We start from the raw sequence: 56609 nt of genomic DNA on the forward strand, positions 1-56609 counted from the left end.
ATATCGTCGTCAGCGAACGCTGGCTGCCCGACGGCTGCCGTCCACGCTGGTTACGGCTTGACCGCGACATGCTGGCGAAGACCGGCGGGGTCGCCGTCACGCTCCGCACCGGCCAGGTCACCACCGTGCTTCAGCCGGGCGACCGCCATCCCTGGCGGGAGGCGGCACCCGTACCGATCAGACGTAGCGGCGGAGAAGGCCGGCGAGCTTACCCTGAACGCGGACCTGGTCGGGGGAATAACGCTGAGGATCATAAGCGCGGTTCGCAGGATCGAGGCGGATCATCGCGCCCTCCCGCCGGAAATATTTGAGGGTCGCCTCGCTGTCCTCGATCAGCGCCACGACGATCTCGCCGTCGCGCGCGGTGTCGGCGCGACGGATCAGGGCGTAGTCGCCGTCGAGGATGCCGGCATCGACCATCGAGTCACCGGACACCTCAAGCGCATAATGATCGCCGCCGCCGAGCAATGCCGCGGGCACCGCGAGCATCGACTGGCCCTCGAACGCCTCGATCGGCACGCCTGCCGCGATCCGGCCGTGCAGCGGGATCTCGATCACGTCGTTCGCGGGTTCGGGGATCTTCTTCAAGTTGCTGGCCGGCGCAGCGGCGGCGGTCGCGGTCTTGCGGATCGTTTCCGGACGTTCCGGCATGCGCAGCACTTCGAGCGCGCGGGCGCGATTGGGCAGGCGGCGAATGAACTTTCGTTCCTCAAGCGCACTGATCAAACGGTGGACGCCCGATTTGGACTTGAGGTCGAGCGCCTCCTTCATTTCTTCGAACGAGGGCGAAACGCCGCTCGCCTCAAGGCGATCGTTGATGAAGCAGATCAGCTCATGCTGCTTGCGGGTAAGCATCCCAATTCCTCCGTCGGAACAGACTGGGAACGTTTATGCAATGTTCCGGTGCCATGTCAAGCGAATGGAAGGATTTCCACCGCCTCCCCCGCGCCAAGCGCCGGAGCATGGGGGGCGCGGACGATCAGGCAGTCGGCGCGGGCGAGCGTCAGGAGCATCGAACTGTCCTGAATGCCCGAGGCAAAGGCCCGGCCGTCGTGGATGGCGGCGCGCAGATAGTCCTGGCGGCGATCGTTCGCGGGCAGGTCCTCGCCGAGGATCGCCGTCGCCGTGCGGGGGAATGGATCTAGCGCGCCCGACATGGTCGCGATCAGCGGGCGCAGGAAGAGGAAGGCGGTGACGAAGGCCGAGACCGGGTTGCCCGGCAGGCCAAGCACGACCGCGCCGTTCAGCCGCCCCGCCATCATCGGCTTGCCGGGGCGGAGCGCGATCCGCCAGAAGTCGACGCTCCCGCCCGCGGCTTCCAGCGCCGGCCTGACAAGATCGTGATCGCCGACCGAGGCGCCGCCGGTGGTGACGAGGATGTCGGCGTCCACCGCGGCGAAGGCGGCGATGGTCGTGTCGAGTCGGTCGGGCAGGATGCCGAGATCGATCACGTCCACGGGCAGGTCGGCGAGCATCGCGGCGAGCATCGCGCCGTTCGATTCCGGCAATGCGCCGACCCCAAGCGGCGCGCCGGGGGCGACCAGCTCATCGCCGGTCGCGACGATCGCGACGCGCAGTCGGCGCATGACGGGCAGGGCGCCGTGGCCGCCGGTCGCCGCCACCGCGATGCGCGCGGGCGTAAGGCGCTCACCCTCGCCGATCAGGCGATCGCCCGTGGCGAAGTCGAGGCCCTTGCGGCGGACATTGCCACCCTGGCCCCTAGGGCCTTCGCCCGAGAGCAGCACCCGCTCGCCTTCCCGCGCCGCTTCTTCCTGGATCAGCACGGTGTCAGCGCCGCCGGGCATTGCCGCGCCGGTGAAGATGCGGACTGTCTCCCTCGTGCCGATGGCGCCGGCGAAGGGGCGGCCGGCCGCGCTCTCGCCGGTCAGGGTGAAGGGGCCGGGCAGGTCGGCGAAGCGGATCGCATAGCCGTCCATCGCCGAAAGGTCGCTCGCTGGCTGGGTGCGCAACGCGAGAATGTCCCCGGCGACCCAGCGGCCCGCCGCGTCACGCAAGGGCACCGTTTCCGCCGCCACGGGGAGGGCGAGTGCGAACAGGCGGGTCTGGGCTTCGGCTACCGGGATCAGCGCGGTGTTCATGATGCCTTCCCTATCCACCCCGCCGGTGCGGGTCGAGACATGGCCGGTCGGGCCAGAATATCAGTTACCGCTATCATCTTCCCACGGGCCGATCAGTGTCGTAGCAAACATGCGGTAGCAGATCCGCCGCGATCAAGCCGGCGGAGTGCTTCGCGCAACCATGGTTGCGGTCACGGGGGATGATGCATGACGGACTCACCGGCGCCTGACGCCTATAATCGTACAGCCTTGTTCTGGATCTGCGTGCTGGCGCTGTTCACCGCCGCGGTCGCCTTTTCGATGCGGACGGCCGCGTCGGATGCGATCCGCCAGGCGGTGTTCGATCCGATCGACCCGGCCAATTCGGGCAAGATGATCGGCGGCGCGCTCGGCGCGGCGTTCAGCGGCTTCGCCTTCTCGCTGCTCGTGCTGAGCCCGTTCCTCGACGTGATCGGGGCGAAGCGGGTGCTGCTGCTGGCGGCGTGCAGCTTCGTCGGCGGATCGGTGCTGATGGTGCTGGCGCCGACGCTGGGCAGCGGCGCAGGCGTCGGCACCTTCGTCATCCTGGGCATGGCGCTGACCGGCGTGGGCTGGGGCTGCACCGAGGCATCGATCAACCCGATGACCGCGGCGCTCTATCCCGCCGACAAGACTCACAGGCTCAACGTGCTTCATGCCTGGTGGCCGGCGGGGATCGTCGTCGGGGGCCTGGCGAGCATCGGCGTCGGGCAGCTTGGGCTCGACTGGCGCTGGGACATCGCCCTGATCGCGGTGCCTGGCATCGCCTTCGGGTTGTGGACGCTCACCCAGAAATTTCCGAAGACCGAGAGCGCGGCGCTGGGCGTGGGCTTTAGCGAGATGATCGCGGTGCCGTTCAGGCGCCCGACCTTCTGGATTTTCTGCGCGATCATGTTCCTGACCGCCTCGGCCGAACTGGCGCCGGGGTCCTGGGTGGACGTGGCGCTGACCCACACGGTGGGCATGAAGGGCATCCTGCTGCTCGTCTATGTCTCGGCGATCATGTTCGTGATGCGCCACTTCGCTGGAATGCTGTCGCATCGCTTCTCCGACATGGGGCTGTTGTGGCTCTGCACGGTGCCGGCGGCGCTCGGCCTGTACCTGCTCAGTGTCGCCTCATCGCCGGTGACGGCGCTGGTCGCGGCGACGGTGTGGGCGGTGGGCGTCGCGTTCATGTGGCCGACGATGATCGCGGCGGTGGCCTATCGTTATCCGCGCGGCGGGGCCTGGACGATCGGGCTGGTCGGCTTTGCCGGCGCGATGGCGATCCAGCTGGTGCTGCCGAAGCTCGGCGCGATCTACGATAAGGCCAAGCTGGAGCGGGCAGGGGGCGAAGCCGCCTTCGCCGCATTGCAGCCCGGGCCGGTGCTGAACGACGTGCTTGCCTATGCCGCGACACGCTCGTTCCAGGTCGTGGCGCTCATTCCGGTCGTGCTGTTCGTGATCTTCGGCGCGGTGCGGATCATCGAGCGGAAACGACGCCTCGGCGGGGAGGGCTGATCCGGCGTTACCCAAGCGCCATGCGAATGCTATGCTCCCGCCGGGCTTTGGCAATAAGAGGGGGCAATAAGCGGGTGAGAGCATGCGATTCCTGAGCGGTCTTGGCCTTTGGGCACTGTCGTTGCTGGCGATCGCGCCGGTTCATGCCGAGACGACCGCCTTCACCGGTGCGCGGGTGATCGACGGCACCGGGCGGGCGCCGATCGCGAACGGCGTGGTGGTGGTGACCGACGGCAAGATCACCGCGGTGGGCACCCGTGCGCGCACCGCGATTCCGGCAGGAGCCACCCGGATCGACGTGACGGGCAAGACGATCATGCCCGGGATCGTCAACGCGCATGGCCATCTGTTCTTCGACGCGAAGTCGGCGATCCCGCCGCGCACCCAGCTTGCCGACCAGCTCGCGCTTTACGCCCGCTACGGCATCACCACGGTCTACAGCCTCGGCGATGACGGGGTGGAGACGGTGAAGCTCCGCGACGAACTGCGCACCGCGCCGTTCGGCCCGGGCATGGCGCGGCTCTACGTGTCTGGCCCTGTGCTCACCGCCACGAGCCCGGACGAGGGCCGTGCCGCCGTGAGGGCCAATGCCGCGCTGGGCGTCGACATCATCAAGATCCGGCTTGAGGGACCGCCCGACGCCCCGATCCGTACCCCGGCCGTCTATGGCGCGATGATCGAGCAGGCGCATGTCGATAAGCTGCGGATCGCCGCGCATATGTTCACCGCCGATGAGACAAGGGGGCTGGTCGATGCCGGCGTCGATATCCTCGCCCACAGCATCCGCGACCGCGACGTGGACCCCGCGCTGATCGCCGAGATCAAGGCGAAGGGCGTCGGCTATATCCCGACATTGACGCGCGACCTGTCGGTGTTCGTCTATGAATCGACCCCCGATTTCGTGACCGATCCGTTCTTCACCCGGGAAGAGGCCTATCGCCTGCCGCTCGCCGCGTTGCTTGAACCGGAGGCGCAGGCCAGGGTGAAGGCGAGCGCCGCCGCCCAGGCGATCAAACCGGCGCTCGACCAGGCCAGACGCAACCTGAAACTGCTGTCGGATGCCGGTGTCGCGATCGCGATGGGCACCGATACCGGCGCGCCCACCGGCCGCTGGCAGGGCTATTTCGAGCATCTCGAAATGCAGATGATGGTCGAGGCCGGGCTGACCCCGATGAAAGTGCTGGTCGCCGCGACCGGCGGCGCTGCGAAGGTGATGCGGATCGACGACATGGTCGGCACCTTGCGGCCCGGGCGGCAGGCTGACCTGCTGGTGCTCGGCGCCAATCCGCTGGCCGATATCCGCAATACCCATAGCCTCGAACAGGTCTGGATCGCAGGCCGCAAGCTGGATTGAAACCGGGCTCCACGATCGGCCGGATTTCCCCTGTTATCGCGACAACGGCACGGTTGTTTTTTCTACCGCTGTTATGTTGGAATTTTAGTCTGATTTTATGAATTGTTCTCAAAGGGTTATGGTGCGTTACCGCTGTTATTGATAACAGCGGAAAAAATGCCGGAAATGGCGCGAAAATACGACACTTCATCCCCGAAGAAGGCGATGCGGAAACGCTTTATCATCTGTCGGTCATGAGAAAGAGCGGGCCAGGTCCAGTCGGTTCCCGACCGCTCGACGCTGGCACGGGCCGCGCCGGAAATGAATCGATCCGCGCCGGGCTCGATGAAGCGCTGCCCGGTTCCGACATCCCGGAAACGCGATGCCTACGTCGTGCCCCGAGCACGATTGATCCTACACGCGAAGATGGGACATCTGGCAGCAATGTTCGCGGTGTAGATGCCCGTGCGTGGGGCGACGAAAGGCGAGAAATGACCGATCACGAAACCCGCTATCTGCTAACCCGGGCGAAGCAGGAAGCGACGATGGCGGCTCGGGCCGAGCATCCCTCGGCCGCCGCGGCGCATCGCACGCTTTCCCTGCGCTATTCGACCAAGGCGGTGATCGGCCTGAGCGAAGAGACGGATCGCGCGCCGGTTGACCTCACGGTACGATAGACGCGGCCTTGCCCCTGGCGCAGGGGGCTAGCGGATTCACCCATCTGGCAGAGCGTCCTACTTCCCCTCTCCTTTTAGGAGAGGGGCAAGCTGCGTAGCAGCGCGGGGTGAGGTTGAGGATGCTACGATATTCGTCACCCTCAACCTTCCCGCGCCTGCGGCGCGGGCCCCTTCCTTCTCCCGCCGGGAGAAGGAGAAGACTCCTCGGAACGAGATGTGCGCGCGCCGCAGGCGAAAGGAGAGGCGATGGCCGGATCGGGGCTGCTCATGGCAGGGACTCGGGGCTCTTGCGTGCGGCTCCCCCCCGGACCGATATCTGGTGCCATCCTTTTTCCGGCGACTCGACGGCCTACGGGCAGATGGAGAGCGAGATGGCAGGCACTGATCCCCAAGGCGTGAAGCCCTATGCCGGTCCGGCCGGCGGCTGGGGAGCGTTGAAGGCCGTTGCCCGGGCCGTTCGCGACCAGATGGGTGCCAGCGCCGATACGCGCGCGCTGCTGCAGATGAACCAGCCTGACGGCTTCGATTGTCCGGGCTGCGCGTGGCCCGATCCCAAGCACACGTCATCCTTCGAGTTCTGCGAGAACGGTGCCAAGGCGGTGACCTGGGAGGCGACGGTCAAGCGCGTCGACCCGGACTTTTTCGCGAATCACAGCGTGACCGAATTGCTCGGCTGGAGCGACCATGCCCTGGAGGACGCCGGCCGGCTGACTCATCCCTTGCGCTACGATCCGGTTACCGATCATTTCGTGGCCATCGCGTGGGAAGACGCGTTCGCGCGCATCGGCCAGGCGATGCGCGCGTTCGACACGCCCGACCAGATGGAATTCTACACCTCGGGCCGCGCGTCGAACGAAGCCGCCTTCCTCTATCAGTTGCTGGCGCGCGAGTTCGGGACCAACAATTTCCCCGATTGTTCCAACATGTGCCACGAGGCGACGAGCGTCGGGCTGCCCAAGTCGATCGGGGTCGGCAAGGGGACCGTGACGCTGGAGGATTTCGACCTGGCCGATGCGCTGTTCTGCATCGGCCACAATCCCGGCACCAACCATCCGCGCATGCTCACGACGCTGCGCGATTGTGCCCGCCGCGGAGTCCCGATCGTCGTCGCCAATCCATTGAAGGAGCGCGGGCTCGAGCGTTTCGAGGCGCCGCAGGATCCCGTGGAAATGCTGACGCTCGGCGCAACCCCGCTCGCATCGACCTATCATCAGGTGAAGGTCGGCGGCGATGTGGCGATGCTCAAGGGGATGATGAAAGCATTGTTCGAGGCCGACGCGATGAACCTCGCCACAGGCGCCGACGGCCTTCTCGACCGGGCGTTCATCGCCGGGCAAACGGTCGGCTTCGACGCGCTTCACGCCGATATCGAGGCCACCGACTGGGAGATGGTCGAGCGCCGCTCGGGCCTGAGCCGTGCCGCGATCGAGGAGATGGCCCGAGTCTATTACGAGTCAGACCGCGTCATCATCTGTTACGGCATGGGGCTGACCCAGCATCGCCACGGCACTGAAAATGTCCAGCAGCTCGCCAATTTGTTGCTGTTGCGCGGGAATATCGGCAAGCCCGGCGCCGGGATCTGCCCCCTGCGCGGCCACAGCAATGTGCAGGGCGACCGCACCGTCGGCATCACCGAGATCCCGACCGAAGCGTTTCTGGCGCGGCTGGACACGGCGTTCGGGATTTCCGCGCCGCGCAAGCACGGCCATAGCGCCGTCGAGGCCGTGGCCGCGATGCGCGACGGAGCGGCAAGGGGCTTTATCGGCCTGGGCGGCAATCTGGCGGTGGCGATGAGCGATCCGGAGGCTGCTTTCCGGGCGTTCCAGGGCCTCGACCTGTCGGTTCAGATCTGCACCAAACTCAACCGCACCTGCCTGCTCGCCGCGAGGGAGAGCTTCATCCTGCCTTGCCTCGGCCGCACCGAGCAGGACGTGCAGGCAACGGGTCCGCAGGCGGTGACGGTGGAGGATTCGATGTCGATGGTCCATGCCTCCCGCGGCAGGCTGAAGCCGGCGTCGGCGGCGCTCCGGTCGGAACCGGCGATCATCGCCGGGATCGCCAGGTCGGCGATCCCGCATTCAAAAGTCGATTGGGATGGCCTCGTCGCCGACTATGACCGTATCCGCGACAAGATCGAGGAGGTCTTTCCCGACTTCTTCGATTTCAATGCGCGGATCCGCACGCCGGGCGGCTTCCGCCTGCGCGTCGGCGCCTCCAGCCGCGAATGGGACACGCCGGACGGCAAGGCCCATTTCGCGGTCTTTACCGGTACCGACGAAGACGAGGGCCGGGACGATGGCCGCCTGACCCTCACCACGATCCGCAGCCACGATCAGTATAATACCACCATCTATGGCCTGAACGACCGCTATCGCGGCATTACGGGTCGCCGTGACGTCGTCTTTGTCCATGCCGACGATCTTGCCGCGCAGGGCCTCGCCCATGGCGACAGGATCGATATCGTGGCGGGCGACCGCGTGCTCGGAGGCCAGACGGCGGTTGCTTATGGCATCGCGCGGGGATCGGTCGCAGCCTATTATCCGGAAGCGAACCGGCTGATCGCGCTCGACGACTATGACCGGAAGAGCGGTACGCCCTCCTATAAATCCATCGCCGTCACCCTGCGCGCCGCAACCTGAGTGCCGAGAAGGCGCTCCGAGAGGTTGTTCCGTTGACGAAACGATCCTGTCATTCCACGGACTTATTCGGCGCCTAACGGGCGCCCTGTGGGGCTCGCTCAGCGAAATCGATAAACGATTCGTGGGGACCGCGACGCTTGTCCGGTCCCAGGCAAGTTGCGCATATCTGGTTGTTTCAGTTATATTTTAGGGGTTCCCGTGTCCAAATCGACCGTTGCTAAATCGTCCCTTCTGTTCGGCGCCGCCATCGGCGCGCTGTTCTGCTCAGCCGGCGCCTTCGCGCAGGACGCGGCCGCGTCGTCGGCGCAGCAGGGCGAAGAAGCGCCGCTGGGCGACATCGTCGTGACGGCGGAACGGCGCCCCGAATCGCTGCAGAAGGTGCCGCTCTCGGTTGCCGTGGTCAGCGGTGACGCGCTGCGGTCGTACCAGACCGGCGGCGACGACATCCTGTCGCTGGCGGGCCGGGTGCCCGGCCTCTACGCCGAAACGACGACCGGCCGAATCTTCCCGCGTTTCTACATTCGCGGCCTGGGCAATATCGATTTCTATCTCGGTGCGTCGCAGCCGGTGTCGATCATCCAGGACGATGTCGTGCTGGAGCATGTCGTGCTGAAGTCGAACCCGGTGTTCGACGTGGCGCAGACCGAAGTGCTGCGCGGGCCGCAGGGGTCGCTGTTCGGCCGCAACACCACGGCGGGCATCATCAAGTTCGACACGATCAAGCCGACCCAGGAATTCGAGGGGCGCGGCCAGTTCTCCTATGGCAGCTACAATACGGTCACGGCTGACGCCGGCGTCGGCGGTCCGATCGTCAAGGACCTGCTCGCGTTCCGCGTGTCGGCGCTCTACCAGCACCGCGACAACTGGGTCGACAACACCTTCACCGGCACCAGCGCCGACGGGACCGTCTCGCCGAAGAAGGACGCGATGGGCGGCTTCGACGAGCGCGACATTCGCCTCCAGCTGCTGTTCACCCCGGGCGACCGCTTCTCCGTCAACGTTTCGGCGCACGCGCGCGATTATCGCGGGACCTCGACCCTGTTCCATCGCGCCGCGTTGAAGAAAGGCTCGAATGACGTCAGCGCCGAGCCGCGCGACAAGGTCGCGTTCGACGAGGCGATGAACAACCCGCAGGCCTACAAGACCTATGGCGAGTCGGTGCGGGCCGCCTATGATTTCGGCGGTGTCGTGCTGACCTCGATCAGCGCTTATGAAACAACGTCGGGCTTCAGCCGCGGTGATACGGATGGTGGCGCCGCAGTCAATTTCCGCGACACCAATTCGGGTCAGTCGCAAGGCAACGTCCGTAAACTCGACCAATTTACCCAGGAAGTCCGCCTGGCGAGCGATGGCGACAGCCGCTTCAAGTGGCAGATCGGCGGCATGTATTTCGATTCGCGCGACATCACCGAATTTTATCAGCGCACCTATTTCCTCAACACGGCGGACTATAATCCGAACAACTGGGTGCGCCTGCACGACGTGAACACGTCCTGGGCGGCGTTCGGTCAGGTCAGCTACGAGATCCTGCCGAGCCTGACGATCACTGCAGGCGGGCGCGTGACCGAGGACAAGAAGACGACGCAGTTGCTGAAGACGGCAGACAAACCGAATGGTGCGGTCACTTATGGCGGCCGTCGTTTCGTCGAGTTGAAGGATACCCAGCCAAGCTGGGATGTGAGCGCATTGTATCAGATCAACCCTGACGTCAGTGTCTATGCCCGTATCGCGCGCGGTTTCCGTGGCCCCACCATTCAAGGCCGTTCGGCGGTGTTCAATTCGGACTTCACTACGGCGAATTCGGAGACGATCCTGTCCTGGGAGGCCGGGTTCAAGAGCAACCTGTTCAACAATCGCCTTCGCCTGAACGCGACGGCGTTTACCTATACGGTCAACGACATCCAGCTGAACGGCAACGACGCCAACGGCAGCAGCGTGCTGTTCAATGCCGACAAGGCCAAGGCATATGGCCTGGAAGCTGAAGCCGACTGGCATCCGACCTCGAACCTGAGCCTCGGCCTTGGGCTCAGCCTGCTGCACAGCGAGATCAAGGACAAGCGAGTCTATGCGCAGGTCTGCGCGCTGAACAAGGTCGTCGTCTGCACCGTGCAGAACCCGACGGTCACCGCGCCGGTGTTCGGAACGCCAACGGTGTTCGCCAAGATCGACGGTCAGCCGCTGCCGAACGCGCCGGAATATACGGTGAACTTCAACGGCCGGTACGACGTGCCGCTGGGCAATGGCGGCAAGGCGTTCATTTCGACCGACTGGAATCTGCAGGGTTATACGAACTTCGTGCTCTACAAGACCAAGGAGTTCTATTCGAACGGCACCTTCGAAGGCGGCCTGAAGATCGGCTACAGCGCGCCGGGCGGCGCTTACGAGGTTGCCCTGTTCGGCCGGAACATCACCAACGAGAAGAACCTGAAAGGCGTGATCGAGAATTATATGGCGGCGGTGTTCAACGAACCGCGCGTCATCGGTATCTCGGTCAGCGGCAAGTTCCGCTAAAGGCCAACCGACATTCAGCCCATGCCGGCCTGAACTGAATGTCGACCGGCCTTTGGCCACTTGATTGCTGCCCGTCACCCTGTCGAGGGTGACGGGCAGTGGATCGGGATTTCGTCAGGCGGCCGTCATACGGGCCAGTTCGACGCCAAGCTTGTCGAGCGTCTGGCTCCAGCCGATGGGAGCGCCCTGCACCATCATCGGTGCCAGGGTCAGATCGACAAAGACATAGCTCTGCACGATATCGATCCGCGTTCCGCCGGCATCGTCCATGAAATCCACTTCGGTTCTGGCGGTAAACAGCACATTGCCGCTTCCGCCCTCTGCGCGGAGATTGAGAACCAGCCGCTCGTTCGGCCGGACCTCGGTTACGGTTCCACGATTCCAGTAATCGGTGCCGTCCGGGCCGCGCATGCAGAAATCGAAGGTGCCACCAACCCGCATCTCCACGGTCGCCTCGGGGACCGTGAAGGTCTCCGGCGAAAACCACTGTTTCACGTGTTCGGCACTGCTCCACGCCTCGAACACGAGCGCGCGGGGCGCCGGATAGATGCGCGACAGGCGCAGGGGTTCGATCGTTTCAGCCTTTTGTGTCATTCTCTTCTCCTTTGACCATGAGTGTTGCGAGATAGGTGCCGAGCCGGTCGAGGCGGTGATCCCATTCAACGCGGCGCTGCTGGATCCATTGCTCGGCGTGGCCGAGCGCTTCGGTATCGAGGCTGCAGGTGCGTACGCGGCCGATTTTCTCCGACCTGACGAGCCCGGAGCTTTCGAGCAGCGCGATGTGCTGCATCACGGCGGGCAGCGACATGGCGAGCGGACGGGCGAGCTCGCTGACCGAGGCCTCGCCGCGTGACAGCCGCTCGACGATCGACCGGCGAGTGCGGTCGGCGAGGGCAGTGAAGGCGAGATCGAGCGAATCGGGTTGGTTAAGCATATGCCTAACTATCGCGGGTTCGATAGTTAGGCAATAGCTTTAGTGTTTATTCATATGAGGGAGATCAGGCTTTCCAGTCGCCCGATTTGCCGCCCGTTTTTGCCAGCAGGCAAACACCGCCGATCGTCATGGTTTTGTCGATCGCCTTGGCCATGTCGTAGATGGTGAGCAATGTGACCGAGACGGCGGTGAGGGCTTCCATCTCGACGCCGGTCTTGCCTTCCGTCGCGGCGGTCGCGGTGGCGGTGACGCCGGTATCGTCCACGGTGAGGTCGACGGCGACCCGGGTGAGGGGCAAAGGGTGGCAGAGCGGGATCAATTCGCTGGTGCGCTTGGCAGCCATGATGCCGGCGACGCGGGCGACGGCGAGGACGTCGCCCTTCAGCGCGGTGCCGCCACGGATCGCACGGGCGGCTTCGGGGGACATGTCGATGCGTCCGGTGGCGACTGCCTCGCGGGCGGTGACCGGCTTGCCGGAGACATCGACCATGTGCGCGGCGCCGGTGTCGTCGAGGTGCGTGAGGTTGGTCATCATCCACCGTTCGTTTCGAGCACGGTCGAGAAACCGCCGACTGCGCTTTGGGCCTGTTTCTCGACTACGCTCGAAACGAACGGAAGGAAATTATCCCACCAGCGCCCGCGTTGCAGCTTCCACGTCGTGCTGGCGCATCAGCGCTTCCCCAATCAGGAAGCAGTGCACGCCGTGTTCGGCCATCTGGTCCAGGTCGGCGCGGATGGTGAGGCCGCTTTCGGCGACGAAGGTGCAGTCGGCCGGCGCCTTGCCGACCAGGCGATAGCTGTTCTCGAAGTCGATCGTGAAATCGCGCAGGTTGCGGTTATTGACGCCGATCAGCCGGGACTTGAGCTTCAGCGCGCGCTCCAGTTCCTTCGCGTCATGCACTTCGACCAGCACGTCCATGCCACAGTCGATCGCGCTCGCCTCGATCTCGGCGAGCAGGCCGTCGTCGAGCGCGGCCATGATCAGCAGGATCGCGTCGGCCCCGATCGCCCGCGATTCGGGGACCTGCCAGGGATCGACCATGAAATCCTTGCGCAGGACCGGCAGGCTGCAGGCATTGCGGGCTTCGGTAAGATAGGAATCGGCGCCCTGGAACCACGGCTCGTCCGTCAGCACCGAGAGGCACGCCGCGCCGCCGGCCTGATAGGCGCGGGCATGGGCAGGGGGATCGAAATCGGCGCGGATCAGGCCCTTTGACGGGCTTGCCTTCTTGATCTCGGCGATCAGCGCGTGGCCGGTCTTCGCCTTTGCGTCGAGCGCCGCGCGGAAACCGCGTGGCCTGGTCTGGCGCTCGATGGAGGCATCGAGTTCCGACAGCGGCATGGTGGCCTTGCGAGCGGCCACCTCAGCGCGCTTGGTTTCGAGGATTCGTTCGAGAATGTCAGTCATGAATAGGCGATCCAGCGATCGAGCAGGGCCCGGGCCGCGCCGGAATCGATCGCTTCGGCGGCGATGTCGACCCCCTCGGGAAGGCCGGCGGCCTTGCCAGCGACCATCAGCGCGGCGGCAGAATTGAGAAGGACGGCATCGCGATACCCGCCATGCTCGCCGGCGAGCAGGCGGCGCAGCGCCGCGGCGTTATAATCGGGGTCGCCGCCGCGGATGGCGGCGATGCCGTGGCGGGGCAGGTTGGCGTCTTCCGGCGCGATACGGGTCGGCATCGACAGGCTGCCGACGCTGACCGTGATCGTCGGACCCGCGCCCGATACTTCGTCGAGCCCCTCCTCGCCCGAGACGACCAGCGCTGCTTCGGTACCAAGCTGCTCGAGCGCCTGGGCATAGGGAGCGGCATAGTCCGGGCGGGCGATGCCGATGAGCTGGCGAGTCACGCGGGCCGGATTGGCGAGGGGCCCCATCAGGTTGAAGATGGTACGACGACCGATGTGACGGCGGATCGGGGTGATTCGCTTCATCACCGGGTGGTGGTTGGCGGCGAACAGGAAGGCGATGCCGATATCGCGCAAGCTCGCCTCGGCATTGCGGCCGGCGCGTTCCATGTCGAGGCCCAGCGCCTCGAGCGTGTCGGCTGCGCCTGCCTTGCTCGAGGCGGCGCGGTTGCCGTGCTTGGCGACCGGCACGCCACAGGCCGCGACGATGATCGAGACGGCGGTGGAGACGTTGAGCGTGTGATGGCCGTCGCCGCCGGTGCCGCAGACATCGATCGCGCCCTCGGGGGCTTCGATCGGGATCAGGCGGGCACGGAGCGCTTTGGCGGCCTCGGCGATCTCTATGCTGGTCTCGCCCCGGTCGCTGAGCGCGATGAGGAATTCGGCGACCGCCTCTTCGGAGGTCGTCGCGTCGAGAATGTCGGCGAAGGCTTGCGCCGCGCTTTCGCTTGAAAGCGGGGTGGAGGGATCGGGGAGGGAGGCGAAGCTTGTCATTTTATAGCCCCTTGCCGCTTGCGGGAGGGGCAAGAAAAAGTGCGGTCTTCACGCCAGGGCCTTCACATCGATGCCGGCGAGCCGAACGAAATTGGCCAGCAGGGCGTGGCCATGTTCGGTCGCGATGCTTTCCGGGTGGAACTGAACGCCGTGGATCGGCAGGGTCGCGTGGCGGAAGCCCATCACCGAGCCATCGTCGGCGGTCGCGTTGACGATCAGGCCGGCGGGAATATCCTCGACGATGAGCGAGTGATAGCGCGTTGCAGTGAAGGGCGAGGGCAGGCCTTCGAACAGGCCGGTGCCGTCATGCGAGACGGGGGAGGTCTTGCCGTGCATCAGCCCGCCGCGCACGACATGGCCGCCGAAATGCTGGCCGATCGCCTGATGGCCCAGGCACACGCCGAGCAGCGGTTTCTCCGCATCGGCACAGGCAGCGACGAGATCGAGGCTGATACCCGCCTCGTTCGGGGTGCAGGGTCCCGGCGAGATCAGGAAACCCTGTGCGTTGGAGTCGATCGCCTCGCGCGCGGTGAGGGAATCGTTGCGGACGACCTTCACCTCCGCGCCCAGCTCCATCAGATAATGGACCAGGTTCCAGGTGAAGCTGTCATAATTGTCGATGACGAGGATCATGCGCGCCGCCATAACCGATGCGCACGCTTGCGCAACCACGCCACGATCACGACATGGTTTGGGCAGGCTCCCGCTTCATTCAGGGTGGAGCAATCGTTAGACGCGGACGTTGATGCCGCCCAGGAGGTCGCTCTTATGTTTCGTACCATCGCAGCCATCGCCCTGTTGTCGCTTTCCGGCGTGGCGGCCGCGCAGGACCAGCAGGCGGAAAGTGGCAAGCCGCCGGAGCGAATCCGCAATGTGACGCTGACCGGCACCCAGAAATGTCCACCCGCGGTGAACGGCGAGGTGGTGGTGTGCAGCAAGCTCGAGGATCCCTACCGGATTCCGAAGGCGCTGCGCGAGACCAAGAAGAGCGCGGCGACCAATAGCTGGGTGAACCGGGCGGCGACGCTCGATGAGATCGGGCGCGAGGCGGGCGGGCTGCCCGATACCTGCTCCCCGGTCGGTTCGGGTGGCCAGACCGGCTGCGCGCTGAAGATGAACCAGCAGTTCGCGGCGGAGCGCGCCGAGAAGAAGCGCGAGCAGAGCGCGATTCCCTGATTTCTTCCCCACTCCGGCGGGGAAAGGCGGCGGGACGTTACTGCCCGAATCCGCTTTCGGAGGCCTGCGCCACTGCTTCGCGCGCGGCGGCGAGCAGGGCGCCGGCCTTCGCCTCGCACTCGCGCTGTTCATAGGCCGGGTCGCTGTCGGCGACGATGCCTGCTCCGGCCTGGACGTGCATGACGCCGTCCTTCACGACCGCGGTGCGCAGGACGATGCAGGAGTCCATCGATCCGTCGGGCGAGAAATAGCCGACGCCGCCGGCATAGGCGCCGCGCACTTCCTGCTCCAGCTCGGCGATGACGCCGCAGGCGCGGACCTTGGGCGCACCGCTGACCGTCCCGGCGGGGAAACCCGCAAAGAGCGCGTCGAGCGCGTCATGGTTCTTGTCCAGCCGCCCGACCACGTTCGAGACGATGTGCATGACATGGCTGTAGAGTTCGGTGGTGTAGCTGGCCGTCACCTTGACCGTGCCGGCCTCGGCGACCCGGGCGACATCGTTGCGGCCGAGATCGAGCAGCATCAGATGCTCGGCGCGCTCCTTAGGGTCCGTGAGCAGGCTCTGCCGGTTCGCCTCGTCCTCGGCCGCGGTCTTGCCGCGCGGGCGGGTGCCGGCGATCGGGCGGATGGTGATCTCCCCGTCGCGCACGCGGACGAGGATCTCCGGGCTCGACCCGGTCAGCGCGAATCCCGGCAGATCGAGATGATAGAGGAAGGGTGACGGATTGATCCGGCGCAGCGCCCGGTAAAGCTCGAACGCGGGCAGGGCGAAGGGCGCGGTGAAGCGCTGGGCGAGCACGACCTGGAAGATGTCGCCCGCGACGATATAATCCTTGGCGCGGGCGACCATCTCGCCATAGCGCCCTTCGGGCAGGACGGGCGTCAGGCTGATATCGGCCAGGTCGGTCGCGCGCACCGGCGCGGGGAGTGGCGCGGTCGCGAGGCGCGCGGCGACGGCGTCGATCCGGTCCTGCGCCTCGGCGACGATCGCGGCGGACTGGCGGGTGGCATCGGGCCAGACGGGCGCGACCAGGAAGAGGGCGTCGGCCAGCCGGTCGAAGATCAGCACGACCGTTGGCCGCACGAACATCATGTCGGGCAGGCCGAGCGGATCGTTTGACGGGCGATCGAGTTTTTCGACCAGGCCGACCGTCTCATACCCGAAATACCCGACCAGGCAGGCAAGCGCGGGCGGCAGCTCCGACGGCACCTCCATGCGGCAGGAGGCGACGAGCGCGCGCAACGCGTCAAGCGTCGGCGCCTCGCAGGGTTCGAATGCCACCTTGTCGGTAAGCCAGTGGCGGTTGACCTCGGCGCGAGGGCCGGCCGCGCGGAACACCAGATCGGGGGCGAGGCCGATCAGGCTGTGTCGCCCGCGAGTCGCGCCGCCCTCGACCGATTCGAGCAGGAAATCGCCGCGTCCCGGCTCGATCAGCTTGAGCGCCGCCGCCACCGGTGTCTCGGTGTCGGCAATCTGACGACGCCAGACCAGGGCCGGCCGCCCCGCATCGAGGGCGGAGACGGCGGCGTCGGTCATCCCGGGAACGGCAGGATTAATTGGAACCGCCCTGGCCGGTGAGCGCGGCGCGGACCTCGCCGATCGCCTTCTCGTTCTTCTTCACGCCGACCGAGCGACGCACCGCCTCGGTGAACTGCTGGACATATTCGCGGCCGACCACCTGGCCGATCCGCGCGCGGGCGCGGTCGATCACCAGTTTCTGGCCAGCGGCATTGCCGCGCTCGATATGGTTCAGATAGACGATGAACCAGCCGGCCTTGTTCGGCGCCTCGATCATTCGCGCCTTCTTCTCGGTCATGCTGAACATCAGCGTGATGGCGGGCGGCACCTGGCCGCGCGCATTCTCGATCTGCTCGCGTGCAACGGGCGGGACCGGCTGGGGACCGGGGATGCCGAGCTTGGTCTCCGTCATCGACTGGGCGAGCGGCATGCCCTTGTTGACGCGCGCGACGACGTCGACCGCCGCCTGGCGTGCCAGGCGCTGGGCCCGGTCGGTCACGAAATCGCTCGCGACCTTTTCACGGATCGTGGCAAGCGGACGGGGTGCGGCGGGGATGATGCGGGCCAGCGAGACCAACGAGAAGCTGCCATCCTGCCCGATCGGCACGAGCTGGGGGTCGTCGCCCTGCTCGGCGGCGAAGGCGGCGACCACTGCCTGGGCGAAGGCAGGGTCGGGCTTCGATGCGGGATCGTCCGGGTTGATCCCGCCGGCGGTGAGCGGCGGGGTATTGGCGGCCGTCAGCTTCCGGTCGGCGACGATCTCGTCGAAAGTCGCGTTGCTGCCGATCGAATTGTCGATCGCGTCGCGCGTCGCCTGCATCGCGGCCACCGCCTTTTCGGCGCTGAGCTGAGTCACCAACTCGGGACGGGCCTGTTCGAGCGACTTGGCCGCGATATTCTCGATGCCGTCGACCCGGAGTACGGTATAGCCAAGCGCGGTACGGAACGGGCCAAGCACCGTGCCCTTCGCCGCGCTGAACGCGGCATTGGCGATCTCAGGCGAATTCGCGGTGGTATAGGCCGGTTTCTCCACGCCCTTCAGGGTGTTGGGCTCGAGCCCGGCGGCACGGGCTGCTTCTGCCAGCGTGCCGGCCTTGGCCTTGGCGACGAGCGCGTTCGCCGCCGTCTGGTCGGGGACGACGACCTGGACGATGTCGCGCTTTTCGGTCGCCTGGAATTTCGCCTTCTGGAGCTGATAGCCCTTGGCGATTTCCGCCTCGGTCGGAACGGTGGTTGCCTTGACGCCTTCCAGGGTGACGGTCGCGTAGCGGATGACGCGGCGTTCGGGCACGGTGTAGCGGGCCAGGTTGCGCTTGTAGAAGGCAGCGAGTTCGGCGTCGCTCGGCGGGGTGCCCTTGCCCATGGCGGGCGTCGGAATGAAGCCGACCTGTCCGTCGCGCTTTTCGAGCAGCAACGAGGCATAGGGCAGCGCGACCTTGACCGGTACCTGCGCCGCGCCCGAGGTCGGCACGATCAATTGCTGGGTCAGCGTATCGTTCAGGATCTCGGAGCGGAGCTGCTTGTCGGAAAGGCGGATGCGGGCGAGAAACTGTTCATAGGAACTCTGGCTGAACTTGCCGTCGATGCCCTGCACCGCGGGGAGGCTGGCGATACGGCCGTCGATCAGCCGCTTCGACGCGACGAGGCCCTGTTGCTGCGCGAACTCGGTCAGCGCCAGCGCGTTGATGGTTCCTTCGAGCGTGCTGTCGACGCCGCCCTGATTGACGAACTGGACGATATCGAGCGTCGGCTGTTCGCGGCGCAAGCCCTCAAGCTGGTTCTGCACACGCTGGCGCAGGTCGATCTCGCTGATCTTCGTCTTGCCGATGCTGGCGACCGAGGTGCCGGAAAGCTTCGCGCTGCCACCCAGGCCGGTGATGTCGCCCATGCCGAACATGAGGGCGATCACGGCGAGCACGCCGAGGGTGACGACGACGCCCACCTTCGAGTTTACGGCGCGGCGGATGAGACTGAGCATGGTCGAGACGAGCCGATCTGATGGAGGCTGAAAAGGGACGAACTGCGACGCTTTAAGGGGACCGACCCGCTCCTTCAAGCTTGTGCGATCGTGAAGGCCCGTTAATCGGCTGATCGCAGAACAGGGAGATGGCGCTTTGGCACGACGCAAGCTGATTGCAGGGAATTGGAAGATGAACGGCAGCCTGGCTGCCTTGGCCGAGCTTGACGGGATCGCCGCGGCGGCCAGGGCAGCGCCGGGTGTCGATGTCGCGATCGCGGTGCCGGCGACGTTGATCGCGCCCGCTGTCGCGCGCGTGTCGGGGATCGCGCCCGCCGCCGCACGGGAGCCGGGCCTGGCGATCGGGGCGGAGGACGTTCATCCGGCGGAGAAAGGCGCGCATACCGGCTGCATTTCGGTCGGCATGGTGAAGGAAGCGGGCGCCGTCTTCTCGATCGTTGGCCATAGCGAGCGGCGCGCCGATTGCCACGAGACCGACCAGCAGGTGAAGGCCAAGGCCGAGGCGCTGCGCCGGGGCGGGCTGGGGGCGATCCTGTGCGTGGGCGAAACGCTTGACGAGCGCGATGCCGGGCGTGCCGAGGCGGTGGTGACCGGTCAGCTCGCCGCGTCCCTGCCGGAGGATGCGGCGGCGGACTGGCTGTCGATCGCCTATGAACCGGTCTGGGCGATCGGCACCGGGCGCACGCCGACCGTCGCCGATGTGGCGGCGATGCACGGTGCCATCCGCGCACGGCTGCGCGCGTTGATCGGACAGGAAGCCGACGCGGTGCGGATCCTCTATGGCGGATCGGTGACCGGGGACAATGCGGCAGAGCTGCTGGGCGCCGGCGACGTCGACGGGGCGCTGGTGGGCGGGGCGAGCCTGACGGCGGCGAAGTTCGTGCCGATCGTGGAGGCCGGCGCGGCGCTGGCCTGACTGGCTGGCCGCAACGCAGATTTCCCCGAGAAGCGCGCCGACCGCCTGCGGCCAACCTCATATTATTGCTGCATCACCTCCAGGCCGGCAAAATAATAGCCGGAATGACATGATTTTGTGTCGAAACGGCAACATTGCCGCAACAATCCGCGCTGCGTCGCGGCAGAACCAATCCGGTCCCATTGCCACCACCGGCCCCTTGGCACAGCCTCGTGCATGGCAATGGGGAGACACGAAATGACACTCAAGACGATGTTGCGGTGTGGCGTGGTGATGGCCGTACTGGTTCCTTTTCCCTCGGGTGCGCTGGCGCAGTCGGTGACGAGCGGCGCGCCCGCCACGCAGCAGGCCGAAGCGGATGGCGGCGACATCATCGTGACGGGATCGCGCATCCGCCGCGATCCGCTTGAGCAGGACTCGCCGGTCATCACCGTCGATCAGACCTCGCTGGCGCGCACCGGCCTGTCATCCGTCGCCGATGTGCTGCAACGCCTGCCGAGCGCGAGCGGCGGCCTGAACAGCAAGGTCAACAACAGCGGCAATATCGGCAATCCGCCCGATGGCGGCGGCGTTGGCGCCGGGTCGGCGGAAATCGACCTGCGGTATCTCACCGCCAAGCGCACGCTCGTGCTTGTCGACGGCCTTCGCTACGTCAACGGCGCCTCGGCCAGCGGCATTCCCTCGACGGTCGACCTCAACACCATTGCGGTGAGCTCGATCGACCGGATCGAGGTGCTCCAGTCAGGCCAGTCGCCGCTCTACGGATCGGATGCGCTGGCGGGCGTGGTCAACATCATCACGAAATCGCAGCAACAGGGTCTGCAGGCATCAGCACAGTTCGGCACGTTCCGGCAGGGCGACGGCCATACCCAGGACTATAATATCAGCTACGGCATCAACGGGCCGACCACCCATGTCGTGTTTGGCGGCAGCTATGTGAAGCAGGAAGCGGTCAGCACGCGGGATCGCAGCATCTCGCAATTCCCGAACCCGGGCCAGACGAGCTGCACCGACCCGATCGGCGGGTGCAGCAGCGCGACGCTCAACGGCTTCATCCAGCTTGTCGGCGGCGGTCCCGTCTACACCCCGAAGAATCCGCCGATCACCGGTCGCCCGCGCTTCGACCCGCTGAACCCGACCGGGCCGAACAGCGATTTCCGGCTGCTGACCACCGCCGACCGCTTCAACTTCTCTCCCTATAATTATTTCCTGACACCATCGGAACGGTACGGCTTCTTCGTCAGCGCGAAACAGGAACTGACCGACAGCATCAACCTTCGCGTCAAGATGAACTATATGAAGCGCAATTCGCAGAACCAGGCTGCGTTCCTGCCGCTGTTCGTCGGCCCCGACGCGGGGAACGGCAACCTGCTCGATACGATCTCGATCGACGCGACCAACCCGTACAACCCGTTCGGCTATACCTTGTCCGCCGGCGGCGCCGGCAATCCGCCCGCCAATTATTCAACGGTGCGCAGGCGCCTGATCGAGGCCGGGCAGCGCACCTATACTCAGCATGTCGAGACAATGACCGTCACCGGCACGCTCGACGGGTCCTTCAACGTGGGTAGCCACAAATTCTACTGGGACGTGAACGCCGTGTTCGGCTTCAACGATGCCAAGCAGACCTTCACCGGCAACATCAACGCGGCGAAGCTGGCACAGGCGCTTGGGCCGGTGGCGAACTGCACCGGCGCGTGCGTGCCGTTCAACATCTTCGGCGGCGCCGGATCGGTCACCCCGGCGATGCTGGCGTTCGTCGGCTTCACCGAGCTTGATCGCAGCTCGCAGAGCGTCAACGATTACACCGCGAACCTGAGCGGCGAACTGTTCGACCTGCCGGCCGGGCCGGTCGGTATCGCGGTCGGCTATGAGCATCGGTACCAGGTGGGCGATTTCACGCCGGACCCCATCATCACCGCCGGGCTCGGCGCGGACATCCCGGCACAGCCGGCACATGGCAGCTATAATTCGGACGAATTCTATGCCGAGCTGCGCGTGCCGATCCTGAAGGACGTGCCGTTCTTCCAGTCGCTCGAATTTGATGGCGCGGTGCGCCATTCGAACTTCGCGCCCGGCGGCAGCAACACCACCTATACCGCGAGCGGGCTGTGGAAGCCGGTGAAGGACCTGCTGCTGCGGGGATCCTATGCGCAGGGTTTCCGGGCGCCGAGCATCGGCGAACTGTTCGGTGCCGAATCCCGCTCCGACGCGCCGATCGACGACCCGTGCACCAACGTGCCGGGATCGCCTTATCAGTCATCGGCCACGGTGCGGGCCAATTGTACCGCGAACGGCGTGCCGGCGAACGGCAGTTACCAGGAGCCGACCGGCGGGCAGTTGGGCGTGCTGACCGGCGGCAACCAGGCGTTGAGGCCGGAAACGTCGCGGACCTGGTTGTTCGGCGGCGTCTATTCGCCGGCCTGGGCGCGTAATAGCGGCTTTGCCAGCAGCCTGAGCGTCGAGGTGAATTATTACGACATCAAGGTCGAGAACGCGATCGCGCCGGTCGACGCGCAACTGACGCTCAGCCGCTGCGCCCTGAGCGCCGACGCGCTGAGTTGCGCCGCGATCAAGCGCACGCCGAGTGGCCTGATCTCGCGGATCAACGCCCAGTTGCAGAATATCGGCGGTATCCGCACCCGCGGCATCGACGTGACCGCCAATTACCGTACGCCGCAGACCGGCGCGGGCAGCTTCGGCCTGTCGCTCAACGGCAATTTCCTGCTCAAATATACCGAGACCTTCCCGGCCGCGGTCGGCTTCACCACGACGGATTATCGCGGCAAGACCCGGGGCTTCCCTGACCAGTCCTATCCCGAATTCAAGGGCAATGGCGTGGTCGACTGGCAGTTCGGTGCTTTTGGCGCGTCCTTCACCGGCCGCTACATCAAGAGCGTCGTCGAAGCGGACGGCAGCCGGCTCGGCAGCCGGCTCTATGGCGATGTCCAGGTCAGCTACACCCCGTCCTTCATGAAGGACCGGGTCACCCTGACGCTCGGCGTCAACAATGTCTTCAACCAGGACCCGCCGGGTTGCACGAGCTGCACCGGGCCAAACTACGATCCGACGACCTATGACGTGCCGGGCCAGTTCGGGTACGCCCGGCTGTCCTACAAGATGTAGGGCTTAATGAAGAAGCGGGCCGGCGCCGACCAGCGCCGGCCCTTTCGGCCTTTCTGCGCGCCGGGATAGGGCGTATCGTCGCTCTCTGAGGGGGGCGGTACGGAAAGGCATGAAATGACCCGCGTCGTCCCGACAGCCCTGGCGTTACTGGTTCTCGCTGCCCCCGCCGCGGCGCAATCGCCCGAGCGGATCGAGATCGACCTGTCGAACTTCAAGTTCACGCCGTCGACCATCACGCTGCGGCATGGCCAACCTTATGTCCTGCACTTCGTCAACACGGCAAAGGGCGGTCATGATTTCTCGGCCAAGGCGTTCTTCGATGCCGCATCGATGGAAGCGCGGGATCGCGCCGTCGTCGCCGGGGGCGAGATCGAACTGCGTGGTGGCCAGACGGCCGACCTGCGCCTGACCGCACCGGCGCCCGGAACCTATGACGTGCATTGCTCGCACTTCATGCATTCGACCTTCGGGATGACCGGAAAGATCGTGGTCGAATAAGCGCGGGTAGCCCGTCAACGGCAATTTCGGCGCGCTGACGAGATGGCGCTTTTGGCAATTCCGTCGCCGTAGTGACCGTTCCGACGCCCAAGAGCCCGCCGCGCCGCATCCAAAGGCATGGCGGCCAGGGCTGGTCGAGAACAACCCCAAAATTCGCCTCCCGTTCGCGGTGATCGTCCACGCAGCCATCGGTGCGACGTCGGTCCCGACGGTGTCAGCTACCCGGCGCATCATCGCTATTAAATGATAATGCTAGTGACTCGCATTAGTCTTCGGCTATCGGGGCGCGGCGAATCATAAAAGGGATCTTGCCATGCGTTTCTTCAGCCTCCTGCTTGCCGGCTGCACATTGACCGGCGGTGCGGCCCCCGCGCTGGCAAATGAAGAGACGAGCGGTGCGACGTCGGAGGACGAGGCGGGCCAGCGCGAAGGCGACGTCGTCGTTTTCGGCAAGAGCTATGGCCGGGAAGTCGGCAAGACGGTGACTCCGCTCAAGGATGTGCCGAACACCGTTACGGTGATCGAGCGGGACCAGATCGAGGCGCAGAACCTCTTTACCCTCGAAGACGCGCTTACCGTGACGAACGGCATTACCGTGAATGGCGTGGGCAGCGAGGATCCCTCCTTCCTCTCGCGCGGCTTCGCGATCAGCAATTATTTGGTCGATGGCGTGCCGACGATGGCGTTCGGCTTTCCCGCCGTTGTGCCGGACCTGTTCTTCTACGATCGGCTGGAGGTGCTGCGTGGCCCGGCCGGCCTGTTCAGCGGATCGGGCAACCCGGCCGGCAGCATCAACCTGGTCCGCAAAAGGCCGCTCGACGCGGTGCGCGTGCAGGCGTCGGCAGGCGGCGGCAGCTACAGCAATGTCCGGCTTGAACTGGATGCATCGACGCCGCTCGGCGACCGGGCCGGCCTGCGCGTCGGCGCGATGTTTCAGGACCAGGATCAGTTCTTCAAGGTCGCACACCGCAATCGAGTCGGCGCCTTCGCGGTCGGGTCGATCGAGATCGGCGACCGCACGACGGTGACTGTCGGCGGCAATTACGACCGGTTCAAGCCGGCGATCCAGTCGGGGCTGCCGGGCCTGATCGGCGGTGCCGATGGCAGCGACGGGCAGTTGCTGAAGATCGACCGGTCGACCTATCTCGGTGCCGACTGGAACCGCTTCCGTTCGGAAAGCTGGCAGGGCTTCGTCGAAGTGGTCCACCGGGTGAGCGACCGCTGGACGCTGCGCGCGACCGGCCTTGCCACCGGCGTCGATCGAATCGACATCTACAGCTATATCGGCAACCAGCCGGTCACCCCGGCCAATGGCGGCACGACCAGCCACATCGCCTATCGCGGCGACAGCTTCCAGACCACGCGGTCATTCGATGTCAACGGTATCGGCAGCTTCCCGCTGTTCGGCCGTGACCAGACGCTGATCCTGGGTGCCGACTATCAGGCGCAGTCCTATGATTCCTATTATACGCGACTGTCGAACTACGCGACGATCAACGTGTTCAACCCGGTCTCGCCGGCCGAGCCGGCGCTGAACCCCTATGACCCGTCGCCCGCCTATCCCGGCCCCGCCGGGCCCGTGACGCAGAATTACGGCGGCACGCGGACCCAGATCGAGCAATATGGCCTTTACGGCCAGGTCCGCCTCAGCCCCCTTGCCGGGCTGACGCTGGTGGGCGGCGGACGGCTGACCTGGTGGGACAGCCACGGCAGGACATTGGTGTCGATGCAGGCCACGCTGCCGCCCCCGACAAGCTATGGTGTCGACAATCGTTTCACGCCTTATGCCGGGCTGGTGTGGGACGTCACGTCCAAGTGGAACGTCTATGGCAGCTATGCCGACAGCTTCACGCCGCAGGCCGCCCCGGCGGGGCGCCGTCGGCCCGACGGCCAGCAGATCGACCCGCTGATCGGCAACCAGTTCGAAGCGGGCACCAAGCTGTCGCTGATGAAGGACAGGCTGCTCCTGTCGCTCGCCGCCTATCAGATCACCCAGACCAACCGCCTGTTCAACGACCCCAATCTGGCTGACATCGTCCTCCAGATCGGAAAAGTGCGCGCACGCGGGATCGAGGCGGAGGCGAGCGGGGAGATCCTGCCCGGCTGGCGGATCAATGGCGGCTACAGCTTCACGCGCACCAAATATCTCAAGGACGCGAACCCGGTGTTCGAGGGCCTGTCGCTGCTGCCCGTCATCCCCGCGCACATGGCGAAGCTGTTCACCAACTATGCTCCCAAGGACGGGCCTCTGGCAGGGGCGAGCATTGGGGGCGGGGTGACCTGGTTCAGTTCGACCTTCAGTGGCAATCCGGCGGTGTTCAGGGCAGACGGCTCGGTGCTCACCCGATCGTCGATCGTCAGGCAGGGCAGCTATGCCGTGCTCGACCTGCGCGCCGGGTACAAGCTGACCGAGCAGCTTGCCGTTTCGGTCAACGTCAACAATGTGCTCGACCGCAACTATTACGCGCGAATCTCGTCGACCGGGCGCGGCAATTATTACGGCAGCCCGCGCACCGTGTTCGCCACCGCGCGATACACGTTCCAGTGAGCGGCGCCGGTCGTATCGAGCGTGGGGGCGGGTGGCGGCGGCGCGGTGACGTGCTGTTGCGCGTCATCGCGGCCATTCCCCTCGGTTATGCGGTAGGGAGCCTGTGGGCGATGGCGCTCGCGCGGTTGTTGCCCGGCGATCGATCCGAAGCCACGATCATCGCGACGCTTGTCGCGTTCGCGCTGTGCGCCTTCGCCGCGATCTGGGCATTCGCCGCGCGCAGCGGCTGGCGGGCGGTCTGGACGCTGGCCGTCATAGGGGCGGTCGCGGGGGCGATCACATGGGTCTCGATCGACCTGACGGGGCGGCTATGAGCAAGGGGTTCCGTCAATCGCAGGCGTTCCTCCACACCTGGTCCGGGATGCTGCTCGGCTGGGTGTTGTTCCTGGTGTTCGTCGCCGGCACGATCGCCTTCTGGCGCGAGGGGATGAACCGCTGGATGCGCCCGGAACTGGCGCGGGTCGAACAGCCGATGCGGGTCCTTGCCGGTGCGCAGCGTTTCCTCGAACGCAAGGCGCCCGATGCGGAAAGCTGGTTCATCACCGTGGCGAACGAGCGTTCGCCGGGTGCCGACCTGTTCTGGCAGCCCCAGCAGAAGAAGGGTGAAGGCCAGCGTCGCCGCGGGCGGCGGAACAACCAGGCGCTGATCGGCGCTGACGGGCAGCCGGCTGTCGCCCGCGAGACGCGCGGTGGCGAGTTCTTCTATCGTTTCCATTTCGACCTTCACTACATGCCAGTGATCTGGGCACGCTGGCTGGTCGGTTTCGCGACGATGATGATGCTGGTGGCGATCCTGAGCGGGATCGTGACTCACAAGAAGATCTTCCGCGACTTCTTCACGCTTCGGCGCGCCAAGGGGCAGCGATCATGGCTTGACGGTCATAATGCGTCGGCGGTGCTCGCGTTGCCGTTCCACCTGATGATCACCTATACCGGCCTAGTCACGCTGATGGCGATGCTGATGCCCTGGGCGGTCGTCGCCAATTACAGCGACCAGGCGAAGATGTTCGAGGCCCTTTTCCCGGAGGCCGGGGCCGTCGAGCGAACCGGCCGGCGCGTGCCGCTCGCCGATCTCACCATGATCGCGAAAGATGCGGAGCGCCGGTTTGGCGGTCCGGCGGGTTTCATCGAGGTGAACATGCCGGGCGACGCCGCGGCACGGGTCACGGTGAGCCGGAGCCCGGCGTCGATGCTGTCGTCACGCACACCGCGCCTGACCTATGAAGGTACCAGCGGCAGGCTCATCTGGCGGGCGCCGCAGCCCGGCGGGGCGGCCGTGACCGCTGGCGCCATGATCGGTCTCCACACCGGGCGATATGCCGATACCGGCCTTCGCTTCATCTACTTCCTGTGCGGTATTGCCGGGGCGGTGATGGTCGCGAGCGGCCTCGTCCTGTGGACCGTCAAGCGTCGGGAGAAGCTGGCCGATCCGCAGCGGCCGCATCTCGGCTTTCGGATCGTCGAGCGGCTGAATGTCGCGGTGATCGGTGGATTCCCGCTCGGAATCGCCTGCATGTTCTGGGCGAACCGGCTGCTGCCTGTCGGGCTTGCCGGGCGCGCTGAATGGGAAGTCAATGCGCTGTTCATTGTCTGGGCGGGCGCCTCGGTGCTGGCGGTCCTGCGGCGACCGCCGACGAGTTGGGTCCTGCTGTTCGGCACGACGGGCGTGCTGCTCGGCATGCTGCCGGTCTATAATATCCTCGCCACCGGACGCGGGCTGCCGGCCTCGATCATGTCGGGCGATATGATGCTAGCCGGAATCGATGCGATGCTGCTCGTCTTCGCTGGCGGATTCATCGCGATCGCGCGGCGTGTCGCCCGCTACCGTCCCGCGGTGCGCCGGCCAAGGGCGGGCGCTGCCCGTCCGGTGGAATCACATCCGTCGCATCCAGTGCTGGAGCCCGCCGAATGAGTGTCCTTGCCGCCCTGTGCACGATCCTTGCCTTTACGTTGTTCGGCCTGGTCACTGATGAGCATCATCGCCGTTTCATCGGCACGCGCCCTTCGCCGCGGGCGAAGCGACGCCTCCGTGCAGGTGCGTGGATCGCCCTCGCCGCCGGCTTTCCACCGGCGATCGCGGCGAGCGGCTGGGTGTTCGGTCCGATCCTGTGGATCGGGCTGACGATGCTCGGCGCGGGCATCGTTTTCCTGACGATGAACCTGATGCCGAAGTCCCGGGGCGATACCGGGCCTCGCGCGCGGTGATGGCCCGTCATTCGATCACAAGGAGGATGAAGATGAGAAAGACAATATTATTCGCCCTGATGCTGGGTTTTTCGGGCGTGGCGCAGGCGCATGAAGTGTGGATCGAACGCGACGGAAACGGTCCGGCGCGGATTTACCTTGGCGAGCCGGCCGAGATGCTTCCACCAGGCGGCGATCCGGAATTCGCCAAGCTCAAGGCGCCGCGCCTGCTGTCGGGCGCGGATGTCAGGCCTGTCCGCAAGGAGGGCTTTATCGAGGTGGCAGTGCCGGCTGGCGATGTGCGGGCGTGGGACGACGATGTCTTCGATCCGTGGGGACCTGACGACAAGAAAGAGGGGGTCGTCTACTATGCGCGCGCCGGGCGCAGCGAGGCGATCGCGAAAATGCCGCTGGAGATCATTCCCGTGACGCCCGGCGGGACCCGCTTCGCGCTCGTCCGCGACGGCAAGCCGCTCGCCGGCGTTGCGATCACGATCGTCAGCCCGGACAAATGGTCCAAGGGCGTGACGACCGACGCTAACGGACAAGCCGTCGTCCCGATGCGCGAACGGGGGCGCTATCTGTTGGCCGCGTCCATCAAGGATGCAGGGCCGGCGACCATCGCCGGCGGGACGGTTTCGACAGTGCACCGAATCGCGACGACGACGTTCGTCGCACCCTGAGCAGGGGACTCGGACGAGGCGGGTTGAGCCTCGCCGTCTCCGCCTCCCCGACGCCTGCCGGGGAAGGCGGAGAAGATGCTCTAGCTATAGCGCGCCTTCAGCATTGCCCAGGCGGCGCGCAGGCCGAGCGCGTCGCCGCCCTTGGGACGGCCCGGCTTGCTGGCGGGGCGCCAGGCAAAGGTGTCGAGATGAGCCCAGGGTGTGCCTTCCGGCACGAAACGCCGGAGGAACAAGGCAGCCGTCACGGCACCGGCAAAGCCGCTGTCGGCCGCGTTGATCATGTCGGCAATGTCCGACTTCAGCATCTCGTCATAACCGTCCCACAGGGGCATGCGCCAAAGCGGGTCGTCCACCTCGCCCGCGGCGGCGAACAGCGCCCCGGCCAGCGGCTCGTCATTCACGAAGGTGGCGGGCAGATCCGGGCCGACCGCGACCCGGGCCGCGCCGGTGAGCGTCGCGAAATCGACGATCAGCGTCGGCTTCTCCTCGCCCGCACGGGTGAGCGCGTCCCCCAGGATCAGGCGTCCTTCGGCGTCGGTATTGGTGTTCTCGACCGTCAGGCCCTTGCGAGTCCTGAGCACGTCGCCGGGCCTGAAGGCGTTGCCCGCGACGGCATTCTCGACCGCGGGGATCAGCAGATGGAGCCGCACCTTGAGCCGCGCCGCCATAACCAGCCCGGCCAGCGCCAGCGCGTGCGCGGCCCCGCCCATGTCCTTCTTCATCAGCCGCATGCCGGCGCTGGGCTTGATGTCGAGCCCGCCGGAATCGAAGCACACGCCCTTGCCGACCAGCGCAATGCGGGGGTTCTTCGGATCGCCCCATTCGAGCTCGATCAGGCGCGGCTCGCGGCCCTTGGCGGCGGCCTGGCCGACCGCATGGACCATCGGATAGCCCTTTACCAGCGCCTCGCCCCGCGTGACGTTGAGCGTGGCACCATGCGCCTCGGCGAGCGCGGAGACTTCCGCCTCCAGTTCGGCGGGGCCGAAATCCGATGCGCCGGTATTGACCAGATCGCGTACCTTCGTGGTGGCGGCGGCGATCCGGACCGTCTCTTCGATCAGTGCCGGCTGCCCCGACAGCAGCACACGCGGGCCGTCGCCCTCGGGCTTGCGATAGCGGTCGAAGCGATACTGGCCGAGCATCCAGCCGAGCATCGACGCCCCGGCCTCGCGCGAGGGGCGATAGCTGCCTTCGGGAAGGGTTTCCGCCAGCCGGGCAAGATCCCAGGCGCCGAGGTCGCTTTTCTCGACGATCAGCACGACCGACCAGTCATCGGTGTCGCCGGGCAGGATTGCGCTGCCACCTGCCTTGCCGGTGAGCTTCTGCGCTGAAACCGCCGCGCGGATGCGCTGGGGCTGGGCGTTGAGCCACGCCTCGAAGCCGGCGGTCTCGACGATGTCGATCGAACGGGCAGGCTGGCCGCGATCGGGCTGGAGCAGGGTGGCGCTCATCAGCGTTTCGCCGGCGCGACGAGGAATTGTTCGATCTTGCCGCTTCGGTCGGCATAGGTGCTGATCGCCAGCACCCTGGTGCCATAGGTGACCCGGAAGCTGCGGCCGATGAAACCGCCGCGCAGCCGGGCGGTACCGGTCTGGGCGAACGTCACCGGATCGCCGAGCGGTGCCAGGCTGGTCCTGAAATCAGTGAGGGTGACCGGCGTGAAATAATAATTGGCGTTCTCGGTCAGCAGGGAGCGATCAAGCGTGCCGGTGCGAAGCTGGCCGAACACCAGCCGTGCCCTGGCGAGTGCCGGGCTGTCGGCAAGGTCGGCAGGCGGTGGCGCGGGCAGCAGGGTGCGCGCCAGGCCCTGGCCGATCGTGACGAAGGCATCGCTCGACCAGCTGTTGGTGAGCACGACGATCGCGGCGCGCTCGTCCGGGAAGACGATATTGTAGGAAAGGAAACCGACCGCCTCGCCGGTATGCTCGATATAACGGCGGCCATTGGCGGCGCCGATCGAGACGCCCAGGCCATAGCCGGTCGAGGTGCCGTCGGCGAGCTTCACCGGGGTCTCCTGCAGCATCCAGTCCTCCGGATTGAGAATCTTGCGATTGAGCCGGGCGACATCCCATTTGGCAAGGTCGCGCGCGCTCATCGCCAGTTCGCCAGCGGCGAACAGCCAGCCACGCGCGGCCGGGGTGGCGACGCGCAGCGGGCCCATCGCGGCGCGGCCATAGCCCTGGGGGAAGCCCTTGCCGACCGCGAGATCCTGATCATAGGCGGTGATGCCGAGCGGGGCGAAAACCCGCAGCTTGAGGAAGTCGAGCAGCGGGATGCCGGCGACCTTCTCGACGATCATGCCGGCGACCACATAGCCCGTGTTCGAATATTGCCACTGGGTGCCGGGCGTGAAATCGAGCGGCTTCTTCGCCCAGCGATCGACGATACCCTGGGGCGTGACGGGGGTGGCCATCGCCTTGAAGCTGTAATCCTGCGGCCAGTAATCCTGCAGGCCCGACGTGTGGCTGAGCAATTGCCTGATGCTGATCTTGTCGCCGTCGGTGATGTCGGGAATGTATCTGGCGACCTTGTCGTCGAGGCTGAGCTTGCCGTCCTCGGCGAGCAGCAGGATCGCGGCAGCGGTGAACTGTTTCGAGACGGAGGCGATCTGGTAGGGCGCTTCCTCGCGCGCGACCGGCATGTGCTCGGCCTGCTTGCCATAGGCCCTGGCGAAGACGATCTCGCCGCCGCGCACCACAGCGATGGAGGCGGAAGGCACGTCGGTGGCGGCCAGTGTCTCGGTGACGATCCGGTCGACCTGAGTGTGTTCCTCCGCCGTGAGCGCCTGGGATAAGGCCGGTGTTGCAGCGAACAGCGCAACTATCGTCAACGTCGAACGGATCAGCATCGTGAGTTGGTCACCATCAAGAGGCGGGCAAGGGGCGGGGCTGCTGTCTTTTCATCTTCGACGGCCAAAGGAAAGAGGGTGGGCATGACGAATCTTTCATGGGAACATGGACCAGCCTCGCCGGTTGAATGTCTTTCGGGGCATCGAAAAGGGGACTTGCCGTGCAACTTCGCCGCAGTTGGGCCGCTGTCGTCGTCGGTATCGTCATCGCGCTGATCGGGCTCGTCCTCGCGATCGGCGGCTTCTGGCTGATGATCCTGGGCGGATCGATCTATTATGTCGTGACCGGCATCGCGATGATCGCGGCCGGCGTGCTGTTGTTCAGGCAGCGGCTGCTCGGTGGCTGGATCTATATCGCGATCGTCGCGCTCACCATTCTGTGGGCGTTCGGCGAGGCGGGGACGAATGTCTGGGCGCTCGTCCCGCGCATCGTTGCGCCGGTCGTGCTGCTGGTCGCCGTGCTGGCGGCGATGCCGACTCTGTCCAGGGCGCGGAACCGGTGGCGTGCCGGGCTGGGCGCCATCGCGGCGGTGCTGGCCGCGACGATACTGCTGTTCGCGGTCCTTGGCCTGCGCGACGATGTCGCGGTGGCTGCCTTGCCCGCCCCGCAGGCGCCGGGGTTCGCCGATCCTTCGGGGCAGGCGACCGGGCCCGACTGGCCCGCCTATGGCGGCACCTACAGCGCGCGCCGCTTTTCCCCGCTGACCCAGATCAACGCCGGCAATGTCGGCAAGCTGAAACGCGCCTGGCTGGTGCATACCGGCGACATGCCGTCGAGCGCGGCGATCGCCAAGACCTATGGCGCCGAGACCACGCCGCTGAAGATCGGCGATAGCCTGTATCTCTGCACGCCCAAGAACTTGGTGATCGCCCTCGATGCATCGAGCGGCACGGAACGCTGGCGGTTCGATCCCAAGGTGTCGGACGAGGCGATCCCCTATACTGCGGCATGCCGGGGCGTGAGCTATTATGCGGTGCCGGGCGCGGCGGCCGGATCGGCCTGCGCGGCGCGAATCATCGAGGGTACGCTCGACGGGCGGATCTTCGCGCTCGATGCGGCGACCGGCAAGCCCTGTGCCGATTTCGGGACCGGCGGACAGGTCGACATCAAGCTCGGCATGGGCGCGGTGCCGCCGGGCTATGTCTCGATCAATTCGGCGCCGACGATCGTGCGCGGCGTGATCGTCACCGGCCATCAGGTGCTTGACGGCCAGGATCGCTGGGAACCGTCAGGCGTGATCCAGGCCTATGATGCGGTGACCGGCAAGCTGCGCTGGGCGTGGGACATGATGCGACCTGACATCACCGGCCTGCCGCCGGCGGGGCAGACCTATACGCGCGGCACGCCGAACATGTGGACGACCGCGTCGGGCGACGAGCAGCTTGGGCTGGTCTATTTGCCGATGGGCAATTCGACTGCCGATTATTATTCGGGCCTGCGCCGGCAGCCGGAGCATTTCTTCGCCACCTCGCTGGTCGCGATCGACGTAACCACGGGCAAGCCGCGCTGGCGTTTCCAGGCGGTGAAGAAGGATGTGTGGGACTACGACCTGGGCAGTCAGGCGACGCTGATCGACTACAAGGGCACGCCTGCGCTGGTGTTGCCGTCGAAGCAGGGCGATCTCTATGTGCTCGACCGCCGCACGGGCCAGCCGCTGACGCCGGTCGGCACGATCCAGGTGCCGCGCGGCGGGGTCGAGCCGGAACAGCGCTCGCCCACGCAGATCGTCTCGCTGTGGCATACATTGCGCAAGCCCGTCATCACCGAGCGCGACATGTGGGGCATGTCGCCGATCGACCAGATGATCTGCCGGATCCAGTTCCACCGCGCGAGCTACAAAGGCTTCTATACGCCACCCGAGGCGGATCGACCGTCGATCCAGTATCCGGGCTATAATGGCGGCAGCGACTGGGGCGGCGTGGCGGTCGATCCGCAGCGCGGGGTGATCGTCGCCAATTACAACGACATGCCCAATTATGTGCGGCTGGTGCCGCGCGCCGAGGCGAACAAGCGCGGCTGGGCGCCGCGCGACCAGGCGCGCGGCAAGATCGGCGGGGCGGAGGGCGCGGGCGATCCGCAGGCTAACACGCCCTATGCGGTCAACGTCAATGCCGGCTGGCGGATGCCGTTTACCGGCCTGTTGTGCAAGCAACCGCCCTATGGCGGAATCCGCGCGATCGACATCGCGACCGGCAAGACCCTGTGGGACCGGCCGCTCGGCACCGCGCGGACCAACGGGCCGTTCGGCATCCCCTCGATGCTGCCCTTCCATATCGGCACGCCCAACAATGGCGGCGCGGTGGTGACGGCGGGCGGGCTGGTGTTCGTCGCGGCCGCGACCGACAATCTGATCCGCGCGATCGACCTGCGCACGGGCAAGACCCTGTGGTCCGACGTGCTGCCGGCGGGCGGGCAGGCGACGCCGATGGTCTATGAGCAGGGCGGGCGCGAATATCTGGTCATCATGACGGGCGGGCATCACTTCATGGAGACGCCGATCGGCGACCAGGTGATCGCCTATGCGCTGCCGCAACGGGGGTAGGGCCGGGCCCCCGATAGGGTCGGAACGCCTCTTGACACGGACAGGCGCCCTCCGTCGAATGGCGCGGCTCAAACGGGAGAAGCGACATGTGTGACAGCGAGATCCATCAGGGACTGGTCGAGACCTCCGAATTGTCCCGCAGGGCATTCGTGATGGCTGGCGTGGCGGCGGCCGGGCTCGCGACTTCTGCCTTTGCCGAGAATGTCGTCGAGACCGACGTGACCCTGAAGACGCCGGATGGGGATGCCGACGCGGCGCTGTTCCATCCCGAGGGCAAGGGGCCCTGGCCGGCCGTGCTGATCTGGCCCGACATCCTGGGCCTGCGCCCGGTGTTTCGCGAGATGGGGCGCCGGCTGTCCAACGAGGGCTATGTCGTGCTGGTGCCGAACCCCTTCTATCGCAGCAAGCGGGCGCCGGTGGTCGACGGTGCGTTCGATTTCAATAAGCCGGAGGATCGGGCCAAGGTCATGGGTTTCCGCCAGGCGATGACCGATGCGGGCGTCGACAAGGATGCGACCGCCTATCTCGCCTTTCTCGACCGCCAGCCGCAAACCGACAAAAAGAAGAAGGCGGGCGTGCAGGGATATTGCATGGGCGGGCCGCTGTCCTTCCGCACGGCCGCCGCGGTGCCGGGCCGCATCGGCGCGGTGGGCAGCTTCCATGGCGGCGGGCTGGTCACCGCCGAGCAGTCAAGCCCGCATTTGCTGATCGCGAAGACCAGGGCTGCCTATCTGGTCGCCGTCGCCCAGAATGACGATGCGCGCCAGCCCGAGGCCAAGGACGTGCTGAAAAAGGCGTTCGAGACGGCAGGGCGCCCGGCGACGGTGGAAGTCTATCCAGCCGACCACGGGTGGTGCGTTCCCGGCAGCCAGACCTATAACGAAGTGGCCGCTGAAAAAGCCTGGGGCGAGTTGCTCAAGCTCTACAAGGCGAACCTGACCTAGGTCGGTGCGCTTGGCGGGGCGTGCGATAGGGGCTAGCCTTCGCAAAAGAGCGGAGGGAGGGCGATGCAGCGGACCGGGCCGCGTCAATTGGCGATCGCACTAGCGCTGACCGCGTTTGCCGCCCTCGGCATCGTCTTGCCGCTGCTGGCATTTGGCCCCGGCTGGGGCGTCTATGCGCCCGCGAGTTGTACGGCGACGCGATGCTTCTGCGAGATGCCGCGGATCGGTGCGCTGGTCCTGCAGCCGGCGAACAGCTGGTCGTCGCTTGGCTTCGTCTTCGCCGGTTTCCTGATGATCCTGCTAGCGCGCGGGCCCGGATGGCATTCGGCGATGACGCCGGTCTCGGCGACCGCATTCGGAATCACGGCGATCGTCGTCGGGCTGGGATCAGTGCTGCTGCACGCGACGCTGACCCTGTGGGGCCAGTTCTTCGACGTGCTCGGCATGTATCTGGTTGGCGCTTTCCTGCTGATGAGCGCGCTGGGCCGCTGGCTTGGCATCCCGGACAGGCGCGCGATCCTGCTCTACGCCATTCTGTGCGCCGGGCTGGTCGAGCTGCTGGTTGTGTTTCCCGAGGCGCGGCGGTGGCTGTTCGCGGTCCTGCTGATCCTCGCGATCGTGGTCGAGCTCGCCTTCGCGCGGCCGCGCCGGCCGATTGTGGTGGTGCGATTCTACCTGATGGGCATACTGGTCAATGCGATCGCTTTCGCGATCTGGAACCTCGACCAGCACGGCTTCATCTGCGCGCCGTCGAGCCTGATCCAGGGGCACGCGGCGTGGCACCTGCTCGGCGCGGTCGCGCTGTGGCTGACCTTCGCTTATTATCGCAGCGAGCAGCCCGCAGCGGAAAGCTAGGAACTCCGCTTGCTGTGGCGGATCGTCTGCTTGCCGAGTTGGAGCGTCTGGGCCTGGCACATCGCGCCGTCAGCCCCGGAGGTCGAGCAATAGCTGGTGCCGGGGCCCACGCCGCTGACCGCTCCTGTTTCGTTGACGGCGACAGTCGCGGTTGCTGGGCTGGCGTTGCCGTCGAAGCGGAAGACGCATTGGCCACTCGACGATTTCCTGCAGGTGAAGAGCGCGACGCGCTGATCCCCGGCGACATCGACCGAATAGGCAAGCTCTTCGAACCGGGTGGGGCCACAGGCGGAGAGGGTTGCCGCGAGCGTCGCGATGAGGGCCATTGCCTTGAACATTCCCGTCCTCCTCCCGAGTCAGGGTTTCTGTGTATTGCTTGGGCAACACACAGTCAATGCATCGGCATTTCCAGCAGCGTCACGCTTTACGCGACCGGCACGCCGAACAGGTCGTGCTCATCGGCGTCCTCGATCTCGACCCGGACGATATCGCCCTGGCTGAGATGGCCCGCATCGCGGAGATGGACCTCACCGTCGATCTCGGGTGCATCGGCCTTGGAGCGACCGGTGGCGCCATCTCCTTCGACCGCATCGATAATTACATCGAGCGTCCGGCCGACTTTCGCGTCGAGCTTCTCGGCCGAGATTCGCGCGGTCAGCTCCATCAGGCGGGCATAACGCTCTTCCTTGATCTCTTCCGGAACAGCGCCCGGTAAATCATTGGCGGCTGCGCCCTCGACCGGCTCGAAGCGGAAGGCGCCGACGCGGTCGAGCCGTGCTTCTTCAAGCCAGTCCATCAGATATTTGAAATCGTCCTCGGTCTCGCCGGGGAAGCCGACCACGAAGGTCGAGCGGATCGCGATGTCCGGCTCGATGGTGCGCCAGTTCCTGATCCGTTCAAGCACCTTCGCCTCGTTGGCCGGGCGGCGCATCGCCTTCAGCACCGCGCGCGAGGCGTGCTGGAACGGGATGTCGAGATAGGGAAGGACCAGCCCCTCGGCCATCAGCGGGATGACCTGATCGACATGGGGATAGGGATAGACATAGTGAAGCCGCACCCAGGCGCCGAGCTTGCCGAGCTCGCGCGACAGGTCGGTCATGTGCGCCCTGACTTCCTGGCCGTGCCACGGACGTGGATGGTGCTTGATGTCGACGCCGTAGGCCGATGTATCCTGGCTGATGACCAGAAGCTCTTTCGTGCCCGCCTCGATCAGCTTTTCAGCCTCGCGCAGGATCGCGTCGGGGCGGCGGCTGACCAAGTCGCCGCGCAGCGACGGGATGATGCAGAAGGAGCAGCGATGATTGCAGCCCTCCGAAATCTTCAGATAACTGTAGTGGCGGGGGGTGAGCTTGAGGCCGCTTTCCGGCACCAGGTTCAGGAAGGCGCTTGGCGGCATCGGCGCCGCATCGTGCACCGCGCCGACAACTTCCTCATATTGGTGCGCGCCTGTGACGGCGAGGACATTGGGGAAGCGCGCGCGGATGGTCTCAGCTTCCTTGCCCATGCAGCCGGTGACGATGACCCGGCCATTCTCGGCGATGGCTTCGCCGATCGCCTCGAGGCTTTCTTCCTTCGCTGAATCGAGGAAGCCGCAGGTGTTGACCAGTACGACGTCCGCGCCGGCATAGTCGGGCGACATCGCGTAACCGTCCGAGCGGAGCTTGGTCAGGATGCGTTCGCTGTCGACCAGGTTCTTCGGACAGCCGAGCGAAACCATGCCGATTTTCGGCGGGGTGGGGAGAATCGTTGCCATGGGGAACGCGCCACATAGGCGCATTGCGCGGGATTTTCCAGTCATTGCCTGGGAGAGGCTGATGAGTAGCCTCTTCACCTTCCGGCGAAGGCCGGGGTCCAGTCGGGAGACGCGAGCATGGATGAGCAATTCTATGTCTACATCATGGCGAACCGCCGCAACGGGACGGTCTATATCGGTTCCACCAATAATCTAATCCGACGCACCTGGGAGCATCGGAACGGTGTCGTGGAAGGGTTCACGAAGAAGTACGATTGTCGTTTGCTCGTCTGGTACGAGGTGCACGATGATCTTGAGTCGGCACGGATGCGAGAGGTTCGGATGAAGGAATGGAAGCGGGCGTGGAAAGTGCGTGAAATCGAGGGGCTGAACCCCCAATGGGAAGATCTTTACGAGCGGTTCGCGCAGCCATGACTGACATCTCGACTGGACCCCGGCCTTCGCCGGGGAAGGAAGAGGGGGCGTGCAAGGAAAAGCGGTTTGCGCTTTTGCCGCATCCCGATTGCCCGAGCCGCGCCGTTCGATCGATTGCCGTCGTGGCCCGTAGAGATGGGGACACGCTCAGCCTCACCTATCACGTGACCGGGGCGATCGATGACGTGTCGTGGCCGGTTCCGGTCGAACCGGCCTTCACCGACGAGCTCTGGCGACATAGCTGCTTCGAGGCGTTTGTCGGGGAGGAAGGTACGCCGCGCTATGTCGAGCTCAATATCGCACCGTCTACCCGATGGGCTGCCTACGACTTCGACGATCACCGGAGGGGCATGCGGCGGGCCGGTGGCGCGGTGGTGAGCGAAGTGGTGTGGCTGCCCGGAGCGGAGGTCGCCGAACTGCGTGCGACGGCCGACCTGCCGGGACTGGCGGGGGCCGATTGGGATATCGCGCTGACGACGGTGATCGAGGAATGCGACGGGACCAAGTCGTTCTGGGCGCTGGCCCATCCGGCGGGGCCGGAGGATTTCCACGCCCGGGATTGCTTTACCGCCCGGCTCGCGGCACCGACCGCTTCATGAAATTCGGTATCGATCGTCTGCTCGCTGACCCCGCCCTGCGCAAGCCGCTGGAAGGAAAGCGGGTTGCGTTGCTTGCTCATCCGGCGTCGGTGACGGCTGACCTGACTCACTCGCTCGACGCGCTGGTGGCGAGCGGGCTGAACGTGACCGCGGTGTTCGGGCCGCAGCACGGCGTGCGGGGTGATCTTCAGGACAATATGATGGAGTCGCCGGACTTCAACGATCCGACATACGGCATGCCGGTGTTCAGCCTGTATGGTGAGGTGCGGCGGCCGACCGGGCAGTCGATGGGCACATTCGACGTGATGCTGTACGACCTGCAGGATCTTGGGTGTCGCATCTACACCTTCATCACGACTCTGCTCTATGTGCTGGAAGCCGCGGCGGAGCATGGCAAATCGGTGTGGGTGCTCGACCGGCCCAATCCCGCGGGGCGCCCCGTCGAGGGCCTGACCCTGCTGCCGGGCTGGGAAAGCTTCGTGGGCGCGGGGCCGATGCCGATGCGGCACGGGATGACCCTGGGGGAACTCGGCCACTGGTTCGTCGCGCTGAAGGGGCTCGATGTCGATTACCGGGTGATCGAGATGGAGGGCTGGGCGCCGGAGACGGCGCGGGGCTTCGGCTGGCCTGAGGACCGGATCTGGATCAATCCAAGCCCGAACGCGCCCAATATCAACATGGCGCGCGCCTATGCCGGCACGGTGATGCTCGAGGGCACGACCCTGTCGGAAGGGCGCGGTACCACGCGCCCGCTGGAACTGTTCGGCGCACCCGATATCGATGCCCGGGCGGTGATCGCCGAGATGCGAAGGCTGGCACCTGAATGGCTGAACGGGTGCGCGTTGCGCGACATCTGGTTCCAGCCGACCTTCCACAAACATGTCGGGCAGTTGTGCAACGGTGTGCATATCCATGCCGAAGGGCCGTTCTACGACCATCACGCCTTCCGGCCGTGGCGGGTGCAGGCGCTTGGTTTCAAGGCGATCCGTCGGCTCTATCCCGAGTATGATTTGTGGCGCGATTTCCCATATGAATATGAATTCGGGAAGCTGGCGATCGATGTGATCAATGGCGGACCCGGCTTGCGCGAATGGATCGATGACTCGGCGGCGCTTCCGGATGATCTGGACGCGGTGACGGGTCGCGACGAGCGTGGTTGGACAGAAGCGCGAAAGCCTTATTTGCTATACTGAACCCGGCCCCGTGAGCGGGGAGTTTCGGGGTAGGCCAAGCAGCGTGCCGACCGCGGCCACGAACGCATCCTGCTGCTGCGACGTGTCGACCTTCAGCCTTGAATATTGCCCGTCGGGTTCGCGGACATCGGCATACAACCCTGTCGGGTCTTCATGAAAATGCAGGAAAGACGTGGCTCTGCGGTAGAAAATGCCACGTTTCTTCTCGGTCATCCCCGGCAGGCCACGCAGACGAACGAGAAGCGGCTCGAGCTGGTCCAGCGCTGGTGCCGTTGCGTGCTTCACCGCCATACTCCGTCATTCGGCAAGCCGGCGCGATTACCGTTTCCGCGTCAGCTCGCGCATCGCGTCATCCAGGCCGGCGAGCGTCAGCGGATACATCCGGTCGTTCATCAATTCGCGGAGGATGCGGACTGACTGCGAATAGCCCCATTGCTGTTCGGGTACCGGGTTGAGCCATACAGCCGCCGGATAGGTGGTGGTCAGCCGATGCATCCAGACCGCGCCGGATTCCTCGTTGAAATGCTCGACCGAGCCGCCGGCATGAGTGATCTCATAGGGACTCATCGACGCGTCGCCGACCAGCACGAGCTTGTAATCATGACCGTATTTATGGAGCACGTCCCAAAGCGGGGTGCGCTCGGTGAAGCGGCGGCGATTGTCCTTCCACACGCCTTCATAGGGGCAATTGTGGAAATAGAAGAATTCGAGATTCTTGAACTCGCTGGTCGCGGCCGAGAACAGTTCCTCGCAAAGCTTCACCCAGGGATCCATCGACCCGCCGACATCGAGGAACAGCAGCAGCTTGACCGCATTGTGGCGTTCGGGACGCATCACGACGTCGAGCCAGCCCTGGCGCGCGGTGCCGTCGATCGTCGCGTCGATGTCCAGCTCGTCCGCCGCGCCCTCCCGGGCGAAGCGGCGCAGGCGGCGCAGCGCGATCTTGATATTGCGGGTGCCGAGCTCCTTCGTGTTGTCCAGATTCTTGAAGTCGCGCTGGTCCCAGACCTTCAGGGCGCGCTTGTTCCTGCTCTCGCCGCCGATGCGGACGCCTTCGGGGTTGTAGCCGCTATTGCCGTAGGGCGAGGTGCCCCCGGTGCCGATCCATTTGTTGCCGCCCTGGTGCCGGCCCTGCTGCTCCTCAAGCCGCTTCTGCAGCGTCTCCATGATCTCTTCCCAGGAGCCGAGCGACTTGATCGCCTCCATCTCCTCCGGGGTGAGATATTTCTCGGCGACGGCGCGGAGCCATTCCTCGGGAATGTCGGCATTCTGGGCGCCGAAGCTGGTGGCGATGCCCTTGAACACCTTGGAAAAGACCTGGTCGAAGCGGTCGAGCAGCCCCTCGTCCTTCACGTACACGGCGCGGGACAGGTAGTAGAAATCCTCGGGCGTGCGCTCGATCACATCACGGTCGAGCGCTTCGAGCAGGATCAGATGCTCCTTCATGCTCGCCGGGATACCGGCGGCGCGGAGCTCGTCGAGGAAGTTCAGGAACATGTGATGAGGTTAGGCGCAGCACGCCCGCCAAGTCGATATCTTTCGTGCACGCCGGATCAGCGTGCGTAGACGTCGATCATCGCACCGATGTCGTCGGGATCGTCGCCGGTCAGTTCCCGTGCCGGGCGTGCCTTCGCGACCCGCTTCGCGTCGGGCGTGCCATAGATGAAGCCATAGACCGGGTAAGTCGTCGTGCCGAGCCCGTCGCGATCGCGGTACCAGACCTTCACTTCGCTCCAGTCATTGTCGGGCGAGACGTCGGTCAGCGTCACATCCTGCTCGGTGTGGCCGCGCTCGCCGTCGATGCGGGACCAGTTGGCATGGGTGACCATTGCGACGCGCGGGGTGACGACACGGCTGATCACCGCGACATGACCGAGGGGCAGGCGGCTCGTCTTGGCGAAGACGATGACCGATCCGACCCTGGGCACATCGCCGCGCTTGTATTTGCCGTCGGCCTGCTCCCACCAGGTCCACGCATCGCCATAGATCTGGATGCCGCTGGCCGCGCGGGCGAAAGGGACGCACTGGCCGACATAGTCGAGCAGGGATGCCGCGCCGGCGGGCGACAAGGCACAGGCCGCCCCCAGAAGGGCAAAAGAGGAAAATATACGCATACACGGGCACCATGGTGGCGCCCCCCCAAAGCATCCGTATCCGGCAGTGGTTACCAACGGGTAAATCACGTTTCCGATGATCTACGGTTCAGTGTGGCCCGATCTCTTTCCCTTTGGAGATCGGGGTGCGCCGGTCCTGGAGTTGGTACAGAGTGATTTTCGGGGAAGTGCCGGGGTGGGCTTGGCGACTTGCCATATCAGCCGCATAACCATCGTTGCGCGGATGGCACGATCAATGCCGGAACAAGTCTGAGATAACGGCATCTAAATAAATAGCTAAGAACAAAATAATGCAAATAATGTCCATACAGAGCTTGCGCATATACAGTAAATCAAGGACTTTAGCCGCCGTTATGCGCAGTGGATCATCGCAATGACATTTGTCATCGACAAGGAAAAGATCAAATACGGCCTTGTCATCTTTCACTGGGGGCGATGTGGTGCGCCAAAAAATACTATTACCGGATAAAGATTCCCAAGGCATGCCGCTATAAGACCATCGCGCTCAGCACATCTGACCCCCACACGCGCGCGAGCTGGCGGTTGAGGCTGTTATGAATCTGTTGCGAGCGTATCGACCTGTTTCATCATGAGGCAGGCGAAGGCGACGACATGAAGTCGGCGAGTGTTTCGGGATGGCGCTCATAGTCTTTGACGAGGCGGCGGAAGCGTATGCCTAGGCGAATTGCCGCTCGACGACCCAGCGTCGCGGCGGGAGGACGAGACCACGCCTCGTCTCGGGCAGTTTGACCACGTCAAAGGCGATTTGGCTGCGGCATTGGCGGCACGCTTACCGGTATAGCCTGATCGACCCAGGTGATCTCGACATGGCGGTCTGCATGGTGCGCGCGATCCGTTCCACTTCGCCGCGATCCTCCGCGCTGGCAGGCGTCACATGGAGCGCGAGCAGATAGCCCAGCGTATCGAATGCCGTGTGAATTTTCGAACCCTTCTTGCGTTTTCCACCGTCATAACCGGCGCGTTCGCCGCTCTCGGGCGTGGAACGCAACGTCCGGCTGTCGATGATCTCCGCACGGGGTTCAGCCTTCCGACCCGCCGCGAACCGCAACACCGCGCGCAAATCGTCCACCGGCGCGTCGAAGCGGCCCGCTGCCAGCCAGCGCTGCGTCTGCTGGTACACCGCTGCCCAGGGCGGCAGGTCGTTCGGTATCCACCGCCATGGCGTGCCTGTCTTCACGATGTAGCACAGGCCGTTGAAAACCTCCCGCATGCTCCCGCTGGCCGGCATCCACGCGCTGGAACAGCAGACCCGGCACCACCAGTGGCCAGTCATCATGGCTTACATCAGGCGGTTACGCCTTGCGGCAAAGGCTCATCCCTAAACGGATGAATCATCCAGAAGCACAAGTCCATAACAACCTCTAGTGGGCGGATGGAGTTGGATGCATGCACTAAATGCACGCGGCAACCGTGGACGGCACAACGATTCCAAGATTCAGTGTTTTAACATCGGCCGTATGAAGTAGTTTAAAGAAATAATTGACTGTAAAATCATTTCTTTAGCGAATTGTAATCGAGTCCATGAATCGAAAAATGATTAATCCAGTTAATTTCAAAAATATTACAATTTTAATAATGCATAATGGACGTATCTCTTTTGATATGATTCAAGGTTTCCGCTAAGTTGGCCGGTGATTGGCAGCGTTGTGAGCTTTTGATTCTGGTTAAGGAGTAAACATGGACGGTCGTTATCCTGTTTCTATCAAGGGGGTTGTCGCAAGGGGCGAGAATGTTCTTTTGATGAGGAATTCTCGAGAAGAGTGGGAATTGCCTGGCGGCCGTATCGAGATTGGCGAGAGTCCGGAGGTATGCCTTAGACGAGAAATACAGGAGGAGGCTGGATTCGATGTTTCGGTGAAAGAATTTCTTCTGGCCGATCTATTCGAAGTGATTCCTCAAAAATACGTATTTATCGTCGCATACCAATGCCATCCTGTCTCCGAAGATATTGTGAAGATAAGCGTGGAGCATGTTGACCATAAATGGTTCGCAATGGATGGGTTGCCCGAGAACGATCTTCCGCAAATTTACGTGCGCGCTATCAAGCGAGCCGTCACTTAGTCGTTATCGTTTCTGGAGCTGGAAATGCAAAACAGCATGGAAAAATACCTGTATGAGTTCGACGCCATGGGTGCGACGGTATTCCGTAACGCTATTTCACCGGATCAGATTTCACTGATTTTAAGAGAATGGGAAGAAACTTTCCGTGAACAGAAGCTGTTCGATATCCCATTTTCCGGCGATACTCCTTGGAAGATGCTCATCGATCATCCCGGATATTTTGAATTCATTAGCCACATATTCCACGGTCGTCCGAGGTTGGATCACGCCTTTGGCGTAACCGAGAAGTTCAATTCATCAAAGGGTAATCTTCATCATGACTCCACGCTGTTCGATCGCGGCATATACCACGTAGAACGGGGCGGCCAGTTGCATGTGGGCCTAGTTGGCATATCGATCTCTCTAACGGAAATACCTAGCCGAAATGGAGGGTTTTGCTATATTCCTGGAAGTCACAAAAGCTATGTGCGGACTCCCGAGTTTTTATCGGCTCCGGACGAGAACGAGCTGGTAACTCAAATACCACAGGCTGCCGGAGACGTAATTGTTTTCTCAGAAGCACTAACCCACGGCACGTTTCCGAGCACTTCTGCATACTCCCGAAGAAGCATCATAATGCGCTACGCACCCTGTTTTCTCGCGTTTCGTAGGCCGAGCGAAGATCGCCTGACGAGGTTGCCGCTCACTCCGAATTATGAGCATAGCGATAAGGAAGGGGTCATCGACCCGTCATCATTATCCGCGCGGCAGTTCGAAGTCGCTGCGCTTCGCCCGTTCTCACGAGGCCGGGAGGCCGTAACGAATGTCATCGATGGCTAGTCGTGATATCGATGCCTGCGAATTTACGCGGGTATTACATTCGTCTAGGGCCTCTCCTAAGCACGTGCTCAACGAAGACGCTTGCGGATACGATATTTCTCGTCGCAGGGTTACTGCGTGGATCATTGATGGCGCGTCGCCTCTGTTGCCATGCAGCAACGAGATTGTGCATGAATTTTCTCATCGGATATCGAATTACATTAAGGCCAGCATCGAAGAAGATATTCCGCTGAGCGCCTCGATCTCGCTAGTTCGAGAGAGAATTATTGCCAATGAAACAGAACTGACGGAAAAATTGCGCGGTCTGCCGAAGTTTGCCCAGCCTTTGGCTGCTTTATCGCTTGTGCGATCGAAATTCGAGCGAAATTCTACAATGGTTGAGTATTTTGTGATGGGAGATTGTCTAGCCATCATAGATGGTCAGGTACATCTGCAGAGGTCGAAGAGCGAAAATTTCCTAAAGTTCCTGACTGCCAGGAGCGGTGACGATGCCGAGATGATTTTGCGATACAAGCGCGCTAGGAGGCGCAGACAGTTAAGGCCAGATTATTGCCGCTGGTTCAATCTTTCGTGCGATTCTACGTTGAGAGGTTTGCATGGGCATACGGAGATATCGAAAGGAACGGATCATTCGATCTTGCTCTGTTCCGATGGATTCTACGAGCCCTATACACGTCAGGGGATTGCTTTGGGCGCCGTGGCGTCGCTCTGCGCAGAGCGCGACCCGGAAGGAATGATCGACGAGACTTTTTCTAAGATATCCAACGCGAATGCTCTCGACGACGCCTCGGCAATTTTTATCTCCAATCTCTGGTAATTCAAAGTCTGAGCTATTCCGGTTTCGATAATGAAGTGTGTCTTCGATTTCAGCAACGTTGAGGAGATATTATGATATTCGTATTTACCGTTATTGCGGCAATCCTGGGCTTCATTCCGGGAGCGTCTTTTATTCTGATTCCGATGGAGATGTATATAGTTTATAAGTTTGCAAACGAGAGCGGTAGATTCAATCTATTTGAGTTTTGTGCATTCGGTGCAGCACTCTGGGCAGTAAGCGCCATTCTAATTGGATTTGCCCAAATTTTACATTTTATACCTTTGATCGGGCAAGTTGCTAATTCCATAGTCGCGGGAAGCGTTATGTATTTTGTAGGACACGCTGCAGAAAAGCATTACGCATGATCGTGTTGCTGATCTAATCTATGAGTTGCGCATAGACTAAAACAATACGAGTTTATGTGGACTTCTTCGTTTTTAACGAATTTCTTCTGTCCGACGTTTGGATGACGACCGACGGTGAGCTAGAAATGAAATCTGACGCGACGGGCTTATTTCGGTGGGCGTTGGGTGCAAGAGCCATCTGTTTAATGTGCCCGCTGATATACGTAAGCAATCCCCAGAGCAGCAATACCTGCTGCCAGTCAGGGATAACCGGCATCGATCAGCTTACCGATCTGTTCGGTCTCTTTGTCGTTGTGGAAAGTCATTTGGACAGACTCCATCATCAAAAGAAATGCGCTGGTTCCTTTGATTTTATGGTCGGGTTTCGCTGATCCCTACGTGATGTTGGGTCAGATTTCGCCCGGCAGGTCAAGAGGCCGAACTTGTGGGCCATTAGTGGATCGGAACACGAGCATTGAAAGCTAACTCGTTGAATTGGCACAAACGCTACCATGGCGGGATTTCATAAAAATTGGGCGCATTTTGCGCCCGGATTTCATGGAAAAAATCTTCAAAAGTTTTCAATGTTGAAATCTACAAGAAAAATGTCCTTAATCCGGCACCACGATGGAAAGAGGGGCGCTGATGAAACCCTGGGCACGATATCTGGTCTGTGGACTCGCCGGCATCGTGCTTGGCGCGGGCGGTGCCGTCTGGAGTGTCCGTGCCGGCGCGCTTGGTGCTTCCGACAGGATCGGGGCCTGGACCACCGGCCGGGATTTCGGCACCGCGCAAGCAAGCGCCTATACCCGTGCGATCGTCGCATTGCGTGGCCTTCTCGCGCTCCCGGCGAGCGAAGCGCGCTACTATAATGCCGCTGTCGACGATGCCGGTCGGGCGCTCAGCGGTCGTTGCACCTATTCGATCAGCGGTGGCGGGCTGCCCGCGCGATGGTGGAGCCTGACACTCTATGACGGGGAGGGCTATCTCGTCGCCAACCAGCCCGGTGTCTATTCGATCGGCAGCGCGGCGCTGCCGTCTTCGGAACAGGCGCATTGGACGGTCACGGTGTCGCCTGAACGGCAAGCCAGGCACTGGCTGCCGACGGGCAGAATCGACCGTTTCGAGCTGACACTCCGCGCCTATCTCCCGGACAATGGCGGGAGCAGCAATTTCACCGGCGCCCAATTACCCAGTATCGTACGGGAGGGGTGCAAATGATCCGGCGCTGGATCGGCCCCTTGGTCGCCGGCCTGATGCTTGGCGGCGTCGCGTGGCAGACGGTCATGGTCGTTGCGCCCGATGCGCTGATGCGCCTCGCGGTGCGGCGGGTATCGGCGCTTGGCGGCTTCAATCGCTTCGCTCATGCCTCGCTGGCCACTGCGGCCTCGCGCACCATCGTCCGGCCCAGTCCCGACCTCGCCTATTCGTCCTGCCCTTTCGACCTGAGCGCCGGGCCGTTGCTGATCGACGCAGTGCCCGTACCGGCGCCATACTGGTCGCTCTCGATCTTCGACACGCACACCAATGCCGCGCTGGTCCGCAATGGCATCAAGGCGAGGGATAAACCATTCCGCATCGCCGTGCTGACGTCCAGACAGGCCGCGCCCTCCGGATATGAGCCGGTCCATGTCGACGGAACGCGCGGAATCGCCCTTGTCCGTATCCTGATCGACAACCGGGCCCGCTTTTCCGAGATCGACCGGGAGCGCCGAGCGACGACCTGCCGTTCTTCGGCATCATAGGGCCGTGCCATTACAGGAGGCGTCAACGATCCTGCTCTCAGGCGAGCCGTGGCAAGGCGTCCGACCAGATCCGGGGGCGTGCCCGCCTGGCTTTAGATTCCGCCCTTGAACGCGTCGGAGATCGAGCAGGCCGCCGGGCCGAGGATGACGACGAACAGCACGGGCAGGATGAACAGGATCAGCGGCACCGTCATGATCGCGGGCAGGCGGGCGGCCTTTTCCTCGGCGCGCATCATGCGCTCGTTGCGGAACTCGGCCGAGAGTACGCGGAGCGCTGACGCCAGTGGCGTGCCGTATTTCTCGGTCTGGACCATGGTGGTGACCACGCCCTTCAGCGCATCGAGCTTGACCCGCATGGCGAGGTTCTCGAACGCTTGGCGGCGCTCCGACAGAAAGCCGAGTTCGATCGCTGTCAGGGTGAATTCGTCGCCCAGTTCGGGATAGGCGCGGCCGAGCTCGCGGGCGACCCGGTTGAACGCAGCGTCGACGGTCAACCCTGCTTCGGCACAGATGACGAGCAGATCGAGAGCGTCGGGCAGGCCCTTGCGGATCGCGTTGGAGCGCTTGTCGATCTTGTTCTTCAGGAAGATGTCGGGCGCCTTGTAGCTCAGGATGAAGCTGACCGCGACGATCCCGTAGCGCTTGAGCGGGCTGTAGTCGGCGAACATGTCGGTGCCGTAGACCATGTAGACCATCAGCCCGCCGAACACGATCGGCAGGACCAGGCGCCCGAAGATGACCGCGACGGCATATTCCTTCGATCGGATGCCGGCCTGCATCAGCTTGATCTGCGCCGCCTTGACCTGGCTGTCCTGCAGCACCTTGAGGCCTGACAGGATCGACTTGATGCGGTCGGTCGTCTCGTTCTTGGTGACCAGCTTCGCGCGGCGCTTGGTCGAGGCGGTGATGCCGGCCTTCAACTGCTCGCGGCGGTCGTTCAGGGCTTTGACTCGCTTCGTCATGGGGTCACGCGCGGTCGTCGCGGCGTAGATCGCCAGCAGCACCGCGAACGCGGCGACGCCGGAGAGCAGCGTGGCCACCCACATCACATCGACCCCGAGGATCGTTGGTCCAGCCGTGTCGCCCATGGAAATTCCGCGTTGTCCCAGTTCAGATTTCGAAGTTGATCATCTTGGCCATGATGAAGGCGCCGATGCCCATCCAGATCAGGCCGCCGCCGCCCGCGACCATCAGCCGCTGATCGATGAAGAAGGTCTGCATGTAGCTGCCGTTGATCATCCAGATCATGCCGAACACGATGAAGGGCAGGGCGCCGATGATGTACGCCGACGCCTTGGATTCGGACGACATCGCCTTGATCTTCAGCTTCATCTGCCCGCGCATGCGCAGCACGTTGGCGAGGTTGGCGAGAGTCTCGGCCAGGTTGCCGCCGGTCTCGCGCTGGATCGCGATAGTGATGACGAAGAACTGGAATTCGGGCGTGCCGAGCCGGTCCGCCGTTTCCTGCAACGCTACGTCCATCGTCCGGCCGATCTTCATCTTGTCGGTGATCGAGCGGAACTCGACGCCGACGGGCCCCTCGACCTCCTGACCGACGACACCGATCGTCTCGGTGATCGGCAGGCCGGAGCGCAGGCCGCGGACCAGCAGCTCGATCGCATCCGGGAATTTGGCGGTGAACTGGGTGATGCGGCGCTTGATGAAGAAACCCACCACGAAATGCGGGATGCCGGCGCCCAGCATGATGCCGACGAGCAGGGACAGCGCGATCGGCAGACCCTGGAGCCAGAGCAGCATGCCGACGATCACGGTGATGCCGAGGGTGGCCATGCCGTACTGGCCGAGGGTCCAGGTCTTGCCGGTCATCGCCAGCCGCTTCTTGAGCAGGGCCGGGCGGGGCAGGAACCGCATCGCGGCGGCGTCCATCTTGTTGCCGCGGCTCGCGGTGATGCGGCGCATCTGCGCCTCGACCAGCGCGTTGGACGAATCGCTGTGCCGCGCCCGCACCGCGCCCAGCCGCCGTTCGCGCGCGCGCGCCGGCGATGGCCCGGCAAAGGCGAACACCATCAGCACGAGCACCGTGGCGGCGCCGGCGAACAGCATGATGTACGGCATCAGTTCCATCGCGGTATCAAGCGCTCCGCTTCGTTGACGGACGGTTTACGCCCGCGAATTTTCCGCCTTCATCGTCGGCGGACAGGGTCACTTCTTCGCCGAACGCTTCGGCATCATCGATTTGAGATCGGCGAACTTGCCCATCAGCGAGGTGCCGCCGCCGCCCTTCTTCTTGCGCCCGTCATCGCCCTCGGCCGAGTCGCCGACGCCCATCAGCCTCGTAGCCAGATCGACCATCGGCTGGATCGTCTTGGATCCCTTGCCGGCCTCGGACAGCGGCTTGCCCAGCTTGGCTGCCTGGGCGCCCAGCTTCTGGTCGAAGGGGATCACGAAATCGATCTTGCGCTCGATCGAGCCTTCGAAGTCCTTCCGGCTGATTTCCTGCTGCCCGTTGACGTGCATCTTGTTGGCGACGACGAACACCTGGGTCTGCGGCGCGTTGGACTTGAGCCAGGACAGGATCCGGATCGAATCGCGCGCCGCGGCGAGGGTCAGCTCCGTCACCACCACCGCGACCTGCACATCGGTGATGAGATGTGGATGCTGGACCAGCATGTTGCGCGGCAGATCGACGATCGTGCATTCGAACGCGGCACGCATCTCCTCCTGAAGCTGGTAGAAGGCGGCGCCGTCAGTCAGGACCGGCGAGTTGATCGGGGCTTCGGCCGACAGCACCGACAGCATCTCGCTCGACTTGACCATCGCGCGTTCGATGAACAGTCCGTCGATTCGGCTGGGATTCTCGATCGCGTCGGTCAGGCCGCGGCCCGGCTCGAGATCGAGCGCCAGTGCGCCGGTGCCGAAATGCACGTCGAGGTCGAGCAACGCGGTCGTCCGTCCGCCCTTCTCGCTGAGGATCCAGGCGACCGATGTCGCCAGCGTGGAGGCGCCGACGCCACCGCGCGCGCCGATAAAGGCGGTGGAGCAATGCGGTCGCTCGCCGCTGGCGTCGACCTGCTTGGGCGCGTTGAGGATTGTCTGCGCATGAGTGAATGCCTCGCGCAGCATATCGGGGCTCAGCGGCTTGAGCAGATAGTCCTGGATGCCGCTGACCACGAGATCGCGATACAGCCGCACGTCGTTGACCTGCCCCGCCGCGATCACGACGGTGCCCGGTTCGCAGACCTCGGCCAGCGCGTTGATGTCGTTCAGCGGATCGCCGGATTCGGAGAGATCGACGAACAGGATCTGCGGGCTGGCCGAGACCGAGAGCGACTGGACCGCGTTGCGCAGACCGCCCTTGTTCACCTTCTCCGGTACCCAGCCCATCTCGACGGCGACCGGCCGCAGGATCTCGGCGGTGGTCTCGTCGCAGACAAAGGCGCTGAAGGGTTCGCGCTGGCCGATACGGCCGCTGTTGAAGGGAGCGTTCATTACTTGGTCGCCGGATCTTTGAGGCCGCTGGCGCCCGTGGGCACGGCCTTGCGATAGGTGCCGATCGCGCGGGTGGAGACCGCGGGGTCGGTGGTTTCAGCGCCTGGCTGGCCGCGGACGAGATCGCCGGGGTTCGCGACCATCGCCGCCAGGTTGGAGTTGATCGCGCAGCCCTGGTTGGACGAGGTGTTGCTCTCGAACTCTGGCTGGCTCACCCGGCTGAAATCCGGGCAGCCCGGCACCCTTGCCTTCATGCGGGTGACGACGATCCGCGCCATTCCAGGCGCAATGGCGGCACCAGTCACCGGTGCATCGTCGGACAGCAATAGCCCGTAGTGCGCGATCTCGGTCGAGACTTCGTCGCGGATGCCCCCGCCACGGGAATTGGGGTCGTCGATCGAGACGCGATCACCATAGCCGAGGCGAAGCGAGGACATCCAGCCGGCCAGACGCTGCGCCTCGCCCGGGGCGAGCGTGTTGCCGCTGGTGTTGACGTCGAACACATAGTCGGTCCGGCTGACGACCGGCTGGTGGACCGATTCCACGCCACGGTTCTGCGTGCCCGCGCAGGCGCCCAGCAGCAGGGCCGGCACAAGGGCTGATGCGAGGAGGGTCGTACGCTTGATCATGGGTCTATCCCTTGAGCCGACGGTCAGTTGAGGTTGAAGCCGGGCGCGACGCTCTCGGCCTTCGATTTCGATTTCGATTTGGTTTCGGGCGGCATGCTCTTGATCACCGATTCCTCGCGGCGCGGCTGCTGAGGCGCCTGCGAGGGGAGGGCGGAGACGGGCGCGGCCGCACCGAAGGCAGGCTCCGCACCGGCGGGCGGAGCCATGCTTGGCTTGGGCCGATCCCCTCCGTTGGTGCCGCCGCCGAGCTGGCCGAGCAGCACCCGATCCAGATCGGTCGGCGCCCTGTAGCCATCGGTCGGCAGGACGATGTCGTTCGCATTGACCGGCTTCACCAGATACGGAGTGATCACGATCACGAGCTCGGTCTCGTTGCGCTGGAAGCTGTTGGAGCGGAACAGGGCGCCCAGGATCGGCACGTCGCCAATGCCCGGAGCCTTGTCGATCGAGTTCTGATGGTCATTCTGGAGCAGGCCGGCGATCATGAAGCTCTGGCCCGAGCCGAGTTCGACCGTGGTTTCCGCCCGGCGGGTCGTGAGCCCGGGGATGACGATGTTGCCGATCGTCACCGAGCCCGCTGCCGAGAGTTGCGATACTTCGGGACGGACCCGAAGCGAGATGCGCCCGTCCGCGAGCACCGTCGGGGTGTAGGCTAGGCTGACGCCGTATTGCTTATATTCGACCGAGACAGCGCCGAGCCCCTGGCTCACCGGTATCGGGATCTCGCCGCCTGCGAGGAAAGTGCCGGTCTCGCCGGAAAGGGCGGTGAGGTTGGGGTTGGCGAGCGTCGTCACCTGACCGTCCCGTTCACCCAGATCGAGCGACGCGAGCAGGTCCATGCCGAACGCGCGTCCGGCGAGGCCAAGTACCGTCCCCATTCCCGTGCCCGCCGGAAATTTGAACAGGGTATTGCCGGGGACGGCGCCATTCGCGTCGACGGCCACCGGGGGACCGCCCGGTACCGGTGGAAGCCCCGGAACCGTCGTGATGGTGCCCTGGCGCCCCTGGGTGATACCGAACAGGGTTCCGCCTGTGTTGTCGCGATTGGTGAGATTGACGCCGATATTCTTCACGAAGCTGCGGCTGACCTCGGCGAAGCGGACCTGCAGGTTGACCTGCAACGGGGTCGCGGTGCGAAGCCGGTTGAACACGGCGATCTTCAGGGTGGCGGTGGCATCGGAAGCGTTGACGCCGGGGTTGAGCAGCGCCGTCACCAGCCGTTCGGCCTGGGCGCTGTCCTCCGGCGCGGCGACCGTGCCGGTCAGCACGGCGATCTGGCCTGTCGTCGTCACATGGATGTCGGCATCCGGCATCGCCAGCTTCATCATGCGATCGATTGACGTGATGTTCTGGCTGACCAGGATGTTGGCCGAATAGATCACGGCGCCGCTCGCATTCGTCGCGAATACCGTGGCCTCGCCGAATTCCTTGCCGAACAGGTGGATCTGGCGCGCGTTGCTGACATAGACGTCGGCGGTGCTCGGGTTGGATACCCACACGTCGGCGACGTCGGACGGAAGGGTGATCAACTCGCCCTGGCCGATCGAGAGCAGCACCTGGCGGGTTGGCCGCTGCGTGCCGACCGGGGGTGTCCCCACCCGTGCCGGACGCGCGGTGGCCGGACGTGGCCTTGCGGGACCGGCCTTGGCCGCACCGGCGATCGCGGTCGCGGGCAAGGTGGCGACCAGGGCCGCCGCCGCCGTCACCGCAACCGAGCGATGCAAGAAGGTCCTGATACGCATCCTATTTCTTCCCCCCGACCGGAACATCGGTCACATTATTCCCCCGCGCGACCCGGACCACTGGACCGGTCGTCACCGCTGCACCCGGAAATCCCGGGGCGCCCGGCGCGCTGGGCGTGGACTCGGCCGATTTGCCGGGCACGGTGCTGCGCTGGAAGCGCGAGACGTCGGCACCGGTCGCGAGTGTCGAGTTGCCGGCCTGGGGCTGGCTCGCGACCCGCAGCAGCATTGCCTTTTCGGCCTTCGGGTCGCTGCCTTCGGGCACCTTGACATCCCCGTTGGCGATCGCTTCCTCAAGCTCGCTGTTGTTGTCCGCGATCGATCGCAACGAGAGGGAGAGCGAGCCGAGAGTCTGGGCGACTGCGATCTTCTCCGCGATCTTCGGCGTTGCCTCGATCGTCACATTGGAGAAGGTGCGGACGACTGTCTTGCCGTCCTCGCCCGCCTGGTTGTCGGTGCGCTGGTCGGTCGCCAGCACGCGCAGGTTGCGCATGATGGTCTCGGCGACCTTTAGCGGCGGGCCGTCGCCGCCGCCGGTCACCGTCTGGGTCAGCACCAGGTCGATCCGGTCGCCCGGGAAGACGAAGCCGGCGACGCCGGTCTGCGCCGACACCGGTACTGTCACGGCGCGCATGCCCGGGCCGAGTGCGGCCGCCAGGAAGCCGCGATCGCCGGGCTTCACCAGCGCGCCCTGCGTGACCGGCTGGCCGGCGGTGATCGCGTTGCGCACGACCGTGCCCTGAAGCGACTTCAGGTCGGCAGTGTTCTTGATGAAATAGGCGTTGTCGACCAGTTCCTTCGGCCAGGGCTGAAACTTCAGCGCGGTCGCATCCAGGATCGTACCCACGGGCAGCGCGCGCGTGGCGACGAGCACCTCGGGACCGTCGACCGGGGCGGCGGCCGTAGTAGCCGCGCCAGCCTGGGGCGCCGATCCGCCGACGAGCAGGCTACGCGCCATGAAGGCCGTGATCGCAGCGACGATCAAGGCGCCCACCAGAAGAATGATCTTGCGACTGTCCATGACGATTCAGGCCTTTCGGGCACGGGACGATTGAGCCCGCGTTAAGCATTCACAGGAACTGGTTAAGAATCGGTTCGCGAAGTGTAAGAAGGGCGGCGATCGCGATCGCCACGCCGTACGGAATCTCGATCGCGCCGGTCTTTTTGCGGACGGCACGCTCGATCACGAGCAGCAGCGTGAGCGCCCCGCCGAGCAGCGACATTACGATCAGCATCCAGGCGAGGCCGGCAAACGGAAACCACAAGGCGAGCGCGCCGATCATCTTCACGTCGCCGCCGCCCATCCACCCAAAGGCGAAGGCGCCGAAGAAAAAGGCGAAAACGATCGCTGCCACGCCGAGCTGGATCGCGATGTCGGGCCAGAGCGACAGGCCGTTGGCCCACCACCAGAACGGGGCGAGCACCAGGATCGCCAGGTTCTTCCAGTTGGCGATTTCGCGGGTACGCGCATCCTGGATCCCCGCGGAGACAAGGAGCAGCGCCAGCGCGCCAAGCAGCAAAGCGTATTGTATTCCCCCGCCCATGGGCAATTACCCTAGACGACATGGCTTTCTAAAAAGTAACCAGCATTCATGGTTTCTCCGCAGCTCTACCGTCGCGCGATTCCGGCAACCGCCCGGATCTCGCATTGGACCGCGCCCGACGGCTGGCAGCTGCGCCGTTTCGACTGGCCGGCGGAAGGAAATCAGCGCGGCAGCATCCTGTTCCAGGGTGGCCGCGGCGACATCTTCGAGAAATATCTGGAGGCGTTCGCCCATTGGCACGGCCAGGGATGGTCGATCACCGCGTTCGACTGGCGCGGCCAGGGGGGATCGGGGCGGCTGTCGCCCGATCCGCATGTCGGCCATGTCGAGACGTTCGACGTCTTCATCGACGACTTCGCTGCCTTCTGGGCCGACTGGTCGTCCCAGGCAGCCGGGCCGCAGGTGGTGATGGGCCATTCGATGGGCGGGCATCTCGTGCTGCGTGCGCTGACCGAGGGCGTCGCCCGGCCGGTGGCAGCGGTGCTGGTCGCGCCGATGCTCGGCCTGCACAGTCCGCTCGGCGCCGGAATGGGGGAACGGCTCGCGAAATTGCTGGGCGGCGTGGGCAACTCGGCGCGCCCCGCGTGGAAGGTCAATGAGCGCCCCGCGACGACAGCGACGCGCCAGGCTTTGCTGACCCATGACCCGGCCCGTTATGAAGACGAGATCTACTGGCAATCGACCAGGCCCGAGCTGGTGCTGGGGCCGCCAAGCTGGCGCTGGGTGATCAGGGCGTTCGAATCGACCCGGCGCCTGCGGGACGATCCGCGGCTGAAGACGATGACCGTGCCGGTGCTGATGCTCGTCGCCGAGGCGGACAAGCTGGTGAGCCCCAAGGCGGCGCTGCAGGTTGCCGCTAGGCTGCCCGACGTACGTGTCGTGCGGTTCGGGCAGGAATCCGCCCATGAGGTGCTGCGCGAGGCGGACAGCGTGCGGAACCGCGCGATCGGCGAGATCGACATTTTCCTGGCCGCGCGCGCGCAACGCTGAGCGCATCGGAGACTCAATCTTGAAGCACTATGATATCGTGATCGTCGGCGCTGGAATCGCCGGCGCCAGTCTCGCGGCAGCGGTCGCGCCGAATGCCTCGGTGCTGCTGGTCGAGGCGGAAGATATGCCCGGCTATCACGCCACCGGGAGATCGGCGGCCTATTGGTCCGAAAGCTATGGCGGCCCCGGCGTCCAGCCGCTCACCAGCGCATCGGGCCCGGTGCTCCAGGCCGGTCGGTTCCTTGCGCCGCTCGGTTCGCTCCATATCGGCCGAACGGCCGATGCGGCCGCGATCGACGCTTTCCTCGCCGAGTTCGACGATACCCCGGTCGTGCTTGAACGGGTCGACCCGGCGACGTTGGTCCCCGGCTTGCACGATGACTGGACACTCGGCGTGATGGAGGCGAGCAGCGCCTATATCGATGTGGCCGCGCTCCATGCCGATTTCCTCGCCCGTGCCCGTCGC

53 protein-coding genes and 2 pseudogenes (2 of these 55 running past the window's edge) are annotated in these 56609 nt (G+C 64.5%); 29 read left to right on the forward strand and 26 right to left on the reverse strand.

All coding sequences use genetic code 11. From position 1 onward, the window contains the following. Window positions 1-206, forward strand: a pseudogene (locus tag NDN01_RS04820) (ComEC/Rec2 family competence protein) (its annotated part extends 2008 nt beyond the left edge of the window); the annotation flags it as partial. On the opposite strand, the gene lexA reads toward NDN01_RS04820, so the two are convergent. Together lexA and NDN01_RS04830 are read right to left on the reverse strand one after the other, a co-directional pair. After that, on the reverse strand, window positions 178-855 hold the full coding sequence (gene lexA, locus NDN01_RS04825) for a transcriptional repressor LexA (protein ID WP_272626232.1): 678 nt from the start codon (window positions 853-855) through the stop codon (window positions 178-180). The pseudogene NDN01_RS04820 and the gene lexA overlap by 29 nt on opposite strands. A 56-nt stretch (window positions 856-911) precedes the next feature. Continuing rightward, a complete protein-coding gene (locus NDN01_RS04830) occupies window positions 912-2099 on the reverse strand; it encodes a molybdopterin molybdotransferase MoeA (RefSeq protein WP_272626233.1) in 1188 nt (395 codons plus the stop codon). A gap of 186 nt (window positions 2100-2285) precedes the next feature. On the opposite strand from NDN01_RS04830, the gene NDN01_RS04835 reads away from it, so the two are divergent. The 5 genes from NDN01_RS04835 to NDN01_RS04855 all read left to right on the forward strand — a co-directional run bounded on the left by NDN01_RS04835 (window position 2286) and on the right by NDN01_RS04855 (window position 10756). Next, a complete protein-coding gene (locus tag NDN01_RS04835) occupies window positions 2286-3596 on the forward strand; it encodes an MFS transporter (protein ID WP_272626234.1) in 1311 nt (436 codons plus the stop codon). Between the two features lie 82 nt (window positions 3597-3678). Continuing rightward, complete coding sequence (locus NDN01_RS04840) at window positions 3679-4950, forward strand: amidohydrolase family protein (RefSeq protein ID WP_272626235.1); 1272 nt, start codon at window positions 3679-3681, stop codon at window positions 4948-4950. Window positions 4951-5420: 470 nt separating this feature from the next. Then, window positions 5421-5606, forward strand: coding sequence for a hypothetical protein (locus tag NDN01_RS04845; protein ID WP_272626236.1), 186 nt, complete (start codon window positions 5421-5423; stop codon window positions 5604-5606). Window positions 5607-5977: 371 nt separating this feature from the next. Then, a complete protein-coding gene (locus NDN01_RS04850) occupies window positions 5978-8245 on the forward strand; it encodes an FdhF/YdeP family oxidoreductase (protein ID WP_272626237.1) in 2268 nt (755 codons plus the stop codon). A 198-nt stretch (window positions 8246-8443) separates the two neighbouring features. Beyond that, the gene (locus NDN01_RS04855) at window positions 8444-10756 is read left to right on the forward strand and encodes a TonB-dependent receptor (RefSeq protein ID WP_272626238.1); all 2313 of its coding nucleotides are present in this window, start codon (window positions 8444-8446) and stop codon (window positions 10754-10756) included. Between the two features lie 114 nt (window positions 10757-10870). On the opposite strand, the gene NDN01_RS04860 is transcribed toward NDN01_RS04855, so the two are convergent. The 6 genes from NDN01_RS04860 to NDN01_RS04885 all read right to left on the reverse strand — a co-directional run bounded on the left by NDN01_RS04860 (window position 10871) and on the right by NDN01_RS04885 (window position 14723). Further along, a complete protein-coding gene (locus NDN01_RS04860; RefSeq protein WP_272626239.1) occupies window positions 10871-11350 on the reverse strand; it encodes an SRPBCC family protein in 480 nt (159 codons plus the stop codon). Then, entirely contained in the window at window positions 11334-11690 is a 357-nt protein-coding gene (locus NDN01_RS04865) for an ArsR/SmtB family transcription factor (protein WP_272626240.1), read from the reverse strand. The genes NDN01_RS04860 and NDN01_RS04865 overlap by 17 nt, the downstream gene beginning before the upstream one ends. Window positions 11691-11754: 64 nt before the next feature. Next, window positions 11755-12222, reverse strand: a complete 468-nt coding sequence (gene moaC / locus NDN01_RS04870) for a cyclic pyranopterin monophosphate synthase MoaC (RefSeq protein WP_272628031.1) — start codon at window positions 12220-12222, stop codon at window positions 11755-11757. A gap of 90 nt (window positions 12223-12312) precedes the next feature. After that, window positions 12313-13098, reverse strand: coding sequence for an indole-3-glycerol phosphate synthase TrpC (gene trpC / locus NDN01_RS04875; protein ID WP_272626241.1), 786 nt, complete (start codon window positions 13096-13098; stop codon window positions 12313-12315). Continuing rightward, window positions 13095-14090 carry an anthranilate phosphoribosyltransferase gene (gene trpD / locus NDN01_RS04880; protein WP_272626242.1) on the reverse strand — a complete coding sequence of 332 codons (996 nt, stop codon included), beginning with the start codon at window positions 14088-14090 and terminating at the stop codon, window positions 13095-13097. Before trpD ends, trpC begins: the two co-directional genes overlap by 4 nt. 48 nt (window positions 14091-14138) lie before the next feature. Next, window positions 14139-14723 carry an anthranilate synthase component II gene (locus NDN01_RS04885; RefSeq protein ID WP_272626243.1) on the reverse strand — a complete coding sequence of 195 codons (585 nt, stop codon included), beginning with the start codon at window positions 14721-14723 and terminating at the stop codon, window positions 14139-14141. A 135-nt stretch (window positions 14724-14858) separates the two neighbouring features. Between NDN01_RS04885 and NDN01_RS04890 the strand changes: the two genes are divergently transcribed. Next, on the forward strand, window positions 14859-15266 hold the full coding sequence (locus NDN01_RS04890; protein ID WP_272626244.1) for a hypothetical protein: 408 nt from the start codon (window positions 14859-14861) through the stop codon (window positions 15264-15266). A gap of 37 nt (window positions 15267-15303) precedes the next feature. On the opposite strand, the gene trpE is transcribed toward NDN01_RS04890, so the two are convergent. Both trpE and NDN01_RS04900 read right to left on the reverse strand, forming a co-directional pair. Beyond that, a complete protein-coding gene (gene trpE / locus NDN01_RS04895) occupies window positions 15304-16803 on the reverse strand; it encodes an anthranilate synthase component I (RefSeq protein ID WP_272626245.1) in 1500 nt (499 codons plus the stop codon). Window positions 16804-16819: 16 nt separating this feature from the next. Then, window positions 16820-18763: a peptidylprolyl isomerase gene (locus NDN01_RS04900; RefSeq protein ID WP_272626246.1), complete on the reverse strand. Its 1944-nt coding sequence runs from the start codon at window positions 18761-18763 to the stop codon at window positions 16820-16822. A 136-nt stretch (window positions 18764-18899) separates the two neighbouring features. Between NDN01_RS04900 and tpiA the strand changes: the two genes are divergently transcribed. The 8 genes from tpiA to NDN01_RS04940 all read left to right on the forward strand — a co-directional run bounded on the left by tpiA (window position 18900) and on the right by NDN01_RS04940 (window position 28718). Continuing rightward, window positions 18900-19679: a triose-phosphate isomerase gene (gene tpiA / locus NDN01_RS04905; protein WP_272626247.1), complete on the forward strand. Its 780-nt coding sequence runs from the start codon at window positions 18900-18902 to the stop codon at window positions 19677-19679. Window positions 19680-19916: 237 nt separating this feature from the next. Then, window positions 19917-22805 carry a TonB-dependent receptor domain-containing protein gene (locus NDN01_RS04910; RefSeq protein WP_272626248.1) on the forward strand — a complete coding sequence of 963 codons (2889 nt, stop codon included), beginning with the start codon at window positions 19917-19919 and terminating at the stop codon, window positions 22803-22805. A gap of 114 nt (window positions 22806-22919) precedes the next feature. Further along, the gene (locus NDN01_RS04915) at window positions 22920-23303 is read left to right on the forward strand and encodes a cupredoxin domain-containing protein (protein WP_272626249.1); all 384 of its coding nucleotides are present in this window, start codon (window positions 22920-22922) and stop codon (window positions 23301-23303) included. Between the two features lie 313 nt (window positions 23304-23616). After that, window positions 23617-25851 (forward strand): TonB-dependent siderophore receptor, encoded by a 2235-nt coding sequence (locus NDN01_RS04920; protein ID WP_272626250.1) that lies wholly within the window; start codon window positions 23617-23619, stop codon window positions 25849-25851. Further along, window positions 25848-26165, forward strand: coding sequence for a hypothetical protein (locus NDN01_RS04925; protein WP_272626251.1), 318 nt, complete (start codon window positions 25848-25850; stop codon window positions 26163-26165). Before NDN01_RS04920 ends, NDN01_RS04925 begins: the two co-directional genes overlap by 4 nt. Then, window positions 26162-27763, forward strand: a complete 1602-nt coding sequence (locus NDN01_RS04930; protein ID WP_272626252.1) for a PepSY-associated TM helix domain-containing protein — start codon at window positions 26162-26164, stop codon at window positions 27761-27763. The genes NDN01_RS04925 and NDN01_RS04930 overlap by 4 nt, the downstream gene beginning before the upstream one ends. Continuing rightward, complete coding sequence (locus tag NDN01_RS04935) at window positions 27760-28056, forward strand: DUF3325 domain-containing protein (protein WP_272626253.1); 297 nt, start codon at window positions 27760-27762, stop codon at window positions 28054-28056. The genes NDN01_RS04930 and NDN01_RS04935 overlap by 4 nt, the downstream gene beginning before the upstream one ends. Window positions 28057-28088: 32 nt before the next feature. Then, the gene (locus tag NDN01_RS04940) at window positions 28089-28718 is read left to right on the forward strand and encodes a DUF4198 domain-containing protein (protein ID WP_272626254.1); all 630 of its coding nucleotides are present in this window, start codon (window positions 28089-28091) and stop codon (window positions 28716-28718) included. Between the two features lie 80 nt (window positions 28719-28798). Here NDN01_RS04940 and NDN01_RS04945 read toward each other — a convergent pair whose 3' ends face one another. Together NDN01_RS04945 and NDN01_RS04950 are read right to left on the reverse strand one after the other, a co-directional pair. Next, a complete protein-coding gene (locus tag NDN01_RS04945; protein ID WP_272626255.1) occupies window positions 28799-30169 on the reverse strand; it encodes a leucyl aminopeptidase family protein in 1371 nt (456 codons plus the stop codon). After that, entirely contained in the window at window positions 30169-31566 is a 1398-nt protein-coding gene (locus NDN01_RS04950) for a serine hydrolase domain-containing protein (protein WP_272626256.1), read from the reverse strand. Before NDN01_RS04950 ends, NDN01_RS04945 begins: the two co-directional genes overlap by 1 nt. 161 nt (window positions 31567-31727) lie before the next feature. Between NDN01_RS04950 and NDN01_RS04955 the strand changes: the two genes are divergently transcribed. From NDN01_RS04955 to NDN01_RS04965, 3 genes are all read left to right on the forward strand, one after another. After that, window positions 31728-34109, forward strand: a complete 2382-nt coding sequence (locus NDN01_RS04955) for a membrane-bound PQQ-dependent dehydrogenase, glucose/quinate/shikimate family (protein ID WP_272626257.1) — start codon at window positions 31728-31730, stop codon at window positions 34107-34109. 86 nt (window positions 34110-34195) lie between these two features. Then, entirely contained in the window at window positions 34196-35053 is an 858-nt protein-coding gene (locus tag NDN01_RS04960; protein ID WP_272626258.1) for a dienelactone hydrolase family protein, read from the forward strand. A 63-nt stretch (window positions 35054-35116) separates the two neighbouring features. Beyond that, window positions 35117-35908 (forward strand): ceramidase domain-containing protein, encoded by a 792-nt coding sequence (locus NDN01_RS04965; RefSeq protein ID WP_272626259.1) that lies wholly within the window; start codon window positions 35117-35119, stop codon window positions 35906-35908. On the opposite strand, the gene NDN01_RS04970 is transcribed toward NDN01_RS04965, so the two are convergent. Together NDN01_RS04970 and rimO are read right to left on the reverse strand one after the other, a co-directional pair. After that, window positions 35905-36246 carry a hypothetical protein gene (locus NDN01_RS04970; RefSeq protein WP_272626260.1) on the reverse strand — a complete coding sequence of 114 codons (342 nt, stop codon included), beginning with the start codon at window positions 36244-36246 and terminating at the stop codon, window positions 35905-35907. The genes NDN01_RS04965 and NDN01_RS04970 overlap by 4 nt on opposite strands. A gap of 86 nt (window positions 36247-36332) precedes the next feature. After that, window positions 36333-37661 (reverse strand): 30S ribosomal protein S12 methylthiotransferase RimO, encoded by a 1329-nt coding sequence (gene rimO / locus NDN01_RS04975; protein WP_272626261.1) that lies wholly within the window; start codon window positions 37659-37661, stop codon window positions 36333-36335. A gap of 117 nt (window positions 37662-37778) precedes the next feature. Here rimO and NDN01_RS04980 point away from each other — a divergent pair, with 117 nt between their 5' ends. The 3 genes from NDN01_RS04980 to NDN01_RS04990 all read left to right on the forward strand — a co-directional run bounded on the left by NDN01_RS04980 (window position 37779) and on the right by NDN01_RS04990 (window position 39867). Continuing rightward, window positions 37779-38075, forward strand: a complete 297-nt coding sequence (locus NDN01_RS04980; RefSeq protein WP_272626262.1) for a GIY-YIG nuclease family protein — start codon at window positions 37779-37781, stop codon at window positions 38073-38075. A 122-nt stretch (window positions 38076-38197) separates the two neighbouring features. Further along, a complete protein-coding gene (locus tag NDN01_RS04985; RefSeq protein WP_272626263.1) occupies window positions 38198-38674 on the forward strand; it encodes a DOMON-like domain-containing protein in 477 nt (158 codons plus the stop codon). After that, complete coding sequence (locus NDN01_RS04990; RefSeq protein ID WP_272626264.1) at window positions 38671-39867, forward strand: exo-beta-N-acetylmuramidase NamZ family protein; 1197 nt, start codon at window positions 38671-38673, stop codon at window positions 39865-39867. Before NDN01_RS04985 ends, NDN01_RS04990 begins: the two co-directional genes overlap by 4 nt. Here the strand turns inward: NDN01_RS04990 and NDN01_RS04995 are convergent. The 5 genes and pseudogenes from NDN01_RS04995 to NDN01_RS05015 all read right to left on the reverse strand — a co-directional run bounded on the left by NDN01_RS04995 (window position 39859) and on the right by NDN01_RS05015 (window position 43264). Continuing rightward, on the reverse strand, window positions 39859-40152 hold the full coding sequence (locus NDN01_RS04995) for a hypothetical protein (RefSeq protein WP_272626265.1): 294 nt from the start codon (window positions 40150-40152) through the stop codon (window positions 39859-39861). The two genes, NDN01_RS04990 and NDN01_RS04995, sit on opposite strands and share 9 nt — an antisense overlap. Before the next feature lie 33 nt (window positions 40153-40185). Continuing rightward, complete coding sequence (locus NDN01_RS05000; RefSeq protein WP_272626266.1) at window positions 40186-41364, reverse strand: vWA domain-containing protein; 1179 nt, start codon at window positions 41362-41364, stop codon at window positions 40186-40188. Between the two features lie 56 nt (window positions 41365-41420). Further along, window positions 41421-41981, reverse strand: coding sequence for a CHAP domain-containing protein (locus tag NDN01_RS05005; protein WP_272626267.1), 561 nt, complete (start codon window positions 41979-41981; stop codon window positions 41421-41423). A 232-nt stretch (window positions 41982-42213) separates the two neighbouring features. Continuing rightward, window positions 42214-42408, reverse strand: coding sequence for a hypothetical protein (locus NDN01_RS05010; RefSeq protein ID WP_272626268.1), 195 nt, complete (start codon window positions 42406-42408; stop codon window positions 42214-42216). A gap of 125 nt (window positions 42409-42533) precedes the next feature. Then, window positions 42534-43264, reverse strand: a pseudogene (locus NDN01_RS05015) (IS5 family transposase). 415 nt (window positions 43265-43679) lie between these two features. Here NDN01_RS05015 and NDN01_RS05020 point away from each other — a divergent pair. The 6 genes from NDN01_RS05020 (at window position 43680) to NDN01_RS05045 (ending at window position 47788) form a co-directional block, all read left to right on the forward strand. Beyond that, window positions 43680-44063: an NUDIX hydrolase gene (locus tag NDN01_RS05020; protein ID WP_272626269.1), complete on the forward strand. Its 384-nt coding sequence runs from the start codon at window positions 43680-43682 to the stop codon at window positions 44061-44063. Between the two features lie 24 nt (window positions 44064-44087). After that, window positions 44088-44882, forward strand: a complete 795-nt coding sequence (locus NDN01_RS05025) for a phytanoyl-CoA dioxygenase family protein (RefSeq protein WP_272626270.1) — start codon at window positions 44088-44090, stop codon at window positions 44880-44882. A 64-nt stretch (window positions 44883-44946) separates the two neighbouring features. Next, on the forward strand, window positions 44947-45699 hold the full coding sequence (locus NDN01_RS05030) for a hypothetical protein (protein ID WP_272626271.1): 753 nt from the start codon (window positions 44947-44949) through the stop codon (window positions 45697-45699). Between the two features lie 71 nt (window positions 45700-45770). Continuing rightward, window positions 45771-46064, forward strand: a complete 294-nt coding sequence (locus NDN01_RS05035) for a hypothetical protein (RefSeq protein WP_272626272.1) — start codon at window positions 45771-45773, stop codon at window positions 46062-46064. Between the two features lie 624 nt (window positions 46065-46688). Then, a complete protein-coding gene (locus tag NDN01_RS05040; RefSeq protein ID WP_272626273.1) occupies window positions 46689-47264 on the forward strand; it encodes a DUF1214 domain-containing protein in 576 nt (191 codons plus the stop codon). Continuing rightward, window positions 47261-47788 (forward strand): DUF1254 domain-containing protein, encoded by a 528-nt coding sequence (locus tag NDN01_RS05045; RefSeq protein ID WP_272626274.1) that lies wholly within the window; start codon window positions 47261-47263, stop codon window positions 47786-47788. The genes NDN01_RS05040 and NDN01_RS05045 overlap by 4 nt, the downstream gene beginning before the upstream one ends. A gap of 92 nt (window positions 47789-47880) precedes the next feature. On the opposite strand, the gene NDN01_RS05050 is transcribed toward NDN01_RS05045, so the two are convergent. The 7 genes from NDN01_RS05050 to NDN01_RS05080 form a co-directional block, all read right to left on the reverse strand. Continuing rightward, window positions 47881-48876, reverse strand: coding sequence for a type II secretion system F family protein (locus tag NDN01_RS05050; protein ID WP_272626275.1), 996 nt, complete (start codon window positions 48874-48876; stop codon window positions 47881-47883). A gap of 22 nt (window positions 48877-48898) precedes the next feature. Beyond that, window positions 48899-49873, reverse strand: a complete 975-nt coding sequence (locus tag NDN01_RS05055; RefSeq protein ID WP_272626276.1) for a type II secretion system F family protein — start codon at window positions 49871-49873, stop codon at window positions 48899-48901. A 78-nt stretch (window positions 49874-49951) separates the two neighbouring features. Continuing rightward, entirely contained in the window at window positions 49952-51238 is a 1287-nt protein-coding gene (locus NDN01_RS05060) for a pilus assembly protein CpaE (protein WP_272626277.1), read from the reverse strand. Continuing rightward, window positions 51238-51867, reverse strand: coding sequence for a CpaD family pilus assembly protein (locus NDN01_RS05065; RefSeq protein WP_272626278.1), 630 nt, complete (start codon window positions 51865-51867; stop codon window positions 51238-51240). The genes NDN01_RS05060 and NDN01_RS05065 overlap by 1 nt, the downstream gene beginning before the upstream one ends. A gap of 23 nt (window positions 51868-51890) precedes the next feature. Further along, entirely contained in the window at window positions 51891-53609 is a 1719-nt protein-coding gene (locus NDN01_RS05070; protein WP_272626279.1) for a type II and III secretion system protein family protein, read from the reverse strand. A 1-nt stretch (window position 53610) separates the two neighbouring features. After that, window positions 53611-54630 carry a Flp pilus assembly protein CpaB gene (cpaB, locus tag NDN01_RS05075; protein ID WP_272626280.1) on the reverse strand — a complete coding sequence of 340 codons (1020 nt, stop codon included), beginning with the start codon at window positions 54628-54630 and terminating at the stop codon, window positions 53611-53613. Window positions 54631-54679: 49 nt separating this feature from the next. Continuing rightward, the gene (locus tag NDN01_RS05080; RefSeq protein WP_272626281.1) at window positions 54680-55153 is read right to left on the reverse strand and encodes an A24 family peptidase; all 474 of its coding nucleotides are present in this window, start codon (window positions 55151-55153) and stop codon (window positions 54680-54682) included. Between the two features lie 48 nt (window positions 55154-55201). Between NDN01_RS05080 and NDN01_RS05085 the strand changes: the two genes are divergently transcribed. Continuing rightward, window positions 55202-56143 carry an alpha/beta fold hydrolase gene (locus NDN01_RS05085; protein WP_272626282.1) on the forward strand — a complete coding sequence of 314 codons (942 nt, stop codon included), beginning with the start codon at window positions 55202-55204 and terminating at the stop codon, window positions 56141-56143. A 19-nt stretch (window positions 56144-56162) separates the two neighbouring features. Further along, on the forward strand, window positions 56163-56609 hold the 5' end (the start) of the coding sequence (locus NDN01_RS05090; protein WP_272626283.1) for an NAD(P)/FAD-dependent oxidoreductase. Its footprint extends 648 nt past the window's final position; 447 of the gene's 1095 nt are visible here — the first part of the coding sequence; the start codon lies at window positions 56163-56165; the stop codon falls past the right edge of the window.

This window comes from Sphingomonas sp. QA11 (assembly GCF_028473665.1).
Lineage (GTDB): Bacteria > Pseudomonadota > Alphaproteobacteria > Sphingomonadales > Sphingomonadaceae > Sphingomonas > Sphingomonas phytovorans.

Coding starts and splice junctions, on each gene's coding strand:
- lexA (WP_272626232.1), bottom strand. CDS start 855: ATGCTTACCCGCAAGCAGCATGAGCTGATCTGCTTCATCAACGATCGC.
- NDN01_RS04830 (WP_272626233.1), bottom strand. CDS start 2,099: ATGAACACCGCGCTGATCCCGGTAGCCGAAGCCCAGACCCGCCTGTTC.
- NDN01_RS04835 (WP_272626234.1), top strand. CDS start 2,286: ATGACGGACTCACCGGCGCCTGACGCCTATAATCGTACAGCCTTGTTC.
- NDN01_RS04840 (WP_272626235.1), top strand. CDS start 3,679: ATGCGATTCCTGAGCGGTCTTGGCCTTTGGGCACTGTCGTTGCTGGCG.
- NDN01_RS04845 (WP_272626236.1), top strand. CDS start 5,421: ATGACCGATCACGAAACCCGCTATCTGCTAACCCGGGCGAAGCAGGAA.
- NDN01_RS04850 (WP_272626237.1), top strand. CDS start 5,978: ATGGCAGGCACTGATCCCCAAGGCGTGAAGCCCTATGCCGGTCCGGCC.
- NDN01_RS04860 (WP_272626239.1), bottom strand. CDS start 11,350: ATGACACAAAAGGCTGAAACGATCGAACCCCTGCGCCTGTCGCGCATC.
- NDN01_RS04865 (WP_272626240.1), bottom strand. CDS start 11,690: ATGCTTAACCAACCCGATTCGCTCGATCTCGCCTTCACTGCCCTCGCC.
- moaC (WP_272628031.1), bottom strand. CDS start 12,222: ATGACCAACCTCACGCACCTCGACGACACCGGCGCCGCGCACATGGTC.
- trpC (WP_272626241.1), bottom strand. CDS start 13,098: ATGACTGACATTCTCGAACGAATCCTCGAAACCAAGCGCGCTGAGGTG.
- trpD (WP_272626242.1), bottom strand. CDS start 14,090: ATGACAAGCTTCGCCTCCCTCCCCGATCCCTCCACCCCGCTTTCAAGC.
- NDN01_RS04885 (WP_272626243.1), bottom strand. CDS start 14,723: ATGATCCTCGTCATCGACAATTATGACAGCTTCACCTGGAACCTGGTC.
- NDN01_RS04890 (WP_272626244.1), top strand. CDS start 14,859: ATGTTTCGTACCATCGCAGCCATCGCCCTGTTGTCGCTTTCCGGCGTG.
- trpE (WP_272626245.1), bottom strand. CDS start 16,803: ATGACCGACGCCGCCGTCTCCGCCCTCGATGCGGGGCGGCCGGCCCTG.
- NDN01_RS04900 (WP_272626246.1), bottom strand. CDS start 18,763: ATGCTCAGTCTCATCCGCCGCGCCGTAAACTCGAAGGTGGGCGTCGTC.
- NDN01_RS04910 (WP_272626248.1), top strand. CDS start 19,917: ATGACACTCAAGACGATGTTGCGGTGTGGCGTGGTGATGGCCGTACTG.
- NDN01_RS04915 (WP_272626249.1), top strand. CDS start 22,920: ATGACCCGCGTCGTCCCGACAGCCCTGGCGTTACTGGTTCTCGCTGCC.
- NDN01_RS04920 (WP_272626250.1), top strand. CDS start 23,617: ATGCGTTTCTTCAGCCTCCTGCTTGCCGGCTGCACATTGACCGGCGGT.
- NDN01_RS04930 (WP_272626252.1), top strand. CDS start 26,162: ATGAGCAAGGGGTTCCGTCAATCGCAGGCGTTCCTCCACACCTGGTCC.
- NDN01_RS04935 (WP_272626253.1), top strand. CDS start 27,760: ATGAGTGTCCTTGCCGCCCTGTGCACGATCCTTGCCTTTACGTTGTTC.
- NDN01_RS04940 (WP_272626254.1), top strand. CDS start 28,089: ATGAGAAAGACAATATTATTCGCCCTGATGCTGGGTTTTTCGGGCGTG.
- NDN01_RS04945 (WP_272626255.1), bottom strand. CDS start 30,169: ATGAGCGCCACCCTGCTCCAGCCCGATCGCGGCCAGCCTGCCCGTTCG.
- NDN01_RS04950 (WP_272626256.1), bottom strand. CDS start 31,566: ATGCTGATCCGTTCGACGTTGACGATAGTTGCGCTGTTCGCTGCAACA.
- NDN01_RS04960 (WP_272626258.1), top strand. CDS start 34,196: ATGTGTGACAGCGAGATCCATCAGGGACTGGTCGAGACCTCCGAATTG.
- NDN01_RS04965 (WP_272626259.1), top strand. CDS start 35,117: ATGCAGCGGACCGGGCCGCGTCAATTGGCGATCGCACTAGCGCTGACC.
- NDN01_RS04970 (WP_272626260.1), bottom strand. CDS start 36,246: ATGTTCAAGGCAATGGCCCTCATCGCGACGCTCGCGGCAACCCTCTCC.
- rimO (WP_272626261.1), bottom strand. CDS start 37,661: ATGGCAACGATTCTCCCCACCCCGCCGAAAATCGGCATGGTTTCGCTC.
- NDN01_RS04980 (WP_272626262.1), top strand. CDS start 37,779: ATGGATGAGCAATTCTATGTCTACATCATGGCGAACCGCCGCAACGGG.
- NDN01_RS04990 (WP_272626264.1), top strand. CDS start 38,671: ATGAAATTCGGTATCGATCGTCTGCTCGCTGACCCCGCCCTGCGCAAG.
- NDN01_RS05000 (WP_272626266.1), bottom strand. CDS start 41,364: ATGTTCCTGAACTTCCTCGACGAGCTCCGCGCCGCCGGTATCCCGGCG.
- NDN01_RS05005 (WP_272626267.1), bottom strand. CDS start 41,981: ATGCGTATATTTTCCTCTTTTGCCCTTCTGGGGGCGGCCTGTGCCTTG.
- NDN01_RS05020 (WP_272626269.1), top strand. CDS start 43,680: ATGGACGGTCGTTATCCTGTTTCTATCAAGGGGGTTGTCGCAAGGGGC.
- NDN01_RS05025 (WP_272626270.1), top strand. CDS start 44,088: ATGCAAAACAGCATGGAAAAATACCTGTATGAGTTCGACGCCATGGGT.
- NDN01_RS05035 (WP_272626272.1), top strand. CDS start 45,771: ATGATATTCGTATTTACCGTTATTGCGGCAATCCTGGGCTTCATTCCG.
- NDN01_RS05040 (WP_272626273.1), top strand. CDS start 46,689: ATGAAACCCTGGGCACGATATCTGGTCTGTGGACTCGCCGGCATCGTG.
- NDN01_RS05045 (WP_272626274.1), top strand. CDS start 47,261: ATGATCCGGCGCTGGATCGGCCCCTTGGTCGCCGGCCTGATGCTTGGC.
- NDN01_RS05050 (WP_272626275.1), bottom strand. CDS start 48,876: ATGGGCGACACGGCTGGACCAACGATCCTCGGGGTCGATGTGATGTGG.
- NDN01_RS05055 (WP_272626276.1), bottom strand. CDS start 49,873: ATGGAACTGATGCCGTACATCATGCTGTTCGCCGGCGCCGCCACGGTG.
- NDN01_RS05060 (WP_272626277.1), bottom strand. CDS start 51,238: ATGAACGCTCCCTTCAACAGCGGCCGTATCGGCCAGCGCGAACCCTTC.
- NDN01_RS05065 (WP_272626278.1), bottom strand. CDS start 51,867: ATGATCAAGCGTACGACCCTCCTCGCATCAGCCCTTGTGCCGGCCCTG.
- NDN01_RS05070 (WP_272626279.1), bottom strand. CDS start 53,609: ATGCGTATCAGGACCTTCTTGCATCGCTCGGTTGCGGTGACGGCGGCG.
- cpaB (WP_272626280.1), bottom strand. CDS start 54,630: ATGGACAGTCGCAAGATCATTCTTCTGGTGGGCGCCTTGATCGTCGCT.
- NDN01_RS05080 (WP_272626281.1), bottom strand. CDS start 55,153: ATGGGCGGGGGAATACAATACGCTTTGCTGCTTGGCGCGCTGGCGCTG.
- NDN01_RS05085 (WP_272626282.1), top strand. CDS start 55,202: ATGGTTTCTCCGCAGCTCTACCGTCGCGCGATTCCGGCAACCGCCCGG.